Raw genomic sequence first — 57,671 nt, 5'->3', positions numbered from 1 at the left:
ATGCACATGTATTGGGATAAAGAAGAATTAACTGAGGAACAAGTACGGATAATGAACCTTTATAGGATGAAGATCGAAAATAATCGTTCTCTCGTTAATATTTAACAGAAATGTTGTTCAACTACATGGTAATGATAGTTGAACAACATCCTATAATTACTAGATTATTTTAAATGGTATTCTACATTTCATCTTTTATAAATTGATGTTTCTTCCCATGTTTTTTCTTAATTACAATTGCTTTATACAAAGATGCTGTACCTAGTATAGCAAATAAGATGATTATAGGAATACGAACAATATGTGGAACATAGCGCGGTAGAAAGAAAAGACGAACTTTTTCATCTACACTAAACATCTCAAAAATTAACGGGACTACACTTTGATGTATCAAAAAAAAGATACCCATAAATACTAAAAGAACAACAATAGCTAGTTTTTTCTTAGGTAATTCAACCGCTTTTCCGTTATCTTTCTTTTTGTTATCCCCACGCAATATTTTCATGCCATTCTTCATTTCAAATAGCAATTCAGATCCATTTTTTTCAAGTTTCAAGTAAGCAATTCGCCCAAACCACCAAGCAAAAAACATTCCTGTACAAATACCAGTCAATACACCTAGCCATTGTAAGAGCTGTACATGTAGTAATGTCCCAAGCCATACAACTAACAAAGCGGGTATAGTTGTTGCTAGTACCATCACCATCATTAACCACGTTGCTATAAACATTTTACTCGCATTCATATCATCACCTGAGATAACACTCCCTCTCCCGCGGCGATGAGGATCAGTTATTGGTACTAAGTTACATACAGAAAATAACATAATAAGACCTGCAGCTCCACCAAGTAATGCTGGTATTACTGCAAATACCCAAGGATAAATGAAAGTAAGTCCGCTAGAGATTGTGAAAATAATTGTTGTTATAATCGCAATTGGACCAACCGCTAGCAACCATGCAAATTGACGGCCACGCACATCAATTCGTTCTGCATCAGGTGTCGTCAAAGTTAACCATAATGCACTCCCATCGAAACCATACATATTACAGGAAAACATACTTGTAAATACAATCATAATTATCCCTGCCCAAGGCATTAAGTGCAATATATTAGCGCTTGTAACTAAAATACCATAAAATACCCCTATCCAAATACCCATCCGGAGGAAACGGCCTCGTTGTGGATCTCTTCCCCAACTTTTTAATTCTTTTATAATTGTTGCTCCAATTTTCGTTTCTGAAAAGAAACATAAAGCTTTTCTATGTTTATTAGTAATAATCCTTCCTTCGCTTTTCTTAATCACTGTACTTTTCATCAATAATGTTGTCCATATAAAAAAAAGCAATCCACATAATATTGTTAGCAGTATTAAAAAAACAAAAGCTAATAACCAATTGGATTGAATCGCATACTCTACAGCGAGTATCGCCCAACTAGACGGAAACATGTAAAGTAAAGTTGAATCACTAAGTGTCATCTTATTAATAGCAGGAAGTACATACCATCCCACATTTAGAAACGCTATAATGAAACCAAAGAGCATTGCTCCCACTTCCATGCCAATCCTTGATTTCAACGTCTCACCAATAATACTAACTACTATTTTTGATAACAATACTACAAATATTAACTGTAAAATAATTGCTGGAACTGCAACTATAGTTGCAGTTAAGCTAACCCTAGCTGCGTAAATGAATAGTCCTATGAAAGCTATTAAACTAACGATTGGTCCTAATCCTATAAAAGCCACAACAAGTAACGCCCTAGCAGGTTTATAAGAAGTAAATGGAAGCAACGCGAAATATTCAGGACGTAATATTCCATCTCCTCCAGCGATAATTGGACCCAAAACCCACCCTACTGTCCACAGAGCAAATGCAATGTAAAGAATACTATGTGAAACGTTATGTTCCGTAGGATAAAAAGAAAAAAGTAGAATGGTTCCAATTGCAATCAATAAACCAACTATTCCTGTAATAATGAAAAGAACCGCTTTACCACTATTCATTGAATTTTTAAAGATTGATAACTTCATTCGAATCAAAACACTAACCAAGACAGTTCCTCTCCTTTAACAGCAGGAATCCCTACTAACTGAACGAAAATGTCTTCGAGGGTTTCTTCACCGCAAACATCTTCCATTGTTCCTGAAGAAACCACTCTTCCTTTTGAAATAATTGCAACGTGATCACAAAGTTGTTCAACTAACGCCATGACGTGACTTGAAAATACTACAGAACCACCCGAACTAACAAATTTTTGTAAAATCTTTTTGATAGTAGCTGCAGAAATAGGATCTACCGCCTCAAATGGTTCGTCGAGAACGAGTAATTTTGGCGCATGAAGAAGTGCAAGTGCAAGACCGATTTTCTTACGCATACCAGTAGAGTAATTAATCACTAGAGTCCCTTCGGTATTATTTAACTCTAATATTGTAAGCAATTCTTCTGTCCGCTGAGCAACTTCCTTGGCATTCATTCCTCTTAGCAATCCCATATATGTTAATAATTCACGACCAGTAAGTCTTTCCGGTAAAGCTAACCCATCTGGTAATACCCCAATCAGCGTTTTAGCTTGTTTTGGATTACTCCAAACATCAATTCCAAAAACTTTTGCGCTCCCACTATCTGGTCGTAACAAACCAACGGCCATCGATAATGATGTAGTTTTCCCTGCTCCATTAGGCCCAACAACTCCGTAAAATGATCCTCTTGGCACAATTAAATCAATATGATTAACTGCTATAAATTCTCCGAAACGCTTATGTAGTTTCGAAAGCTGTAGTGCCGGAGCAACTTGCTCAAATTCAGTATGCATTGAAATTGGTTCACCAGTTTTCATAAAATGGACTCCTTCTTTACAAATGTAATACCCGATTACAAATCTCAATAACCTTACTCATCCATTTGCATTGTTAGAACGGTTATAATAAAAAATGAATTTAGGAAGAGCTTTTCTTTAATTACAATACTGAGCTACCAAATCATTTAAATATTCATTGTTAGTAGCAGTTACATTTTCAGATATTCTAGCCGCAATAATGATAGGTGCCCATTGAAAAATTTCATCTCTCAATAATCCAGTATTTCTGCAATAAATATGCAAATACATTTCAGCTAATTCTACCGAAGATTGTGAGTACAACAAGTATGTTCGAAACACATCTGCGCGAATGTCACCTGAACTAGCATCAACCCAATCTATACTATTCACACTCTTATTACTCAAAATTAGATTAAATGGATGAAAATCCCCATGACATAATCTAGGCTCAAACATGATTGAATGTAACTTATTCAATATATTTTCCTTTTGTTTTTCATCCAATTTATAAACAGATTTAATTTGTCGCTCTAACCTTTCTCTCATTGATTCTATTTCATCTGTGTTCACACGAATAGAATGAATCTTCTTTTGTTCATTCACACAAATATTTATGTAATGATCTGCCTCATTTGGATTATTTAGCAGGAGATCACCAATACTATTTCCTTTTATGTATTCCATAATAATTGCCTGTCTATTTTGTATCTTTGTCACTTCAAATACGTTTGGAACTGGTAGCCCGCATGAATAAGCATATTTTTGTTTTTTGGCTTCATTTATAGACTCTGTATCTGGAAGATATTCTTTAAATAATTTTACAACCTTACTATCATAGAGATAGATTTCCGCTGTATTCCCTTTAGCTATCGGATTTCCTAAATTCAATTCATTTCTCTCCTTATTGTAAATTAAGCTGACACTTTATACTCCTATATAAATTCAGTGTAATTATGCGGAAACCCTTCTCTAAGAAAATATAAAAAACTTACCACTTTCTATCCTTAAATAGAAAGTGGTAAGTTTAATTTACTAGGAACATTGGAAGGAAAATGTGGTGTATGCACAATTGAAAATGCAAATCCTTGCTCAATAAATGATACTTCATTATGTTTACATTGAAATGGGACACTATTTCTCTTAAAGTTAATTTGGATTTGCTGTAAAAATGCAAGATCTGGTGTTCCGAAAGAAACATGCACTTTCGGTGGTAAAGCTTTCATCGCAATCGGAATCCAAGGTCGTTGCCACCATGTTGCAACAATATATGCTGTGCCCCCTATAACAAAGTTGAAAATATCCCCATCTTCCATCGTTTTCATATTTAGATTTGATTTTAGCCATTCTGTAAATACAGGTACACTTTTAACGGGAAGTCCGATTTCCCTTACGTATAAAACATTTAAAGGTGACTGCGGGACTAATATACCCTCTTTAATATAACTATGTGCGATAATTTCGAGTAGATTTCCATCCCCATCTTTAAAGTATACATTGAATAGACCATTCTCTTCACCAATTACATTTCCATTTTGCCATTTCACAATGAGTAATCCAGAATCCTTTAGCCATCTTACTGTTTCATGAAATTTTGAATATGGAATCTCAAAAGCGAAATGTGCAGGTGCGATTGGTTCGTATACTTCTTGAAAACTAATGGTTGTATAAGGTGTTACTTCAAATTGAATAAATGATGCCGTTTCTTTTTTTATTGGAAAAGATAATATGTCCTTATATACTTGCTTTACCCCTTCTATGGAAACCGTTTGTAGTTTTATGTCTGATATATGTGTAATCATTATAATTAACCTCCAAATTCATTATATCTATTAGTATTGTATTTCAAAAACTAACAGGAAAAATCCACCTGGAGATTGAAACTTTAATTAACAAACTAATACTTTTGTATTAGAACAGTTAAGTTAACATTTTCAGCTAATGCAATATATCTTAAGCAAAAAGGAGTGTTGTATTGTGTCTCAAAGAATTTCCTACTATGAAGCTGCACCGGATGCTATGAAAATTATGATGGACATGGAAAAGTACACAAAGCAATCAACGATTAATCGAATGACTAGAGAGCTTATTAAAATTCGAGTTTCTCAGATCAATGGCTGTGCTTACTGCTTAGATTTACATACATCTGATGCGCGAAAAATGGGAGAAACTGAACAAAGGATTTATTGCTTAAGTACTTGGGATGAATGTACTTTTTATACAGGAGAAGAAAAAGTCGCTATTGAACTAGCTGAACATATTACACTAATTCCTACTAAAAGAGTTCCTGATTCCCTATACAAACGAGTATGTGAACATTATGATGAAAAACAATATATTGACCTTGTCTTGATTATTAATCAAATTAATAGTTGGAATAGAATTTCTATCGCGATGGGAAATACACCTGCTAAAAAATAAAACTGTAAGTAAAAATCTTACTTACTCTATACGTTATTTCTATATTACATACCAACATACTTTATAATTTATTTCTATACCCAGGTCCTTAACTCCCACCTCTAGTATTGAAGACCATCTTGTATAACCTTCTTTTCCACACAAAAAGCTGCTTTTTTTAAAGGAAAGCAGCTTTTACTCTATAACACATTATAATTTAACAGCAATAATCATAAATCTTTTTGAATTCGTACGAATCCCCTTTTCAGAACTATTTGCATCGATGAAGTTTTGTAAAATAGTAAAATCCTCTTCCTTTTCTCCAAATCTAGGAATAATAGGTGTATGTTTTAACAAGAAAATAAGATCTTCCGGCGTACTGTAATAATCAGTAACATCATATTCACGTACTTGCACGAGTTCAAATCCTGCATTTATAAGTTCAGCCATATACTTTTCTTTTAAAGATCCATCTCTTTCGCCTAAGCATTGTCCTCTTCCAAATGCCTCTTTCAGGTTCAATTTATCATGTTCGCTGACTTGTTGCGTTAAAAACAAAGCACTTTTTTCATTACTTTTGCTAATTCGGATGCTATAAATGGCGCGTGACAACTAGAAGCAATATCAAAATGCGCATGTGGAAACGTTAAAGCTTCAGAATCCATTTGAAGAAACTCAACATTTTGTACATCTGATTTTTTTAAGTTAGAATGTGCTGTTTCAATCATGCCATTAGAATTATCTATTCCGATTAACAATTTAGCTGAAGAAGATATATTAAGTACATTTTCTCCTCCACCTGTACCAACATCAAGTAAAATATATGATGGTTTGCATCTTTCTTTTACCTCTCTATAAAAGTCCCATGAATCTCCTACAGTTTCACATTTTATTTTACTAAAATCCCATCCATTTAATCTTCCTACTTTATCATAAAAGTTTTTGTACTCTAATTCGTTCATTTTATGCTTTCCCCTTTGTTGATACTTATATATTCCATAGCTTCTTAATTAAAATGAGCCATCAATTATTTATTCTATATACGCAAGCCAAGCTTCATAAAACGCTTGAACAGTACTGTACCTGTTACTTTTTTCTTTATGCAGCGCCTTTTTACATATATTATATAATTCTTGTGTACTTTCCCATTTTTCATAGCTTTTATCATTTTTCCCGCCGATAAAGGAAAAAGCAATTCCGGCTAACACATACACATTCGTTTCGCTTGTAATTTGTGCATGCAGTTCATATTCCTCCGGTGCTTTAAATCGAGCTGTTCCCCAAAAATTCTCCCCAATTTCATTGAATACAGGTGTTTTTTGAAAGAAATCAATATCACAAATCGTTAGTTTTGATTGTTCAAAATTATATAAAATACTACCGTCATAAAAATCAACCATGACATAGCCTAGCGACTCCACATATGCTGCAAACTCAAAAATTTGTGTCAATATGTTAAGTCTATTCGACACACATAATTTTCTTAACTTCACAAAAGGCGAATTTGGTGCATGGTGCTTTTCAAACGGTGTAAAGTCCCAATGATTGTGCATGCATTCCCCATCAATCCAATGAAACCTTAAACAAAATCCATTTTTCATTTGAATCGAATTAATATATGGAACTAGTAAAGGATGTTGAATTTGTTCATATACTTTCTTTGCTTTCATTAATCGTTGAATTGCGTCCTCTACATTACCTTTGTACTCTAAATTACGAGAACCGGCATACTTCAAAAAGTAGCGATTTCCATTTTCAATAATACCAAAGCTAATATTTCCTGAATCTTGCTGATCAAAAACAGTAAATACTTCAACACCCTTTAACCAATCAAAATTATGTTCCTCAGCTAATGTTTTTGGGTATTGATTTTTTCCTATTGTAATATTTATCATGCGCTGCTCCTAGCTTTGAGCGAACGTAGTTTATAGAGGCATGATACGCATACTCAAATTATTTTTACCTCATACTTTGTTTTCTTTTGTTTGTTCATAAAACATCACTCCTTTCAAATAAAAGCCCTTAATTTCATTCAATAACTACCAAAATATTCTTACTTTCTATTATATATTATAAAATACAAATTATAAGGAAAATTCATTCCATGTGCGCATTTAATTTACATAATAATTTTATAGTTTATTTCTATTTATATAATCTAAATGTCTTCTTCCCCAACCACACATGCTATCTAACACTGTACTTACTGTTTTTCCATGCTCTGATAAACTATATTCCACTTTAGGTGGTATTTCTTGGTAAATATTGCGTTCTATTAGTTGATCTTGCTCTAATTCCCGCAATTGCTTTGCTAACGTCCCTTGAGATATATCTGGTATTAATCGCTTTATTTCACCAAACCGTTTTGTTCCATCTGTTAATAATATAAACAAAATGAGTGGTTTCCATTTTCCGCCGATTATTTGTAGTGTTGCTATTACTCCTTTTAACTTCGGTTCTTGTAAATCCATTTTTCACACCTCTCCTCTGACATCACAAATCTTTTTTCACATTGCATATCCGCATGAATAGTGATTAGTACGAAATATGCGACTATGTACATAAAAAGTGCGTACTTTTCACTTGCTATCTTTTAGCGAATAATAAAGGCATAACAGCTTTATTTTAAAGTTTTTATTAAAGGAGTGGCTTAAATATGTCTATTACTACATTAAAAGGTAGCCGAATCATTATCATTGGTGGAAGTTCTGGTATTGGGTTTGCAACAGCACAACAAGCAATTGAACAAGGCGCACATGTTATTATTGCAGGAAAATCCAAAGAAAAATTAATGATTGCTCAAGAAGTAATTAATAACAATCATCTTCAGACTTATGTATTGGATAACCAAGATAAAAACCAATTACAAGCGTTTTTCAAGAACATTGGGGATTTTAATCATTTGTTCACACCAGGAGCTTCTTACACACTTGGACCAATAACCACTACAGATGATATTGCCGAAAGTAGCTTTATCGGAAAGTTTTGGCCACAATATTATGCCGTAAAATATGCAATTCCTTTTCTTGTAAACTCTGGATCTATCGTATTAATGTCCGGTGCATTTAGTCAAAGACCACTTAAAGGAGCGCCTGCTTACGGAGCATGTAATGGCGCTATTGAAAGTTTAGGGAAAGCTTTAGCTGTTGAACTAGCTCCAATTAGAGTTAATGTTGTTTCTCCCGGAACAATACAAAGAGAGAATGAACAAAATGAAAATAGACTAGCTGCTTATGAAACTTATAAATCTCTTTCTCTTGTAAAACGACCTGGGCATAATGATGAAATTGCGCATACTGTACTATATTTAATGCAAAATAGTTTTTCTACAGGTAATGTATTGTTTCCTGATGGAGGATACACTTACCTTTAAATTATGTAAAACAAAAGCCACTTATAAAGGTGGCTTTTGTTACTAATTTAGAATCTGCTGAAGCAATACAGGGTCCTCTTTTAAAAGTTCTGCTAAAAACATAAGTTGCGGAAAAGGTTGTAAGATTAAATCTTTATTCATTTTTTCTTTCAGTATAGCCATTCCACCTTGTTTAATATAATCGTTTAGTGTTATTTCCTTACTACAAACTAGCCTAATATCACTTACTGAAAGCAATAATAACCCGCTCGTTTCAGAGTATGGAGTTGGTTCATTTTCTGAATGTGCCATATACATAATAGATAAAGTTTCATCTGGGCTATCAATAATTAATATTGGATTGATTTCATTTTCTACTCTTATTTTCTTTGATTGTGCATTCCAATTCTCTTTATAATATGTACTTGGTGAACTCAAAATGGTAATATCGATAGCAGCTTCTTCTTTCACTTCTCTTTTAGCAGTTTCTACTGCCGTTTCATTGGCTTCTTTATGTCCCCCCAGCCTTATTACACCTAATGTATCCCCTTTACTCGTTGGACCAACTTGAAAAACAAATAAATTTTTATACACTACATACGCACCAGCTGTTCGCACATTCTTATCTATTTGTATCAACATTTTCCCTCCTAACGACCTTTGAACAAAATAGTTTACTATAATTTTATTATGTATTTAAATTATCTTCAATCCAACACGCAGCATCAAGTAGGTTTTGCGCTATATAATCAGGTACTGTTTCTTTCCACGAATTTCTATGCTTTGTTAATGAGCTTTCTCCCCATCCTGTTCCTACTAAAAGCTTTTTCATATTAGCCCTTTCAGCTGCAATCATATCTGCACTCCCTGTATCTCCAATAAGAAAACATTCTCTTAAGCATAGACCATGTTCTTCCGCTGCTTTCAAAAGTAAACCTATATTCGGTTTTTGGCAGTCGCAACTATTATTCATTTTATGTGGACAATAGTACATTCCATATATATATATATCTACATATTTTAAAATTTGTTGCATCTTTTAAAATCCTTTAAGCAGTTCTTTTTCGGTAAAATATCCCCTTCCAATTCTAGTTTGATTTGTATATAAAAACACTTTTAATCCTAAGTTATTTAACTTTTGAATTGCTTTAGGTGCAAAATCAAATAATATAAATTCATTCGGGTGAATCCCCCTACCTGTCCCTCCAATTGTCCCATCTCTATCTAAAAATACTGCCTTCATTTTCATTTCCTCCTTTAGATTTTAAAATACCTCTAAAAAGTAGGATTCATCTAAAAATTACAGAATTCTATACATAACAAATATTGGACGGATGATTTTCAAATTCCTCTATAATAAAGGTGGTTCAAACAGTTGTGAAATTTATACTAGAACGCAAGGTTACCGTAAAGACAACTTTTTCGAAAGAATACAAGATATTTATTTTTGGTTTACTCATTTCACGAATCGGGGATTCACTGTATACTTTTGCGCTTCCTTGGATTGCCTATCAATTAACCGGTTCAGCTGTAATTATGAGTTCTTTATTTGCTATTAATGTATTGCCAATTGTTTTATTTGGCCCTTTAGTTGGTATAATAATTGATCGATACGATCGAAAAAAGTTACTTTGGATAGTGGATATTACCAATATTATTTTAGTAAGTCTTGTTCCCATTCTACATACATTACATCTATTAGAAATCTGGCATTTATACATAATTACTTTTATCTTAGCAGTTATGTCTATGCTTTTTGATGTAACAACTGTTACAGTCATTCCACACATCGCAGGAGCATCATTAACGAAGGCTAATTCTTTCTATCAAATGATTAATCAATTGGCTAGTTTGTTTGGGCCAATGATAGCTGGGATTTTCATATCTTTTATTGGAGACTTTCAAGTGCTTTGGATTAATGTTCTTTCATTTATTGCAACATTAGTTGCTGTGATGTTATTACCATCAATTAAAACTGTAAACAGCCAAAATAATGATAAAAATACACTTCAAAATATTCTATCGGATTTGTTTAATGGGTTTAAATGGCTCAAAAATGATTGCTTAAATATAGCTTTATCTTTTCAAGCTATGATTGGAAACTTTGGAGCAAGTGCGGTTTTAGGTGTATTCATGTATTATTTACTATCCACATTGCAACTTACCCCGGAACAAAGTGGCTTTAATTATTCATTAATTGGCATAGGTGGGATTTTAGGAAGCTTGATTGCAGTTCCTTTAGAAAAGAGATTGCGCGCGGCCTTCTAATTCTTTTACTCCTATTCGCTAGAGCAATTGGCTTAACTTTCGCGCTTTGGAGTACATATTGGTTTGCTCCTGGCATTGCTTTCGGTATTGCAATGACTTGCAATATTGCATGGAATATAATTGTAGCCACAGTTCGCCAGGAAACCGTTCCATCAAATATGCAAGGAAGGGTTTTAGGATTTTCACGTGTACTTACACGATTAGCTATGCCACTCGGGGCATTAGTAGGAGGTATTATTTCAGCCTATAATCCAGTACTTGTATTTGCTTTAGCTGCTTTCACGAAGCTACTTGAGGTTTTTATTGCACTATATAGTCCGATACGAAAACTATGATGGAAGGAACGATAATTATGTATGATTGGTTAATTGAAATCGAAGAGCAAAAATATCCAGAACCTACAATAAATGATGATTTTTATATAGAAAAGGCACCTCCTGTATCTTCAAATAATTCTCTCAGTCAATCTGCCAACTTTTCAGTGGCATGGAGGTCATCCTTGAAGAGGACGTTTATACGTCCTTTCCCATTTCAAATGACATTACTTTAAATATAGTTAAAAATGAATTAATCCCTCATTATAAAGATGTGAAACAAGTTTTTATTAATAATGAATTACATGAAATTTTCATGATAGGTTTAAAGGAAGAACCAAAACAAACTTTAAAAGCACTTCTAACTAACGATATATATCCCGTAGTGCCTGATTTATACCGCAGCCGTTCTTTTAATAGAATTGTCGGTAGAAGAACATTAAAATATTATTCTGTACTATTCGATTGCATTGCTCCGATGTTCTTAAAAGAAACTCAAGAAATAGCATATTTCCTCAAACATTCATTCTTTCAAAAAGAGAATTGCATTTCTTTAGTACCAACAGGTTGGTTTTTAAAAGAGTCATTAAAGGATTCCATTACACTCCGCTCATTTTGTACATTTGCAAATAAAATTGTACTAGTAGTTGACGAATCGAATCAAGAAGTAATTTCTCTTGATATTTACGGATAAATTGATAAAGGGGGCGCGTCACATTCCCATCAACCTAAGCTTTTGAGATACCCCCCATAACGAAATTTTCACCTTTTTACAGTTATTTATAAGAATTCAGCTCATTTTTTCGTTTTGGGGAACATTCAATTTCTTAAGTTGGTGAGTATATGATAATGCTTCCATTTGAACAAATTTTCCTTTTCCATACCGATCACACACCTTTTGTAGAGTAATAGTATCAGCATATCCCATTTTAAGAGGTTACTTACAAAATATTCAAAATTTTTTTTGCGAGAATCATCCGAAATGTAATACGGACTGTGAACTACCCACCACTTAGTATCTCTTACGAGCTGATCCCGAGTGGGGGCTTCTCGGTTCATCGCTACTTTTGATAGCTAACGAATTTGTCTTAAGACAGCCGAGCTAACTCCCTTGTTCCAAAGGTTATTTCTTACGGTTTATATCAATGCGAATAACCGCATGACTTCTTTTTTGATATTGATAGCTGCGTTATAGTCACGACTGATTGTTAGTCCACACGAACACGCATACGTACGTTCAGATAGTGACATTTCTTTTTTGTTCCCACAACGACTACACATCTTTGTAGAAGGAAACCATTTATCTATTTTCACAAGCTGTTTTCCTTGTTCTTGTAGCTTATATGCTAAAAATGTCGTGAACATCCTCCAACCGTTGTCCGCTACACTCTTACCAAATCTAAGTGCTCGTGACATTCCTTTCATATGTAAGTCTTCGATTGCTACAACGTCAAAACTCGTAGCTAATTCTTTAGACTTATGATGAAGAAAATTTTTACGTTGATTGGCGACCTTTTCATGCAATTTCGCTACACGAATGCGTTGCTTATTCCAGCGTTCTGAACCTTTAACACGTCTTGCTAATACTCGTTGTGCCTTCGCTAATTTTTCTAACATCTGACGATAAAAGCGAGGATAATTGTCTTTCTCATCTTCGCTACTCACATACAATTCAGCCATTGCGAAGTCTAATCCAACTACAGTTTGTACTTCTTTTTGTACAATCTCTTTTTCATATTCAGTCAAGATGGACACATAGTATTTACCAGTAGGTGTCATCGAAATCGTACACGATTTGATGATATGTTTTGGCGGGATTTCCCTATGTTGCTTCAGTTTCACCATTTTCAACTTTGGTAATTTGATATAACCATGAAATAACATAATATTTCCGTTTACTCCATTCGTTGTATAGGATTTTCTACTCTTTTTACTTTTGAATGTAGGAAAATCACTTTGACCACTAAAAAAATTCTTATACGCAGTTTGCAAGTTTAATTGCGCGTTGGCCAATGCCAATGAATCAACTTCTTTCAACCATTCATACTCTGTCTTATATTTTGCAGGAGTAGGGAATTTTTCTTTCTTTAGTTCTTCCTTGCCCTCTTTATATTTTTCATATACTTCTATTCGTTCAGCCAGCATTTTTTTATACACAAAACGTACACACCCGAATGTTTTTCGTATGAGATGTGCTTGTTTTTCTGTTGGATACAGACGAAATTTATACGCCTTATTCTGCTTTGACATATCTATTCACCTCATTTTCCATAAGCTATGACGGTGATCACACAACCTGAACACTACAAGATTTTTATCTACTTTCATTGTTATACCAAAATTCCCCTCTTATAAGACTGATTATATCAGAGGCGAAATAAATAGGAAAATCAAATATTTGACTACACCAAACCGAAATTCATCTCCCACCTGCCGCTAGACTATCGTCTTTCACACGCCTGAGGAAGGAGACTTCTTTCGGATAATATGTTAAATATTTTCATTTATAATTCTCTATTTTTCTATACTTTTCATACCGCTGTTGTATAAGCTCTTCCGAGGATAATAGTATCAATTTTTTTAGAGATGATTCGATTACAGATTCAATCACTTTTGCCTGTGATTTTATATCATTTTGTGCTCCACCTTTAATTTCAGGAATGATTTCATCAATAATCCCTAAATGTTTTAAATCTTTTGCTGAAATTTTCATATGTTCAGCAGCTTCTGGAGCATACTTAGCGTCCTTCCATAGGATAGATGCTGCTCCTTCTGGCGAAATTACCGAGTACCATGAATACTCTAACATATGGATATGGTTACCGACACTAATGCCAAGAGCTCCACCACTTGATGCCTCTCCAATTACAATACAAACAATTGGCACTTTAAGTGTAATCATTTCAAATAGATTTCGAGCTATCGCTTCAGAAATTCCACGTTCTTCAGACCCTATCCCTGGATAGGCGCCTATTGTATCAATAAATGTAATAATAGGGCGATTAAATTTATCAGCTTGTTTCATAAGTCTTAGCGCTTTTCTATAACCTTCTGGATGTGCCATTCCAAAATTTCTTTCTATACTTTCCTTTGTATTTCTACCTCTTTGATGACCAATAACCGTAACGGGCATTCCTTTAAATTTTGCAATACCACCTATCATTGCTTTATCATCACCATATAATCGATCACCATGAAGTTCGAGAAAGTTTGTAAACAATAAAGGTATATAGCCCAATGTCGTGGGGCGGTTACGTAGCCTTGCAATTTGAACTCGTTGAAAAGGTGTAATATTAGAATAAATTTTATCTTGCATTTTATTTAAACGTTTTTCTAATTCATGAATTTTTGACGATAAATCTACATTATTTTCTTTCATAATTTTCTTTAATTCATCAAATTTCTCTTTTAATTCAATAATAGGACGTTCAAAATGCAAACTCATTTTATCCTCCAAATGTTATGACTTACCTCACTCTAATCAAAAGGCTTAGAAATAGAATCAATAAATAATTCAAAACCATCCACAACTATTTTTTGTTCTGATTCTGATAAATTATTGAGAATACTTTGATAAAATGCAATAGATTGCTCTCTTAAGCAATTAACAGTTATGTGACCTTTTTCCGTGAGGTGCAGAAAAAGTTCTCTTCTATTTTTTTCATTTACTTCACGATAAATAAGCCCCTTTTTTACTAACTTATCTACCAATCTACTTACAGTTGAAGTCTCTAATCTAAGTTTATTGGATAGTTGCCAAACAGTTAATTTTTCCACCTCTAGTTCCTCTAACGCCATCATTTGAGAAGTTGGTAAAGGTTTTTCAAATGGTCCTTTGGGCAAATTTTGAGATTCAAAAACCCCAGTTATTATAATCATTTTCTTAATATCTGTTCTTAGTTTTAAGGCATCTTCTCTTTTCAAATAGGTCACCCTCCTACAACTAATGTATCATACATCAATTGTATTATACATGAATATGTTTTTTTCACAAGCTTAACGTAAGCCAATATTACAACATGGACGAGATATTTCTCCTTGTTAAAATGGGATAAGTGGATTGTTTTCTACAAATGGCAGAACATCAATTATGTATCAGGAGCCTTTATGGGGTACCGCTCATCGCAATCAAGCTAAGAAAATAAAACTACCCAAAAAACGAAAATTTTGTGATAACTTGTAACAAAAAACTCATAATTTTTTTGGGGAGTTCTAAATTCTTAAGTTGATGGGCATGTGACGATACCCCAAAAAGAAAAAAGGCATTAATTATATGCCTTTTTTCTTTATCATCATTTAACTGGATAACAAACTTCTGTAACCCACTTATTAGGATCCGATTGCATCGCTGGGCTCACATGATAAATATTAAACATCGGGCCTACTAATTCGTAACCTTCTGTCTCAATCCATTTTGCTGCAGCCTCATTTACAGCTGTCATCTGTTCATAACTTCCATTAACCGTTATGGAAGCTACATTAGTGGATTCGATTTTTTTAAATGTAACGTCTTTTGTATTTTCATGCTTACCTAAAATACTTAGCTGTATTTCTACATCTACATCATTTTCTTTGTATTCACGATCATGGAAAACCGCAATACTATAACTCGGATGGGCAATACTAATATTTTTCATTTGAATTTCTTGCATTAATATACCCCATAAATCCCCTTCACAATTATATGATGGAATAATCTTTCTAACACTAGCTACATTTCTATCTGGAATCTCTTTTATTGAAACATGATAGTTCATCTCAACAACATCCTCTCTCATCGTTTTCATTGAGGCTTCGAGAAGACGTAATTGTTTTTGGAGGTCATCCATATCATCCTTTATTTGAGCACTACGATTTTCAAATTGTGATTTTATTACTTCCATATTATCGCTTGCTACTATTTCTTTAATAGTAGCAATATTAAATCCCATATCTTTTAATGTTTGAATTTGATTTACTTTCTTTAATTGAGCTGCTGAATAATATCGATATCCACTTTGTTCATCAACTTTTACTGGTTGTAATAATTCCACTTTATCGTAGTGTCTCAACATACGAATACTAATGGAAGATAGTTTTGAAAAGTCCCCTATTTTAAACATATTTTCCTCCCATAAATTACATCTACTTCGAAGCTCAACTTCATCTTAAACAATGACATCGTGTGAGAGTCAACTGTTTATAACACTTGAATTATATTTCTTTAATTATTTCCCCTTATACTCTCTTCCGTCTTAAGGCTATAAAGATTGATATTAATCCGTTCACAACTAATAAAGTTACTATAATATTTGTAAGAAAGGCTACATCTGCCGCAAATATTTTAATTGTTTTCCATGGTGAGCTCGTACTATAAGTAAGAAGCGGGATGAAAATAATAGATAATAGTAGAAATAGATTTCCTACAAATAACCAAGTTAGTTTTTTAACATTTTTCTTATGCCTATACTTTTTAACAAACATAATTGGCGAAATGAAAAGCACGAGTATAACTATCGACATAACAATTTGTGTAAATGGTATGTTTCTAGGTGGATCAATTGGTTCTTTTCCATTCAAAATACTAATAATCCCATTTTTCAACACTGATAACGCTGGCTCTTCTAATACATGATTTTTATTTGTTAAAATAACACCACCCCAGCCACTTTTATTTAAAATAAATATTTCTGCACGAGCATCGGGCGTGGATCCTGAATGCCAAATCATCGTTTCGCTTTCATTTATATTTGTTGTTCTTAATCCAAAACCATAACTTTTTTCTGAATTTATTTTATAAAGTGGTGAAAGATAAAGATCCATGTTTTCTTGCTTTAAAAATTGAACATCCTCAGGCCGATTCAAAAACATAATATATTGAATCATATCTTCTAAATTTGCAGTAATATAGCCATACGATGCGCCAGAATTATCATAGGACACTACACTTTTTCTTGGTAAGCCAAACCAAGACTGATAACCTGTTAAATAATCCTTTTCATATGCAGTTTCTTTACTTGCTGCTGCACCATTCATATTTAACGGCTGAAAAACATGCTTTTCCATATATGATGAATACGTTTCATTTGTGACCTCTTCAATAAGAGCACCTAAAACAATATAATTCGCATTACTATATTGATATTTTTCTCCTGGTGAGGCATTTAATTTTACATTTAAAAGTTTCTTTACATTTTCTTTTAAAGCTGAAGAACTTTTGGATTGTATATCTGATAATGCCAAACCTTCGTATGTGTTTATTCCGCTTGTATGAGTTAGTAGGTTTCGGATTGTTATAGTGGCGGTTAATTGATTGTCTTTTAATTTAAACCAAGGAAGGTGTTGTTGAACTGAATCCTCTAATTTTATTTTTTTATCTTCAATTAATTTCAATATAGCTAAAGCTGTTAAAGATTTACTTATTGAGCCAATTGCGAATGGTGTTTTACTAGTTACCTTTTTTTCAGATTCTCCAGTAATTCCTATCGTTTGTGTGAAAAATACATCTTTTTTATGTACAATTGCAACAGAAGCTCCTGGAATATTCTGCTCTTTTATAAATTTTTCAATATACTTATCCAATGCAATTTTAATATTTTGCTGAGCGTAAACTTTTGGATCTGTAATACATAACATTAATACATTACAAAGAATATAAATTAGAGATATTTTATAGATTGCATTCTTCATTATGCTTTAGAGAGCTTTCTTTTTTTATAACTTACTAAACTAATGAATACTACTATAGAGAGCATAAAACTAATCATTATTAATAATGAATTCCACCATTGATTTTCTGAAATACGATATAGAAGATTATACTGAAATGTATTTTTACTATTAGTTGGATTTAATGATCTAGTTAAAAATATTGTAAATGTAGTTTGCGAGATGAGGTAAGTAATAACCGCGATGAATATGCCGCGTAAGAAAGTTTTGTTTAATTTACCCTTTTCATTTTTAGGTTGTTTCATTTTAACTTGTAAATCAATTTCATTTATTTCTAAATAATCTTGAACAAATAATTGAGGTGTACCTAAATCATCTATACTATCTTCACCATGTTCACGACATTCTTGAATATGTTCTAATATTTGTCGCTTAACATTTTCCATTTCTTCTAAACTAATATCGTATTGCTGTAATTCCTTAAGTACGTCTGTTAAAAATTGCTTTTCTTTACCTATTAATCTATTCCTCATTTCAGAAGGTCTCCTTTCGAGCCGTTTTTTAATAATGTTTGAATATCCGATTGCAATTCTAACCACTCATTAATTTTTTTCTCAAGACGTATTTTCCCGTTTTCATTAATTTCATAATAAATCCTAACTTTACCACTGTCTGTTACTTCTTGATAAGTATTAACCCACTCTTGATTTTTCAACTTAGTTAGAATAGGGTAAATACTTCCTACTCCTTTCAATTTTAAATTGTTTACTTCAAGTTCTTTCATAATCTCATAACCATAACTTTTCTTTTTCGACAAAATAGATAATACACACATTTCTAAATGACCTTTAATTAAACTTGTTCTATCCATAGGATAAATTTAACAGAAATATATACTTCATTCAAGTATATATTTCTGTTAAATCCAAAAAATCAGACAACAGAACGAAGATATTATAAGCAAAAGATATTACTTGCGAACTGTTTTTACCCCTAACAATCACTTTTATAATATAATAATTACATAATATATCAACTGTTTGTCCCTTTTATTTTTCTATCTCTCCTCCATATACTTAGTTGGAAATGTAGTATACGGGACATAAAAATACTAAAAAATCCAATTCCTTAATTTTCACATTAAGAAATTGGATCTTCTTTCATTACCTTGTAATACTCATACTGCGTTATTATTAACATTATAAAGAATATACGTTTTATATAAGTTATGTTAATAACACCTTAACTAATAAAATTTTATTGATTACTCTCAAGACATTCATAAACCGCCATCATTTCTCGTTTATCCAATTCGCGAATGCGATTAAAAATTGGTATTTGCTCAACAGCTTCTGTTAATAAGCTCTCATCCACAACATCACTAACTTTTCCAGTTAACCATATTTGTACATCCACGCCTTCAACAACTTCTTTTAACCCTTCGTCATTAATACCAGTTGCATTACAAGTTACACATGGGATTGTTAATTTAAAGACACCATCATGTAAATTATCTTCAGTTATAACTTTCTTGCCTTTACAAAATGGACATGGATTACTTTTTCTAATTTTATTGATTTGGGTAACTAACTTTTTGTATCCAAACGCTTCGTATACATACGTAAGTTTTTTATATTTACCATTTGTGAAATACTTATCTATAATGTTTTCTCTCGTTTCATAAACATTAGGGAAATCACATACAGTTACTTGATTATTAACACTAATGGATTCGATATTTCCTTTTATTTCATCCCAGAATGGTAAAACATTTTGTAACACCATTTCATAGTTTGAAAAGCTTGCCTGTTCTAATTCAAACATTTTCAGTGCAACTTGTGCTTTTCTTGGCAATAAAGAAACATCTTCTGTCAATCTCATATCGCCACCAACTATAGACTTTAATTTATGAAGTGCAGGTAAATCACCGACTATTTTCAACACTTCATCAACTGGTTGATTGATCATTTCACGAATATCAAAGTTACCAAATTTAAGGGGTTTATGATGCTTTAAAACCGTCCCCTCACAAATTGGACATGTCATCATTTCTTTAGAAGACTTAATTTCTTCTTTAATAGCTGCTTTTGAAATAACAATATATCCACCAATAATCGTATTAAATCCTACCCATGTTCTGCGTGTCTTTCCTTTTTTATCATAAAATGATTTTTCAAAATATCCGTACCAAAACGTATGCTTTTCTTCTTCTGACATATCACTATAGCTCTTTGATAAATCGTGACCAAGCTCATTTTTTATTTCTTCAAATAGAAATTCTATTTTTTCATATTGATAAAATTTTAATACTTTCATGATTTCGGGATCAAATAAACCGTCCCAAAATAGAACATTTTTATCTTGAATTGTAATCTCTTTATCGAAAACTTCAATTTGAAGACGTCCAGAACAAGATGGACAATGATTGTCCTGTGAATAGAAATCAAAACTTCCCGTATCTTTATTAGTTGGATGAGCAGCTACAATATGATTAATTAATCCACCAATTTCATATAAGAAACTATATTGACTATATAAATGTCTTTCAAGATCTATAGCAACAACAGGCGCAATTGTATCAGATTCATATTCACCATAAATTAAACGGGCCATTGATGATAAACTTTTTAAAATACCACCCTTATAAATGTTTTCTGCATTTTTAAAATAGTTAATATGATTTTCTTCTAAATAGTGAACGCCTTCTTTATGCTTAAGTGCTGAAGAAATATGTATTTGCTCAGCATTATTCACACTGCTTTTTTGACGATAATAATCTTCATGACTTACTACATCAAGATGCTTTATAGATTCAGGCTGTCTTTTCCCGAAATCTACAATATAATCAGAGCTTTCTAACATGTAACTATTATGTTCAATCATAATGATAGAGACTAATTCATCTTGCAATATCCCTCTAACACTATCTATAAATTGATTTAAAATATTTTGGGATAAACCTTTTGAAGGCTCATCAAAGATAAATAATGTATGTGGATTTCTTGTGTTCGCAAATAACTCCGAAACTAAATGAACACATTGAAATTCACCCGTTGATAATGTTTGTGTTTTTCGTTCTAACGTTAAATAACCAAGTCCTAATTTAATGAGTAGACTCAAGCGTTTATACGCAATATCTTCATTTGGAAGTTCATCTATAATATCCTCAATCGAACGTTCAAAAATATCATCAATTTCTTCGCTATACTTTGTTAGTTTCTTTTTAATATCTAGGAAAGTGGCTACAGTTGATCGACTTGTAATGGATTGATTTCGATCTTGTCCGACCATAACTAGTTTATCTTTTGGATATCGCTTCAAGAAATCTGTAGCTAAACATTCGTTAACAAGTGTAGATTTCCCACATCCAGATTCTCCTGTAACCGTCACAAGCCTATTTTTAGGAATTTGAAACTCCGTCATTTGGATATTACGGCAATATAATTCTCGGAATGAATAATATTCTGCTGGTACTTCTTTATTTAGATCCGACAGTATTGGTTTTGGCCTTGGTGATTCTTTCACAATTTGTCCACCATATTTTCCACTACCAGGTCCAAAGTACAATTGCTCATCTGTTGTATCCAGCACTGTATCTGAATGATCAATGAGCCAAATTTGATTTTTACACCCTAACTGCTTGATCTCTTCTAATATTTGTAATAATGTTTCATGATCAAGTCCAACTGAAATCTCATCAATAATAATTACAGCATTTTCACTTACTGCCATGAATTCAGCCAAATAAAGTCGTGTTAACTCTCCACCTGACAACGTACCCATAATTCGATTTAATGTTAAATAACCAATGTTCATATTAATTATATTTTGCAGTATATGTTGTTTTGCTTCACTAATATTTAACACTTCCGCTAACGAAAGAATAGATTCAACACTTAAATCATTAATATTTGAAATTGTATGTGGTTTAGCAAATAAATCTATAGTATGTTGTTCGATTTCTTCACTATAACGTTTTCCCTTACATTTTTTACACTCAATATTTTTAGTAGTGCCTCGGCCTTTACAACCAGTACACCAACCTAACTGATTATTAAACGAAAAAACCTCAGGGGAAAGATGAAATACTTCAGCAAGTTTTTCGCGAACTTCAGTAAATACACCAGTATGAGTACCTATCGTTGAACGTGGGTTGGAAGAAATCGATGACTTTCCTAGAAAAAGTACTAAAGGCATATTCTCCATCTTAGTAGCACTAAAATTTGTTTCCATGATATTAGGAAATAAATACTGATATTCAGCCTTTGGCAATAAAGAAACTAATCGTTTTTTTGATTCTTCGCCAATCGTTTGACAAAAAGTTGTTTTACCCGATCCTGATAAACCTGCGATTCCAAACGACTTATTAAATGGAATAGCTGTATCTAATTTATTTATGTTATTAGCAATTAATTGATTTACTTTCATATTAACCTCTATTCTTATTTTTCATCAAAACCATTTTTACAATATAATAATTACATAATGAATATAACCTCTTATGTAATTATCCTCTCACTTCAAGAACCTTGTCCTTATATATTGCAAACCATTGTTGCCATTCATCTTTAGAAAATTCTTTTTCTTCTCCTTCAAGAACGAAAGAAAAAAGATCTAAACAAATATGCCAACCAGCTATGTCTTTCGGTGTATGATCCGTTAAATCATGAATGTATTCTTTAAAAAGTAAAAGAGTACCATTTTCCTCTTTATGTATTTCAAATCGGATACGATCTTTATCCCAAGTAAATTCAAGCACTGCGTTTACTTGACACTCTAAAATATCAATATTTATAAATGAACCGTCCATCATGTCAAACTTGATTATGCCACCTGTTTTAAGGCTTTCAATCTGTAAATTAGACATCCATTTTTTAAGCTTACTGTTTTCTGTTAATACAGACCAAACGTCCTCTATTGTATATGGAAATTCGCGTTCAAATTTTACAATATACCCATCAGTTACTTTTTCAATTTCAGCTATCATATATATTGCCTCCTACCTTCAAATAGAATATATGTTCTCCTTTTATTTTACCCGATTTTATATATAAAATAAATCTTTAAATTATCATAAATAGCCTCTTCCATATTACATACCAATAAAAAAAGCCGCAATTGCGACTCATAAAATTATAGTATTAACTCTTGCTTTTATTGAATGACTTACCGCTTAATCGCATCGACAATTAGCGATGGAAAACCAAGTTTATCGCCTTTATTTCTAGAATCATACTTTTTAGAACGGAAAATAACACCATCGTTTGCATCCCATTCGTTGTAATAAAACTGACCATTTTCATCACAATATTCAAGTAAAACTACCTCAACCCCCGCAGTTTCAAACATTTTCGTTAAGGTTTTATAATTATGAACGATTTTATGACTTGCTGCTGGATGATCTTTCGGACCTGGTCCGCCTATTTGAACTATATTTTGGTACGCTTCATCTTGGAAAAACGCATCAGGAACACCACACCGAATGTGCCCTGCCGGCTTTAAAAATCCATAACAAATTTCTGCTGCCCTTACACCTTCTTCAAATGTAAGGTGTTCCCATACATGCTCAGCTAAAATAGCTGAAATAGAATTGTATTCAAATCTTTCTTCCCAAGTAGCTTTATCTAGTAAATTAAGTTCATCTTCTTGCGTTTGAATCCAACCTGGATTATTATTAAACATTCCAGCTCCGACTACTACTTTAATTTCGTCTTGTTTTATTACCATCAGTTTCACCTCATAGACATTTTAATTTATTAGTATATTCTATGTTTACTATTATCCTTCCTTCTTCGACAAATTTAATAGCATAAGTCCAGTACAATACCAAACTCATGCTGGAAATTTTTCTTACATAAACATAACACACCAAACATTAGCACAAAACCAGTCACGTAAAAACTTGTTGTTCCGCTGCCACCAGTATTAGGAATTACCCAATTATTTTTCACATTTTTCACTGTTAGTTTTTGTGTCCTTACCGCATCTGTAATTTCTATTTCTATTGGATCTCTAAGTAACATATATCCATTTGGCGCTTTTATTTCTTTAATCGTATACTTTCCAAATACTAACTGATTGGAAATCCCCTTTCCTTTTTCATCCGTTGTTAATCTAGTAACTTCTTTACCTTCTTTATCTAAGACTTGAAATACAGCACCTTTTAGTTTTAGATTAATATCCTTATCATCAACTTTCTCAATTTCAATTTGCCCAGTCGGATCTGGTAATTTCTTATTTCCTATTTTAATTTCTACTACTGTATCTTTTTCTATTTTTACAGCTATTGTATCTTTTAATAATTCATAACCTTTAGGTGCTTCTACTTCCACTAGAGTATAGTTACCTATTGGCAATTCTTTTGATATCGCTTCTCCTTGTCCATCTGTTACTAACTCACCAACTACTTTTTTATTTGAATCTTCAATATGAAACTTTGCTCCTGCTAGCTTTTTATTTTTATCGCTCGTATCTACTTTTACTAACTTCATTTTCCCCATTGGATCTGGTAATTTCTTATTCCCTATTTTAATTTCTATTACTACATCTTTTTCTATTTTTACAGCTATTTTATCTTTTAATAATTCATAACCTTTAGGCGCTTCTATTTCCACTAGAGTATAGTTACCAATTGGTAACTCCTTTGATATCGCTTCTCCTTGTCCATCTGTTACTAACTCATCAACTACTTTTTTATTTGAATCTTCAATATGAAACTTTGCTCCTGCTAGCTTTTTATTTTTATCGCTCGTATCTATTTTTACTAACTTCATTTTCCCCATTGGATCTGGTAATTTCTTATTCTCTATTTTAATTTCTACTACTGCATCTTTTTCTACTTTTACAGCTATTTTATCTTTTAATAATTCGTAACCTTTAGGCGCTTCTGTTTCCACAAGAGTATAGTTACCTATCGGTAATTCTTTTGATATCGCTTCTCCTTTTTCATCTGTTATTAACTCGCCAACTATTTTTTTATTTGAATCTTCAATATGAAACTTTGCCCCCATTAATTCTTTATTATCATTATTACTATCTACTTTTTTTATCTTTACTTTTCCTGTACTAGGCTTGTTCCAATGTTGCCAGTTAAATTTGAAATTGTGAAATTCAAATCCACCAGTTTGTTGTACCGCACCGACAAATGCTTGTCCATTAATTGAACCACCTTTTGTTTCTAATACAGCATTTGGAGCAAACACACTCCCAACAACACCATACCCCTCTGTTGTAATTTTTTTTGCATTAGGAAAAACCCATATCACTTTCCCGTATAACTCAGTAAACGGTGAATTAGGAGAATAGGGTTGTGATGTAGGAATTATATCTGTAGCCCTACCAATATTGTTCGTGTCATATAAGATAGCACCATTTTTAAATGTAACCTCTATTGCATCTGAATACATAACGATAAAATCTTTTCCTTTCGCATTAGGTAAAAAGACATCTCTTATATCTAAATTGATTTTCCCTACCAATTCTGATGAAACATAAATATTAGGATTGTTTATATCTTTTCCGATTCCATAACTCATATTTGGAATTGGGGTATTCGTTTTATATTGACCTGCATTTTTACTGACTTGGTTCACTATGTTGTGAAATTCATTAAATTTCGCGTCAATTTCTAGTTTTTCTTTATAAACGATACGATCATAAGAAGATTGTATGATACGATCTGGATCACTCTCTTTTGTCATTACGACTATTCCGTTTTGAATGATAAAGGATTCCTCTCTTGATTTTTTTAATTTTCCAGACAATAACAAGGATGGATATCCTTCATCACCCCATTTTTCCCCAACTATATTAGATGTTCCCGCTGCTGCACCTACAATCGTATAACCAGATGCATCCATATCACCTTGAACTGCAATTGCTCCTTCAATGTCGCCACCTACTGCTTTATGGTTACCAAAGACAACAGCATTATAACGCGATATATCCCCTAGACCTTCTAAGTTAGTCGTGGATCCATATGCTTCTTTTGGTGCATATATGACAAAACTTACACATAACATTAACAAGACCATAAAATGAATACTTACCAACTTTAATCGTAACCTCAATTTCTTTGTTCCCACCTTTACCGTATTTTTTCTACAGTCGAATAAAGTCAAACTTTTTCCAGTGAGGATTTACTTCATCCCCTATATACCTTCTTTGCTTATCTCTGGATTTTCGATTCCATTGCCCATTAATAAAAGATAAATAAATACATTCTATCGAGTTAATTTTTTCTTATAAATTACGACTAGAAACACACATAACAATAGAATTAGGACTACTACGGTCCACTTATTAAACATAAATATCTCTTTATGCATTTTTTGTTTTTCTTTCTCGTTAAACTCCACACGCTCACCTCGAACCAATAATCTATTTGTGTTTACTCCATAAGGCGTACATGTAATTAATGTTATATAATCTTTATTTTCCACAATTTTTAAATCGTCCGTTTCGTGTGGTAACACTATTTTAATTTGATCTACTTTATAAGCAAGAATTTTGTCTAAAGAATGAATATAAAAAATATCTCCTTCACTCAACTTATCTAAATCTGTAAATAATTTTGCTGATGGTAAACCACGATGTCCTGTTAAAATAGTGTGCGTATTTTCTCCACCTACCGGAAGTGAAGAATAATCTAAATGACCTACCCCGCGACTCAATACTTCCTCAGAGGTCCCTTGATAGATTGGTAGTTTTATATTAATTTTCGATATTTCAATATACCCCATTACATCACCTAAATTTAACGCATCGGCATACGCTTGATGATTATTTTTTTCTTCAGAAAATGGATCTGCAAATGTTTTCATGGAAGTTTGAACTTGTTTATTATATTCGGTTGCTTCTTTTTCCCTACGTTCAACTTCTTTCTTTTGTAGTGCTTTAATCTTCTTATCGTAGGAGCTAATCTCAGAATAATGTGCACGAGTCGCCAACCAATTACTAATAGTAGGATATAAAAAAATACCTAATCCAAATAAAAAAATACCTCCTAAAACAAGATTTCGTTTCATATTTTCACCTCTGCATATACTAAAATATCGAAAAGAGGGAAGCATTTTGCTTCTCCCCTTTTTACATCACTTGGTTACATTGTCCTAAAGCCTTAATTATTAGCAAACTTTTTTCTAAAGAAAACAAATACCGCTGTAGCCATTAACGCAAGGCCTAGTACAGTAAATAGAGTCGTTCCGATACCACCCGTTACAGGAAGAATCCATCCACTTTTATTATTTTCAATCGATAATTTAACCGTTTGATTATTTTCGCTAATCTTTACATCAATAGGATCCTTTAATAATTGATATGAAGCTGTTGTACCATCTTCTTTTGTATAAGTTGGTGCTTTCGTTTCAAAAATTTGATAGTCTCCATACGGAATGTTAGTCCATTTAATAACACCATTTTCATCTGATACACCTGTGACTTCTTTACCTGCCACAACAACTATTTTTCCATTTTTATCTTTAAGTACAAACTCCGCACCTTTTAATTTCTTCTTATCAGCACCATCAACTTTTGTTAACTCGATAATTCCAGTTGTCGGAACAACAACTACAGGTTTAGATTCCTTTTCTCCAATTACATCATTTTTATTTATAAAATCAATTTTTGCTGTATTTAAAATTTCTGAACCAGATAGTACTCCTTCTTTTACTTGTGATTTAATTTGTAAATGAAATTCTTTTTTACCATCTAATTTTGTGAAATCTTTTACTGTAGCTGTTACTTTTTGGCCTTCTACAGCTACCTCTACAATGCTTGCATTTACTTCTGCTCCATCAATTTTCACGATTGGTTTTCCTTGAATCATTAAACGATTGTCTAATGTATCTGTTACTACATATTTTTTGTATTCTTTAATGTCTTCTGGAATTAATGTTTTGATATCATAATTGTAATTAGTTAACGGATTAATTGGTAACGCTTCCAAATTACCGTTAATCTTTTTATCAATATTTGGTTCTTCATAGTTTTGCACTTCTACTTTAACTACTGTACCAGAAGTAATTGTTCCATCTTCGTTAATAGTTCCGGAGGTCTTTATAAAAAACTCGTGTTTAGTCGGATCTAGTACATACCCTTTCGGCGCTTTTGTCTCTTGGAAATAGTATTCCCCATACTCTAATCCTTGCACGCGAATATGCCCATTACCATCTGTTGCTAACTCTTTTTTCACTTCTGTACCATCTTTTTTAAATAAAGAGAATACTGCACCTGCTAATGCTTTTTCATTTGCACCACTCTTTACTAAATCAACTGCACCACGTTTAATCTCATTTTTCGGATACATATGAACATCATAGTTTAGCACCTTACCCTCTTTATTCGTTAATGGAATATCCACTGTATACGTATTTGGATTCAGGTTAACATGCGGAGGTCCTGCCACTTCTTTCACTTCATAACGTCCTAGCGGAAGATCTTTTAATACAGCTTGTCCGTTATTATCTGTTACTACTTGAGTTGGAGTTGCTCCCATTACAGGCTTCACATCTTCTTTCACGATTTTCCCATCGTTTGAAATTTTTTCAAACGACGCAACCCTTTTCACTTCAAACGTTACACCTTTTAACGGCTTCGCATTTGTTGGTACCTCTTGATTTGCAGAGCCATCTCCTTCTATTCCCTGTGCGCCATCTTTTTCTTGTTCATATTTATGGATCGTTAAAGTACCTTTGGATGGTGAAGCTGCCTTTACTAATACACTAGACCATGTAGAAAATGTTAAGAAAAATACTAAAAGCACACTAAATATTTTTTTCATTTCTCTTATCCCCTTTACTACTTCTATCATTTTAAAAATCTCTTTATTACTATTACCCTCTTAAAAGTAATAGTGTGCCAAGTACCAGATTTAAACGAGTAACCTAAAACATAGTCGTCCAACAATCCATTGTTTACAATCACTTATTCACTCTTCTTATTTTCTATTATTACGTTGTCTCTCCGTACGATATATGTAGTTTTCCCCCTGAATTACACTTATATCTCTACTTCAAAAATCATTACATATTAACTTCTATCGCAAATTTCCATTAATTACTTAACTTCAATTCATTAATCGCTCCCTTCCTATCCCTATTTAAAATCCAATCTTAATCATTTTTGATACATATAAGCAATGAACAACGAATAAGTGTGACAATTCATATTTTACGTTACTCCCTAAAACTATTACCTGTATATTCAAATAATATGTGCTATTCATGTTAAATTATGGTATTATTCTTAGAAGTTTATAATTTTTATAGATAAAATTTTTCCGTTTCTACTTATGAAAAAAGGGAATATGTAAACATTCAACTATTACACACAACTGTAAGGAGGAATAATATGACTAAAAAGCTCAGTCTAGTTGAGATAGAGTACATTTGTAATATGTTTTTCCAATCTTTCGAAATTCCAGTTTGTTTTTTAGATTGTAACAAAAATATTCTTTTAGAATTTACATCAAAAGATGATTCACATTCGTTCTATAAATCAAAAATAGAACAGTTACATGTGCTTTTTCAAAAAAATGATTCAAATAATTCACCTATCTTCAGAACTCACCAATATTTAGGGCACTTCATTTTAATTCACATAAAGAGCCATTATATGGTGAACGGTACTGTTATTATTGGGCCCTTGACACATGTAAATTTTTCTACAAGTAAAGCGGATAGTAACCTTAATTTTATTTCGAATTATAAAAGAACAAGAGATCATTATTTTTCATTGTCAGTCAAAGATCAAAATTTCTTTGTAAATATAGCAATATTGTTCTATAACATTCTCTATAAAAAAAATTCAGATGTAAGTACCTTTTCAAATAACAGTGACTCATTTCATGTAAGTCATAGCAGTATCTTAAACGAGGATGTATATATTTCAATGCAAAAAAACGAATCTATCTGTCATAATTTGTATATAGAGAACCAACTACTTGGAGCTATAGAAAACGGGGATAAAGAAAGTGTACTCAAATATTATTACGAATTCCAACAAGAGACTTTTTCATCCTTATCTTCGTTCCATCAATTAAGACGTCATAAAAACATTTGTATTTCATCCATCACACTTGCTACTAGATATGCTATAAAAGGAGGGCTTCCTTCCGGGATTGCTTACAAGATTTACGATCTACACATCCAAAAGACAGAGGGTTTAAAAGACAAAGAATCTGTTTGGGATTTATTAAGAAATGTTTTCTGTACTTTTGCAGACCGTGTAAAAGCACAAAAAGTACAGAAATACTCAAAGACTATCGTTATTTGCAAAAACTATATTTTTGAAAATATTTACAATCAAATATCTGTTAAACAACTTGCTAAATTTGCAAATGTAAATTCAGATTATTTATCTATATTATTCAAAAAAGAAGTCGGTATTTCATTAATTGAGTACATTCAACGTGAACGAATCGAAGAAGCAAAAAAATTATTAACTTTCACAACCTATCCCTTATCAGACATATGTGCTTCGCTCAACTTTAGTGATCAAAGCTATTTTACTAAAATTTTTAAAAAATTCACTAACGAAACACCTGGTAAATACCGAAAATCTCATGTTGTCATATAGAGTTAAACTTTCATTAAAACAAAGTGTTTTTAGTAACTTTTCAATGGCAGATTAAAATTACTTCCACATTCATGACCTTTTGAATTTAGGCTATTTTTAAATCAAAAAACACGTTACTATTCTTTTATTTGAATGAGAATAGTAACGTGCTTTATATGTAATGTAGGTCTGTAGGCAACATAGCGTCCAAACGCAAAGTTTTATAGAAGCAAAATACACCACTTAAATACTAAAATCTTATTAAGTAAAAAATTCATCTAATAATTATTGTGTGAGAAATAAATCCTACTATTATTTTTGTATCTTTCTAAATTTACGAAGGAAAGTGAGTACTGTACCTGCAATAACCATCCATATGCCCATTGTTGCACTGTTAGTTGTACTAGCACCCGTGTTTGGAAGTTCTTTATATGTAGATTCTTTTTTATCGGAATTACTGTTGTTCGGGATATTACTGTTATTAGTAAGGCCATTAACTTTGCTAATGTCTTTATCTTTCACCAATACTTTTTGCATTGTATGAACCTCATTACCTACGGAATCTTTGACACTAAATATGATTTCAAAAGTACCAGCTTTAGAGGTATCTACAGTTCCTTCATACGTTACGTTAGAAGTAACGTCACCGTCCTCTTTATCAGTAGCTAATACTCCTACCATTGGATCAAATTGATCTCCCTCAGTAATTGTAATTGTAGCAGGTACTTTAAGGATTGGTATTTCATTTTTAACTTCATCTCTAACTTTGACCGTTACAGTTTGTTTCGCAGCTACTTCATGACCTTTAGAATCTGTCACTGTGTATGTTATTACGTAAGTACCGGATTTAAAGGTATTTACTTCACCATTAACTTTTACTTTAGAAGTAAGATCGCCGTCTTCTTTATCAATAGCTAATACTTTTGCCATAGGATCGAATGAATCTCCTACATGAATTGTCGTTGCAGTAGGCACTGTTAATGTGGGGTTTAAATCTGATGTTTCTCCATTTCTCTCTACAATTACCGTCTGTGTAGCCGTTGTATTCCCACCTTGAGAGTCAACGACCGAGTAGTCCACAATGTATGTACCTGGTCTAGAAGTATCTACATCACCTTTATGTTTTACTTTATTTGTTAAATCACCATCTTCTTTATCAACAGCTTTTACATTACTCATCGGGTCAAACGTATCACCAACACGCAGTGTAATTGTAAGAGGTACAGTTAATTCAGGGACTTGATTTTCTGCAGTTTTTTCGTTTTCTTTCACTGTTCCTTTAATTTTTGCTGCATCAAAAGCTTTTTGCACCGCTTCAACCTCAATTGAGTTCGCACCATATTTGTTTGTTGCAACTTTCAGACACGCTATTCTTAATTCAGAGAAATTAGAAGTCATGTTCAATTCATCTGTATTTGCATAATAGAAAATATCAAACATTTTATCTTCACCAATACCATTTACAGTTACACCGTTTTGAGTTCCACCTTGTGCAATTAAATACGCGACTTTATTAATAATACTTGAGTTGAAATGAACGCCCTCATTATCTTCTCCGTTTAAATCACTGTATTTGCTATAATCATCTGGATACGGTAATCCATTAATAAATTTGACTGCAGATGGATTCTTCATATTACGAAGAACTGATCCAGTTTGCTCTCCTATTGTCCAATTAAATTCCCCATTATTTATGTATTTCTCAATAGCCGTTCCCATAATATCAGATAACGCCTCGTTAATTGCCCCAGATTCTCCGAAAAATTCAAGATTAGATTCGCTAGGTGTAACCGCATGTGTAAATTCATGGCCCGCTATGTCAAACGCTTTCACCATTGGATCACCATATATTAGCATACTAACATTGCTAATATTAGCACTAAATGCATTCCCCCAATTTTTAGGATCATCTGTTTCTCCAGAATCCCATGCATGTACAACTGATACTACTTTTTTCCCCTTATTATCAAAACTATTACGTTTATATTTATCTTTATAAAAATCATATACCTTTGTTGCTAAGAAATGAGCACTTACCGCCTTTGGATCATTAAATATTGTTGAAGTGCTAGTTGCTAATATACCAGGATAATATCTGTTTTCAAAAGTAATATCTCTATAATTTACATCATATGTCTCAATTCCTTGCCCTCTTGTGTAATCAGCAAGTGCATATTTCCCATTACTTTGTTCAGAAATACCAAATGTGCGAATTATACCTAAATCATCTTTACCTGTTCCGGTTAATGATTTGACATTGCTTTTTTTACTCTCCTCAATAGATTTAACATGCTCTTCACTTATTTTTAAATCTGACTCTTGCACCATATTTTTCAACATATCTCCATTATTAGCATTCACTAAATAAGTTCCAGATACATAGTTTGGTGTTGTAGCTGTAAATGTAACTTGATATGCATTTCTAGCCTGTCCATTATTTTCATTTACAAAAATAACTTCCTTGACTTCTGGCTCAGAAATAAATGTAATATCGTTCCCGTATTTCGTATAAATAAATTGTTTTGCCTCTTATTTTGACAAGTTAATGGGATTATTTAAATCTTCTTGTGTTAAATTTTGCGCACTTTCTCCTGAAACACTTTTAATAATACCCTTTTTATCTACATGAGCAGTCAATTGGTGTCCATATACTTCTTTTCCTTCATATATTTGTTGCATACGAACAAGTGTAGTCCCATCATAAGCCCCACGTTTTTGAAGAACCTTGTAATCTACCCCTTCGTCTCCACTAACTTGTTTTGGAGACAAAGCATGCTCCGTCTTTTCCTTAAGTGCATCTTTTACTACATTCTCAGGTGTCTTTTGTGATGGTTGTGTAAGTTCACCTATACGGAACGAATCTTCTTGAATTTCAACTTGCATTTGACCCTTTTCCTCTGCATAACTTACTCCATACGGTATTACAGTTGTTAAGGCTAATCCTGTTGTTAATGCAACTATAGCTATTTCTTTTTTATTTTTCATGTTATTTTCCTCGTATAATTTCCTAAAATATGAAACTGCATAAATGTATTCCTATTAAAAATAGAAAAATAAAAATTACAACACATTACACAAAACCATATTATAAAAAGATGACTTCTGTAGCAAACAAAAGTCATCCCTTCGATATGTAATATCCCTAATATATTTTTAAGGCATAATTTTTATTTGAAAAGAAAAAAACATTCATTAACGAGCATTTTGCATTACTTTTATTAGGTCATTTATATTTTCAACTTTCTGCTGAAACTGATCAAATCTGCTATGTAGCAATGACGGATTCTTATCTTCAGTTGAAATAACTTTTTTTAATTCCTCTTCTAATTTATCATATGTATCAAAGAAATTATCAAATTCTACACTTACAAGTTCTTCATTTTCACGATAAAATCTTTTTGATTCTATATAAGTCATATATGATTTATTTAAAAATCCTAATGAAATTAAATATTTAGAAGTGTTTTCTTGATAAATAGCAATATCACATGCTGTTTTAATATCAGAATAAGTTTTTTGAACGAAACAATGTAATTCAAAAATCTTAAACTTTAATCCATTATTCATTTCATCCCCTCCCATCCTATCTATTCTACATAAAAAAAGAATATTATACAAAGTAAAATATCAATATAGTACAAAAATAAAAAGCGTAAGAATAATTCCTTCCGCTTTTTATATCAAAACATACATTTCATATTGTGCTAAAGAATTCTTTTCAAATCCAGTTTTCTTTAAAAATCCTTCTACTAAATTGTTGTTTGGAAACCCAATTGATAAACTTGTTACATTCAACTCATCTCTTGCTATTTGTAATAATTTTGATCCAATATTACGATTTCTATAGTCTTTGTCTACGAAAAGAAAACTGATTTTACCTTGTTCATTCACACATATAGCACCCTTTAAATCATTATCGACATATGCACCGTAAAATGTATTATTTGTTTTTTCGATATAATCCATATCATTTTGCCAATTTATATGGAAGTGTAACCATTTCTGAACTTCAAGTTTAAAAGATCGAAAATCTAAGTGTTTTACTTCAATTCCCTTGCAATCTTTATTTATTATTTTAGTCATATCTTTTAAATTATAATAAGATAGATCGTACACTTTTTCATAGCCTAATTTCGTATAAAAATGAATCGCTCGGTCATTGCCTACAATAACTTCAAGAAAAAGTTGCTTACACTCATTTTGAAGCGCCTCTTCTTTATGCAGTTCAAATAACTTTTGACTCACACCAATACCGCGGTAATTAGGATGAACCGCTAATGTTCCACAGCGCATTGTTTTTATGTTTTCATAATCCTTTATCCCGCCAAGTATTACACCAACAGATTTATTATCGTCTAAATCTAAAGCAAGAAAGGAATGTTTTAGTGAATTCCCTTCTGGTCCAAAAAATCTTTTTATAAAATCTTCTTTTGAAACTTCCATTTTAATAATGTAATCTGAAAATCCATCTTTAAAAGCTTCATACACTAAATCGATACTTACTTCACTGCATCTTTTGTATTGAATCATATAAGTATAATCCTCCGCATTGGCTTATTATATGTTGCATACAAACACATAGAATGTATTTATCTATTGTTTACTACATTAATCTCATACACTCGTAAAAAAGCAATTAAATGCTCGCACGCTCGTTCACATGCTAACATTTTAAAGATTTTTTGTTCCTCTTTCGTTTTATCATTCGCTTGATCTGAAGCAGCTTTTAAACATAGAAAAGGCTTGTTATTGATTTGGCATACATAAGCGAATGCTGCTACTTCTTGATCAACCGCTAATGCTCCATATACAGTATGGAGTAAATATCTCATTTCTGAACTACGGATACGTTGATCTCCAGATAAAAATGTACCGAAATGAATCGGTTCATATGATCGAATCTTTTTTATTCTTCTTACAATCGACTTTGTTGTTTCAATAGGTGCTGTTCTACCATTATATAAATTAAAAACATCTTCTCCCGAACCAGCAGCGGTAACATCGTGTTGTATTGCATTAAGGGCTACTACAATATGACCATTTTTCACCTTATTTGATAAACTTCCGCATATCCCTGTCATAAACAACTCTTCTGGCTGAAATTCACTAATTAATAATTGTACACAACTTGCACAACTTACTTTGCCAACTCCAGTTATAACGGAGATAACTTCCAAATTATTCATATAATGAAAATGAAATTCCCAAGCTGCTCTTTTTTCAATGCGTTCACTTGGATAATATTGATGCAAATACGTAAGTTCTGGTTCCCATGCTGATACAATTGCAATACGTTTCATTACACGCTTCACTTCCCCCATTGTTGTCATTTAAATAAGTTATCTATGCTTTCTCGTTCATAATCTGGAATCCACTTTTTATATTTCTCATATAAATTTCGTATTGTTTCTTTATTCTTCGCAATCACTTCACATCCTCTATCATCGTAAATATACATGATAATATCTTTTGTTGTATTTATGAGAAATACATCTGGATAAGAAATTTCTTTTTTGCATCCAAAACGAGGATAAAGACCTGGAAAATCTTCATGATTTGCAGCTTGAATAAGCTGTTTATACTTTATATCGCTAGCAAAACATTTTAACGAAAATTGATATGTACAATATAAATCAGCTTCTTCATCTTCAAATGAAAAAGGTAATGTTTCTTGTCTTAACTTGAAATTTAAATCCTTCTTTTTAATAAAACGATTGTATACATTTATTTTCTCCGGATTTTTCACATTTTCCTTTTTAAATCGATAAACATTTGTTACTAAAAACACTTCATCTTCTTTTGAAAATATATCTTCAAACAAGTATTTATTATATGTATAAAGTTGAGTGAAGTATTCCATATTTACATCGTCAGTTCTTTCGACATTTGGACATTTCCCTTTCCCAAAATGAAAATGTAAATGATTTTTCCACTGAAAGTATATATGTGGTACTAATGTAACTCCAGGAAATGTTTGATTCATATATTCTTTTAATTGCATTCCGATACCCTTTCTACTCTACAATTTCTTTTAACTGCCAATATGCTTCTTCTAGCCACGGGTGTACAACTTTCAATGTTTCTTTTCTATCCCACAAATATGAAATATATACGAAAGCAGCATGTTCTAAAGATTTTTCTAATCCTTTTTTTACTTCTACTAAATAAGGTGGTGTCCCCTTATGATCCCATTCTATTTTATCAGCAACAAATAACACTAAATCCATCTTCGTTGCATATTTACGCAGTGTAGTATGACAACTAATTGCATTTAAAATTTCTTCATCTTCCACTTTAAATATCTCTTTTGCAATAATTCTCGACAGTTTTTGATGAATAATCATCGGGAAGTCTCGTTCTTCTTGTAATATCTCTATTCTAAATTGTTCAGCAACTGCAATCCGCTCTTCATTCGGAAAGATTGCACTAATATCATGTAAATATGCTGCAATCGCTACCTTTTCCTCGTTTTCATGATACTTAATCGCAATTTTTCGAGCTTCATTTGCCACCCGAATTGAATGTTTATATGTAAGTTCTTTGTTGTATTTTAATAAAAAAGCTTTTATATCATTTTCAATTTTTCCAGTTGGAGTAAATGAATAAATCTCTTTATATACTATAGTAAGTCCCCCTTATTCTTCACTTTCAGTATAATATATTATTTATATATCTTTCTTCTTTGTATTCGTTATAAATGTTTTAATCCCTTTTTATACGTTACATGAAATTTTATGTGGAATCATTGCTACAAAATACATAAATGTTTGATATTATAGTAATGTTAATGATTTGTTAAGAAAGGAACTACATAATGAATAAAAATATATTAATTATTGATGATGATAAAGAAATTGTTGAATTACTTGCTGTTTATTTGCGAAATGAAGGCTATAACATTTATAAAGCATATGATGGCGATGAGGCATTACAAATGATTTCTACATATGAAGTTGACCTTATGGTTCTGGATATAATGATGCCAAAACGAAACGGATTAGAAGTTTGCCAAGAAGTGCGTGAAAATAATACTGTACCTATTCTTATGCTTAGTGCAAAAGCAGAAGATATGGATAAAATATTAGGTCTTATGACAGGTGCAGATGATTATATGATTAAACCATTTAATCCATTAGAATTAGTAGCTAGAGTGAAAGCTTTATTACGAAGATCGTCTTTCCAAAATGCCACTTCCCCCAAGAATGAAGATGGTATTATTCGTATTCGTTCTGCTGAAATACACAAACATAATCATACTGTTAAAGTAAATGGAGAATATATTAAACTTACATCTATTGAATTTGATATTTTATATTTACTTGCGAGTAATACCGGAAGAGTATTTAGTTCCGAAGAAATTTTTGAACGCGTTTGGAATGAAGATGGTTATGGCTCAAATAAAACTGTAATGGTCCACATTAGTAATTTACGAGATAAACTTGAAACAGGAATGAATGGAGAGAAGTTTATCCATACTGTTTGGGGAGTAGGCTATAAAATTGAGAAATGAAGCATTTGATATATTAAAAGATATCCCAAAATGGAAGTTGATTTTTTGGTTTATGTTAGCCATTACACTTACTCCTATTACTGAATTAATTATATATCGCCTTGTTACAAGTGTAATTGAAAGTTCACTCACGTTAAGCGAGCTCGGAAAAGAATTCATTAGAATTTTTGGATATGAAAAATATAAAGGAATAAAGGAATCTCTATGGATGATGATTGTATCTTATTTGTTTTTATTTTCTATTTTCTCATCCTACCTATACATTTTTTATCGTCATGAAAGAAAGATTTACTATAAAACTTGTATTAAAAAAATGATAGAAGAAATTCGTTATATTGCAGATGGAAACTTCAATCATAAAGTGTCTATCGTAAATCATAATTATCTGGAAGAGTTAGCAACCGGAGTAAATCAGATTGTTGAACAATTAAAAGTCTCAATTGATGAAGAGAGACAGGCGGAACAAGCAAAAAGTGAACTTATTACAAATGTATCGCATGATTTACGTACTCCTCTTACCTCTATAGTTGGATACGTAAATTTAATCCATCATGATAACTATAGAGATGAAGTGGAATTACGCCATTATATACAAGTCATTTATGATAAAGTAACCCGTCTTAATGCATTAATGAATGACTTGTTTGAATATACACGTGTTCAAAATAAAGAGTTAAGTTTATATTCTGTTCCCATTGATATTGTAGAGCTACTTGGACAATTAACTGTTCAATTCCGCATACAAGTTCAAGAAGCTAATATAGAATGTCGACCTTCTTTCCCATCTCAAAAACTCATGGTATTAGCTGATGGAGACAAATTAGTGCGTGTGTTTGAAAATCTTATTATAAACGCTATCGCTTATGGAAACGAGGGTGGATATATCGACCTTGCTGCCTATGAAAGCAATAATATGATTACTATAGATATAACAAATTACGGCCAACCTATTCCTAGTACAGATTTACCTCATATATTTGAACGTTTTTATCGCGTTGAAAAATCTCGATCTACAAACACCGGTGGATCTGGGCTCGGATTAGCAATTGCAAAAAGTATTGTCGAATTGCATAAAGGATCAATTGAAGTATATAGTGATGATAAAAAAACAACTTTCACTGTAAAACTACAACCACATAAATGTTAATAAAGCTTAATTTTAGGTCCAATTTCTTACCATATAAGAAATTGGACCTTTTATTTCCCATTAAAATCCAAAATTTAATAATCCTTTATAATTCTTTAGAAATTCTTTACCTTTTCTTTCTTCCTAATTAAGCATTCCTTTTTACAATAGTATTATTGATGTCATAGTAGGAGGATCGCTTATGCAATTCCTGAAAAAGTTCACAATTTTATTATTATCTTTTGTTATTACAGCACTTATTGTTTTATATTTTTATCTTTATGTAAATGGTCCAATTATTCAAGCTAAATCAGCTATATTAATAGATGCACATTCAGGTGAAGTTATTTATAAAAAAAATGAGGAAATTCCTATACAATCAGCTACTTTATCTAAATTAATGACTGAATATATCGCAATGGAACAACTGAATGAAGGCAATATACAGTTAGATGAGTTAGTAAAAATAAGTAACGAAGTTTTCCGAGCAGAAACGAGCCCTATACAAGTAACTTCTAAAGATCAAACGACAGTTCGTGATTTACTGCATGCATTGTTTTTGACAGGGAATAATCGTTCCGCACTTGCCCTTGCAGAACACATTGCTGGAAATGAAGATAACTTTACACTTCTAATGAATGAAAAAGCAACACAACTAAAGTTATCACAACCATCCCCATTTCTAAATGCTACTGGAATGAATAACGATACGAATAAACAATCAACTACAACAGCAATAGACGTTGTTAAACTAGCAACACAATTAGTAAAAGATTTTCCCGATGTATTGAATATTACAAAGCTAACCTCTTACCAATTTACCTTCAAGGATTCCAAAGTTTTCAACACAAATAAAATGATTTATTCCCTTAATAAAAACATTAAACTCCAAGGTGTTGACGGCTTACAAACTAGTTTTCCAACCAATGGTAATTATAGTTTTGTCAGTACAGCAAAACGAGGAGATACTAGACTTATTTCAGTAATTTTAGAGGCCGATGATGAAAACAGTACTTTTATTGAAACAAAAAAGTTACTACAGTACGGCTTTGATCCTTCCTCATACTCTGCGTTCCAAGCTTTTAAAGACGCTGTTACATCTTGGACAGTTTTGCTTCAGTTTCAAAATTTAATCATACAGACATTATTGATTTTCTTCATTATTACATTTTTAATGTTTTTACATATACGTCAGAAAAAATCCGAGGATTTCAACTAGGAAATCTTCTTATAGATATATAAAGCGGCTTACACTTATAGTGCAAGCCGCTTTATACATCTATAGTCCTCTTCCAATTAAATTCGCTGAAACAGGCTGAAGATTTAACTCTCTCGCCCATATAGATAGCTGACCAATGTGATGAATTTCGTGTACAATTACATGTCTTAAAACTTCACCATATGTATATGTTTTATCTGTCCATGAAGCTTTTAATATCTTACATTCTAGGCTAGATGACCACAACTGCAAAAAAACTTCTAATTCTCGTTTATATAAATAAGATAATGCTTTCACTTTTTGGATGGATTGATAATCTTTAAATTTCGGTTCATTATCTTCTTTTCCTTGAAGTGCGCTAATCCAGCTGTACTCAACATCGACAATATGGAATAATGTTTCTAAAATACTCCCAACACCCCCTACACGCTTGCGGAGTAATTCTTCCTCTGAAAGTTGTTCACACCACTTAAACCAGTCGTCCCTTAATTGCCAATTGTATTGAAATAAAGTGTACAAATTTATCTCTCCCCCTACCCTATAATCCACTTAATAGCATCTATCACGTAATATGGCTCATCTTTTTGAATATAGTGACCACTTTGTTCTGCAATTACAAATTTATTATTGCTTGATAGTCGTAATACTCCTCTATACATTTAACCATTGACAATCACTTCTCTTAGACCAAGTTCCTCTATAGCCTGATTCATTATTTCACTTACAGATAAAGATCCATCCAATACAATATCCGAATTCGACTTAACAGCATGAATTGCCTCTAAATAAGCTTTTCTCGCAAATGTCATGTAATGATTCAAATCATTATGTATTTCATCTATTGTACCTTCTTTAAAATCTCGCAAGATTCTTCTAGCCATCGCAATATCTAAAGGTGTGTCGATAAATATTGTTACATCAATGAATTGTCGCATTTCACTATTTAAGTATGCAAAAGGATAATCTACAATAATATAATCTACATTCCCCTCTCGTATAAGATGCTGAATATCATGAATTAATGGTGTAAGTACCCATTCATCATAATTTGCTCCATCATCAATCCATTTACAAATATCACTAGGACAGTTTTTAAAGTGATAGCTATCAAAATAAAGTGCTTTTGAATTTGTTAGCTTTTGAGTTAATTTTTCTGTAACAGTAGTTTTACCTCCTCCTGAAACAGCTCCAATTGTAATGATTTTCGTTTTATTATTCATAATTCCCCACCATACCCCATTTAATTAACATAATATAATTACAGATTACTATTATTTTTTATCGCTCCATTCATATTCTAGCATACTCATTTCCCATAAATTCCAGTATGTTTCTCCTACTTTTTTTGACTCTCTTAATAAACCTTCTTTTACAAATCCTATTTTTTCATAACATGAGATAGCCGACGTATTAAAATCATAAACACCGAGAGTTACTCTATGTAGTTTTAATTCTTCAAATGCAATTTGTAGTGCTGCTTTCATCATATGTTTCCCTATAGAACGTCCTCTCATTTTCGTATCACCAACTAGCACTTTTCCAATCCTTGCAGATTTATTTATATTGTCTATTTGCCCCAGTGAAATATGACCAACTACTTTCTTAGAATCTTCATCTATTACTTTAAATGCAAGGGTATTTGAGCTTTCTATATAATTTTCTAATTGTTGTTCATTTAGGGGATATGCAAATGCATTTCCCGACCATTGTATTAAAAATTGTTCAGAGTTTATCCAATTCATTAATTGCTTAAAATCAGTTTTTTTAAAGGGCTCTAGTTTGACCACTACCATTCTCCTTACGTTTTCTATTTTTATAACCTCAAATTTATTTCTATAAAAGGGATATAATCTCCTTTTATACACAATTAAAATAAAACCATTCATAAGAATGGCTTTACAGAAAAATAATATACTTATGCTTTGTTTGCTACATCAACACCGTTAAAATCAAACCCAGCAGTTACAGTTGTAACAGGAGGAAAAATTGCTTCAATTTTGCAAATCGAGATAATTACCCCAACTGCTCCAGGAATAGCTGCAAGCTTAACGACGTCACAACTTACAGACGAAATTGTACCTACATAAGTACGTCCCTCTGTGTTAATTTGTACCGTTTGATTAACTAATTTCTTAAGCTCATCTCTAATTCCTTGTACACAAGAGTCATCACATTTCTCATTCTGTTCTTTTTTACACTCTTCGAAAACATCCCAACAATCATCCTGTTTACAATTACACTTCTTTTTACAATTATTAAATCGAGAACCCAATACCTCACCCCCTAATCATTTCTATTAATATAGTATGTCCACTAGCTTCGAAGTGTATGAGGCAAAAACATAGAAAGAAAAAAACAAACAATTGTACTAAACATTCGTCTTTATCCTGCCAAGTTTGTGAATCATAGAAACGTAAATTATTCCTTTTAGAAACACCACGTTTTCCTACAATAGATGAATCTACTGTACATTTTAATCGAACTTCACATAAAAGAATCATATTTAATCTATTGCTCTTCGCCAAGATTCAACCAGCCGCCTATAAATTACCTATATTTTTTATTTGGTGTAACTAAACCTAACGCTAAACCCATTGGTATTCCTAGCCTCATAACAATTTATCTTTTCAGTTACTTAATACATTAACTATGAGTAACCGTTGATTACCCAAAAGGCGATTTGATGATACTCGCCTTTTAATTTTATATTTTTAAAGGAATCATACTAATCTCTCTTTCTATCATATAACTATTTTATTTAATTTGTTAAAATACTACCGCTTGTCCATTTCACTTTGATCTGTCATTACATTTACTATAAGTAATACGATTTTTAGAGGTGATAAATAATGGACGAGTTTTTATCCTTTGCTGTACCTAATCCGGGTTCTATCGGACCTACACTTCCACCTGCTCAACCCTTTCAATTCCCAACTGGTCCCACCGGTTCTACTGGACCAACTGGATCAACCGGACCAACCGGACCAACCGGACCAACCGGACCAACCGGACCAACCGGACCAACTGGGCCAACCGGACCAACCGGACCAACCGGACCAACCGGATTTAATCTTCCTGCTGGACCTGCATCTATTACCTTGACTTCTAACGAAACCACAGCATGTGTATCCACTCAAGGAAACAATACTTTATTTTTTTCGGGTCAAGTATTAGTAAACGGTAGTCCTACTCCTGGAGTAGTGGTCAGTTTTTCATTTAGTAACCCTTCTCTTGCTTTCATGGTTCCTCTTGCTGTCATTACCAATGCTTCAGGTAACTTTACCGCTGTATTTCTAGCCGCTAATGGACCTGGAACAGTAACCGTTACTGCTTCACTTCTTGACTCTCCTGGAACAATGGCTAGCGTCACGATTACCATTGTGAATTGTCCGTAATGGTTTTATTTTTAAGGACTACGCAATTTCTAATAAGATGAGCACTGATTTACAGTGCTCTTTTTTATCATTGGGATGTCACTTTCAAATGAGATTTCGTAACAACCTACTAAAATAACGCTTTTATTAAAAACTAATGATCTTTATATTTCTTAAACTTGTCATCACAAGTAATTTTTATTATTAGTTAAATTCTAAATATAGTTTATGTATATAATTCCATTCAAAGATACATAATACCCACGTAACTATTTAAAAACACTTCGTTTTATATCTAAGTTCAAAAAGGAGCTACATAACATGGATAAAAAAGATCTATTAAGTCAACAACTTGATCATGTGTCATCGGATGCGTTGAATACTCCTAGTAAGGACCAAGAGCAAATGCAAGAAGCATCTCAGCAAGCACAGGTTTCAAACAAAAAGGACAGTACTGAATCTTTACATGTTGAGGATTTACCAATTTCAGATGTATTTAAAACAACGAACAATTAGTAAATTTTAAAGGGAAAAACTTAAGAATAAGTAACCGTAATTTTTCCCTTTTCCTATTTTAAATAACACTTTTATATTTAACCCGTACACATTATTAACATATTCACTATCCGAATCCCTGTTTCCCAAGGGATATCTCCAATTTTTTTACTTTTCGCTCCACTAAATTATTATTCTTAACAAAATTCAATTACTCCATTGAATAGACATACGTAATAATACTAGTATCATTTTTCTACTCCAAATATACTTCTTCCCTCTTTTCTTTTTATAAAAATAAAAATGAGCTCTATTTAAATAGAGCTCATTCCTAATTTTATAATTTACTAGACTGTAACCCCTGAATAAACGGAACTACTTCAGGATTTACAAGTGATGATAAATCACCTAATTCTTTTCCTAAGTAAGCAGCTTTAATAACGCGTCGCATTACTTTTGAATTACGTGTTTTCGGTAAATCTTCTACAACGTGAATATCTTTTGGACATAATGCTTTTCCAATATGAGAGTTTACTAAACTCATTAATTCTTTCTTTAACTCTCCTGTGAATGTTACATTGTCCCTTAGTACTACAAAACAATGACAAACTTCACCTTTTACTTCGTCAGGTACACCAATTGCGGCAGCTTCTATGACATCATTATGCTTCACAAGAATAGATTCATATTCAGCAGGTCCAATACGTTTTCCAGCAATGTTTAACGTATCATCTGAGCGTCCTGTAATAATATATTGCTCACCATCATAAATCACCCAGTCACCATGAACCCATTTATTTTCAAAACGTGACCAATATGTGTTCACATAACGCTCATCGTCTTCCCAGAAGCTTTTCGTCATACCAACCCAAGGCTTCTCTAAACATAATTCTCCAACTTCATCACGAATTGGATTACCTTGATCATCGAGCACAACCGCTGCCATTCCTGGTAAAGATGCATTAAAACTAATCGGTGCAATTGGTTTAATAAGGACGTTTCCGAAAATCCCACCAGAAATTTCAGTGCCTCCTGAATAGTTACAAATTGGTACATTACTTTTTCCAACTGTTTCAAATAGCCACATCCAAGGATCTGGATTCCAAGGTTCACCTGTTGATGCAAATACTTCTAAACTCTTGAGCGAATGTTTATTCACATATTCATCACCTTTTGCCATTAACGCACGAATTAATGTTGGTGATATACCAAGATGTGTAATTTCATATTTATCAACTGTCTCCCATAACCGATCTGCTTCCGGGAAATCTGGAACACCTTCGTACATAACCATCGTTGCCCCATTTATAAGAGAACCGAATAGTAAAAATGGTCCCATCATCCAGCCCATATCAGTTACCCATAATACACGGTCACCTTGTTTGATGTTCATTCCAAATCCTGCATCAAAAGCGGCTTTTAAAGGAAAACCAGCATGTGTATGTACTGTTCCTTTCGGTTTCCCAGTTGTTCCAGAAGTATATATAAGCATTAATGGATCATCACTATGCATTTCTTCAGCATGTACAAACGGTTTTTCTTTTTCTAACGTACTCCATGAAAAATCATAATTATGCGGCGTAAAATCATTTCCTGCATGACGCACGATAACGACTTTTTCAACCGTTGGACAGTGTTCACAAGCTTTATCTACTTCGTCTTTTAATGAAACAACTTTACCTCGGCGTGAAAAACCATCTGCAGTAATGATCATTTTTGACCCTGCAGCTTGCACACGTGTCATGACTGCATCAGACGCAAAGCCTGAGAATATTGGTGAAATAATTGCACCGATTTTCATAACAGCTAGCATAGCAACAACTGTTTCTGGAATCATCGGCATATAAATTGTTACACGGTCGCCTTTTTCAATACCTGCATGTTTCAAACCGTTTGCAACGCGGCTTACCCAGTTGTCAAGTTCTTCATATGTAAATGATTTTGAGGTTCCATTTTCTCCCTCGTACTGAAGTGCTGGTTGTTTTCTTGTTTCATCATCTGCAAGCCAGCGGGATAAAACTGATTCTACAACGTTACATGTTCCGCCATTATACCACTGTGCAAACGGCGTACCATTCTCTAGGTCTAGCACGTCTGTATAAGGTTTCATCCATTGATAGCCTACCGCTTTCTCAGCTTCTCCCCAAAACCAAGCTGTTTCTTCGATTGACTTATTATAAAACGTTTCGTAATCTTCATATCCCAATGATTTCATCCAACCATATAAACGCGTTTTTTCTTTATACTCTTCTGTTGGAAACCAAACTGCTTGTTTCAATGTTTTCCCCTCCTTGACTTTTTGAGCAAGAAAGCCCTAAATAGGGCTTTTAAACTGGATAAACAGGGTGTTTACGATCCGTAAATACTTGATATTTACTCATATACATTTCGAATCGTCCTTTTAACTCTTCTCTTAAATTGTTTGGATGAACAATACCATCGATGACCATCTCTGATGCTAAATGGTAAATATCAATATCCTTCTTATACTCTTCACGTTTTTCAGCAATGAAGCTAGCACGCTCTTCTTCTGGTAAAGCTGCAATCTTATTTGCATATACAGCATTGACCGCAGCTTCTGGGCCCATTACCGCAATAGAAGCTGTCGGTAATGCAAGACAACAATCTGGTTCAAAAGCTGGACCTGCCATTGCATATAAACCAGCACCATATGCTTTACGAACAACGATAGAAATTTTCGGTACAGTTGCTTCACTCATTGCAGAAATCATTTTTGCACCGTGGCGAATAATACCAGCACGCTCTACTTTTGTACCAATCATAAATCCAGGTACATCTGCAAGGAATAATAATGGAATATGATATGCATCGCATAAATTAATAAACTTCGCTGCTTTATCAGCTGAATCGTGGAATAATACGCCGCCTTTCATACGCGGTTGATTTGCAATAATACCAACTGGCTTACCATCAATACGTGCTAAGCCTGTAATTAGTTCTTGAGCAAATAATTTTTTTACTTCATAGAAAGAACCTTCATCAATAATTCTGTTAATGAGATCTTTCATATTGAAAGGAGCATTTTGATTTTCTGGAATGATTTGTTCTAACGTTTTTTCGAATTGTTTCGGTTCTTGAGGTGTAACCAATGGAGTCTTCTCTAAGTAGTTGTTTGGGAAATATGAAATGTATTGTCTTGCTTGTGTAATCGCATCTTCTTCGGTCTTACATAAAACATCTCCGCATCCTGATACTGAGCAATGCATACGAGCTCCGCCCATCTCTTCTAAAGTTACTTTCTCACCAATAACCATCTCAGCCATACGAGGAGATCCTAAATACATAGATGCATTTCCTTCTACCATCATTACAACGTCACAAAAGGCTGGAATATATGCGCCACCAGCTGCCGAAGGTCCAAATAATAAACACACTTGCGGAACTTTACCTGATAATTTCACTTGATTATAGAAGATTCTTCCTGCACCACGGCGCCCAGGGAACATTTCTACTTGATCAGTGATACGCGCTCCAGCAGAATCAACTAAATAGAATAACGGAACACGTAATTTTTCTGCTGTTTCTTGAATACGTAAAATCTTTTCAACTGTACGTGCGCCCCATGAACCAGCCTTTACTGTTGAATCATTTGCCATTACGCATGCAGTGCGACCATGTATTTTACCTGTTGCCGTAATAACACCATCAGCAGGTAATCCCGTTTGCTCACAATTTGCAAATAATGCATCTTCTACATATTCACCATTATCAAATAAAAGAGCTAAACGATCTCGAACGAATAGTTTTCCTTTTTCTTTATTTTGTTCATGATATTTTGGTGCGCCGCCTTGTTTAATCGTTTCAACTCGTCCTTCAAATGTATTCGATTCTTGTTTTTGATCTAACATATTTACTCCCCCTTATACATTGGTGTGCGTTTTTCCTTGAATGCCTGTAATCCTTCTATTCTATCTTTCGTATGGATTACACCCTCATACGCTTGTTTTTCCATTTGTAATCCGGTATGTAAATCAACTTGAATACCGTTTGAAATTGCTTCTTTTGCTAATCGAACAGCAATTGGACCATTACTAGCAATTCTTTCTGCCATTTCAATCGCTTTCTCTTCAAGTAAATGAGCTGGTACAACGAATTCTACTAGACCATATTCTTCCGCTTCTTGCGCCGAAATGCGTCTGCCTGTATAAATTAATTCTTTCGCTCTACCAACACCAATTAATCTTGGCAAACGCTGCGTACCACCTGCTCCAGGTATAATTGCAAGTGTAGTTTCAGTGAGACCAAGACTTGCAGTGTCTGAAGCAATTCTAAAATCACAAGCTAAACTTAATTCTGTACCACCACCAAGTGCGATCCCATTTATAGCAGCAATAACTGGCTGTGGTAATTGTTCAACCATTTCCATAGTAGAACGAATCATACTAACAGCATGACGAACTTGTTCCTCATTCATGCCGGCACGTTCTTTTAAATCAGCTCCAGCACAAAATGCTTTTTCACCAGCACCTGTTAGAATAACTACACGAGTATTTGACTCTTCATTTATTTGAGTTAATATGTTTTGTAACTCTTCTAATAACGCTAAAGATAATGAGTTTGCTTGTCTTTCACGATATAATGAAATCTTTACAACGTGTGGTGTTACATAATCAACTGAAATATTTTGTAATTGTAGCATCTTCTCACCTACTTATCGTTTTATGTTGAAGCGCTCTATACACATGACTCGGTAATTGGATATTTAATTTACTTTGAATAAATTGACTTGCTCTCAATAACTTCTCTTCATCAATATTCGTTTGGACACCTAACTTATGGAGCATATGTACTAAGTCATCGGTTGCAACATTGCCTGATGCTCCTGGTGCATATGGACATCCCCCAAGACCGCCACAAGAACTATCAAATGTTGTAATACCATATTCTAATGACTTAACTACATTTGCCAAAGCCATTCCATACGTATTATGGAAGTGCATTGCAAACTGAGAAGCATCATATTTCTTTAATAAATGTTCTAATACGCGCTCTACTTGTAACGGATTCGCTACACCGATCGTGTCACCAAGAGAGACTTCATAAATGCCATATGAGAATAGTTGATTACATAATTCGTCAACCGCTTCGACACTTATGTCCCCTTCATAAGGACAACCAAATACAGTAGAAACATAGCCTCTTACCTTTTTACCTTCGAACGTTGCCTGCTTTGTTATATCTTCAATGACAACTAATGCTTCTTTAATTGATTTATTAATATTACTTTTATTATGAGATTCACTTGCCGATAAAAAAACATTCACCTCATCTACATTTTGCAAAAAAGCTCGTTCCAAACCATTTTGATTTGGAACAAGCGCTGCATATGTAACATTCGGATCCCTTTTCAGCTCAGAAAACACATCATTTGCATCTGCTAATGCAGGAACCCATTTAGGGTGAACGAATGAGGAAACTTCAACGTACGATAATCCCGCCTCTGTAAGTAGTTGAATCCATTTTACTTTATCTTTTGTGCCAACAATCTTTTTTTCATTTTGTAAGCCATCACGTGGCCCTACTTCTTTAATGACAGCAAAATTAGGTAGTTTCAATTCGCTTCCCCCTATATCTCCCTATTCAATTTCTAGTAATACATCTCCTTCATTTACAAAGTCGCCTTCTTGCACATTAATTTTCATAACTGTGCCAGCTTCTTCTGAAATGATTGGAATTTCCATTTTCATAGATTCCAAAATGACGACATCCTGCTCTTCCTCTACTGTATCTCCTACTCCTACAACAATCTTCCATACATTTCCTGCCATCGATGCATATACTTTCGTCATCATTTTTTCCCCCTTAATATTGTTAAACCTTATTTTTTAACAAGCTGTTTCGTTACAAAACCAGTTGTATAAATACCACTTTTGAACACATCATCTTCCAGTACTTGAATTAGCATTGGCGTGTTCGTTTTAATACCTTCTACTTTTAATTCTCCTAAAGCATCATGTAATTTTGAAATTGCTTCTTCACGAGTTTCACCATGAGCAATGACTTTCGCAATCATTGGATCATAGAAAGGTGTAATCGTTACTTGATTCTCTAAAAAGTGATCAATACGAACATTTGTTGGAAGCGTTAAATTTGTAATTTTCCCAGGTGATGGGAAGAAAGTTTTCGGATCTTCTGCATAAATACGCGCCTCGATGGCATGACCACTACGTTTTACATCATCTTGTGTAAACGATAACTTCTCACCACATGCAATTAGAAGTTGTTGTTCTACAAGATCTAAACCAGTAATTTCTTCTGTAACTGGATGCTCTACTTGTAATCTCGTATTCATCTCTAAGAAATAGAAATTTTTCTGATCATCAACTAGAAACTCAACTGTACCAGCATTTGTATATCCAAGAGCTTTGGCAGCTTGTACAGCGACTTCCCCCATCGCTTTTCGTGTACCTTCATCTAAAAATGGTGAAGGTGCTTCTTCAATCACTTTCTGATTTCGGCGTTGTACTGAACATTCACGCTCCCATAAATACACTGTGTTACCATGTGTATCTGCTAAAAGCTGAATTTCAATATGGTGTGCATCTGCAATATAGCGCTCTAAATACATTTCTCCGTTACCGAAGAAGTTTTGCGCTCTTGTTTTGTTACTTTCAAATGCTTTGGTGAGCGTTTGCTCAGTTTCCATCAACTGCATTCCAATGCCTCCGCCGCCTGCGGATGCCTTCAGCATTAATGGATAACCAATTTGTTTTGCAATTTCAATTGCTTCTTCAGCAGTTTCAATATTTGTAGTAATACCTGGAACTACTGGGACATCTGCAGCTTGCATTGCAATACGAGATTCGATTTTACTTCCCATCTTCGTAATGATTTCTTCTGATGGACCAATAAATACAATCCCTTCTTCTCTACAGCGAACCGGAAAAGACGGATTCTCTGATAATAATCCATATCCCGGATGGATTGCTTCAGCATTTGTCTTCTTAGCTATTTCAATAATTTTTTCAAGGTTTAAATAGCTTTCTTGGACACGCGGTCCACCTACTAAGTAAGCTTCATTTGCCATTTTCACATGAAGGGCATTTTCATCTGCCTCAGAATAAATAGCAACAGTGCGAATGCCAAGTTTTTGACAAGTTTTCATAATACGAACTGCGATTTCCCCGCGATTAGCAATTAATATTTTTTGAAACATAGTGATTCCTCCCTTTTATCTACATCCTAAATGTCTAGCAATTACGAGACGTTGAATTTCAGAAGTTCCTTCACCAATTTCTAATAGTTTTGCATCACGAATATGTCGTTCCACTTCATATTCACGCATATAGCCATATCCACCGTGAATTTGCACTGCATGATTTGCAATACGGCTTGCTGCTTCAGATGCGAAAAGTTTTGCCATAGCCGCTTCTTTACCGAAAGGTTTATCGTTATCTTTTAACCAAGCTGCTTTATGTACTAAATTACGCGCTAGCTCTACTTCAGTCGCCATATCAGCTAATTTAAATTGAATCGCTTGGAAATTAGAGATTGACTTTCCGAATTGTTGACGTTCTTTCGCATATTGCAGTGCACGTTCAAATGCAGATTGTGCAATACCTACTGCTAATGCTGCGATTGAAATACGTCCTCCATCAAGTGTATATAAGAATTGTTTAAATCCTTTATTTACATCACCAAGAATATTTTCTTTCGGTACACGTACACCATCAAGTACGATTTCACATGTATTAGAAGCACGAACACCCATTTTATCGTAAGGACTTGTGATCGTTAATCCTTCACTTGTAGTCGGTACAATAAATGCCGAAATACGTTTTCTACCATTGTCTTCAACGCCGTTGACAGCGGTTACAATAATTGTATTTGCATACTCTGCATTTGTAATCCAACACTTTTCACCACTAATTACATATTCATCACCATCTAATACAGCTTTCGTTTGTGTACCACCTGCATCAGATCCAGCGTTCGGCTCAGTTAATCCGAAAGCACCTAACGTTTTACCTGACGCCATTGGAACTAAATATTTCTGTTTTTGTTCTTCTGTACCGAAATAATAAATTGGAGAAGCACCTAATGAAATTGTTGCAGCATAACTTAATCCCGTCCCACCACAAGCACGACCAATTTCTTCAACTGCTAACGCGTACGATACAGTATCGCCACCTGAACCTCCATACTCTTCAGGGAATGGGATACCTAATAATCCTAGTTCGCCCATTTTTTGAAATGTTTCATATGGAAATTCCGCAGTTTTGTCATAATACACAGCTTTCGGTGCGATTTCCTTTTCAGCAAAGTCACGTACCATTTCTTTAATCATTTGTTTTTCGCGAGTTAGAGTAAATTCCATTCCGCTACACACCCCTTATCGAATATTGAGTTTCGACAGCGTGCGAGTTTCTACTACAATCGTTACTACTTAAAGACAAGAATATTAGTTAGATAATTGCTATAATTCTGTCATAACTTAATTTTAAAACAGATTCTGTACTAATGCACAAAAAAATTCCTACATTGTTCTACAACAACATAGGAGTTTTCTTGTCGAATTATGTAATTTATTGTTTAATAATCTCTACCTTTTCCCGAATCTGAAATCTCTACTAAAGCATCAGGGTATGGTTCGAAATATGTCTGTCTTAATAAATACTTTTCATCAAATCGGAGGGCCCATGATTTTAAAATTGCAAGTAGGTTACTAAGCGGGATTTTCTTTTCTATATACTTTTGTATCAAATCGAAAAAATGATCTTTTTCTTGTTTTTTTAACTTTGTTTTAAAATATCCAAAAATATGCTCACATACATTTATATTCGATGTATAGCGGGGTGTACGCTTCAATAATTCATATAAAGTCTTCTCATAGTTTTCAAATACAACTTCAATCGTTTCATTTTTTTGATTTGCAATAATGCGCCCTAATTCCTTTTGTTTTACCTGATTATATGCCATAAATAAATATTTATTGTCCGACTGAAACGATACAAGGTCTTTCATATTTTTATTATATTTAATCATTTTGTAATATGCGATTGTAAATAACCTTGTAAAGAAATGTTCTCTAATAATAAAATTCGACAATCTACCTTCTTCTTCAATTGGAAGATGTGGAAATTTTTTTATTACTGCTCCGCCAAATAAGCCAGATCCCTTTCCTTTTGCTGGCGCTTTTTCAAAACCAGAATAAATTTTCACATCACGCGTGCCACAACTTGGCGAACGATTCTTTAATATAAAGCCATCTACATCAGATATCGTTTGTAAAAAGACATTTGAAAATTGCTCCATTTCTCCAGTTACATCTTCCCGCGTCGACGGTTGTACAAGTCTATTCACACCATTTTCTTCTATCATTCGTATCGTTTCTCGAGGAATTCCTAAACCAATTTCTACTTCTGGACAAACTGGGATAAATGTAACAAATGGCTGCAAATTTCGTATTGTTACATCTGGAATCATCTCTGCATTATAACGACATGCATCAAATTCTAAACATTTACTAACAACAATATTCGGTTTTACAAATTGGCGCATCACATTACCTCCGTGGCGTTAATCCGTACAATATAAATTGAATCGTATTTTCAATTTCCAATTCATCATCCCATTTTTCTTCAGGCAATAATAAAAAACGTGTTAATAGTAATCCTAATACAGCTGATAAAGTAAGACGTAATACAGAAGATGGAGGCATTTCAATAATTTCCCCTTCTTCTTGAAACTTTACAATCAACTTTTTAAAATGTGAAAGTAACTCTGTTTCTACTAAATGTTGTATTTCATTTTTCAGTTCCGGTTGAAATGGCACTTCTTGAATTAATATTTTTATCATTGGAAAGTGCTTTTTTGCAAATTCAAAACGATTATGAATAACAACTCTTAGTAGCCCTTCATACGATTCATATTCCGATTTAAATATTTCCTTTGCGAAGGCTTGTACGAAAAATGGTGCAGCAAACTTTGTTAATGTCGGCATGACGACCGCTAACAATAAATCCTTTTTCGTTTTATAGTAGCGGAAGATTGTTCCTTCCGCTACACCAGCACGCTTTGCAATTTCACTTGTTGAAGTAGCAGCATATCCTTTTTCACCAAACATATCAACAGCCGCCTCTAATATACGCATTTGACGTTCATTTCGTTTATCCGTATTTGTTGCGGCTATTAATTCTTCTAGCCAATCCTTCTTCATTTATTATGCTCCTTTGTATCATCATTATATTTTTCGATGTTTCTTTAATGCAAATACATTTCCTATTGCAAATAACAAAGAAAAAAGTAGTAATACAGTAAGATTTAATGCAATTTCTGTAAATCCTTGATTTCGAATCATCACTTGTCTCATTGCGTCAGCGCCATATGTGAGCGGAAATAATTTTCCCAACATTTGGAGCCACTTATTCATAGATTCAATTGGAAACAAACCAGAAAAGAAAATTTGTGGCACAATAACAAGCGGTATAAACTGGATCATTTGAAATTCATTATTTGCGTATGCCGATAAAAACGTCCCTAAAGTTAATGCAGTTAAAGAAAGCATACATGTAATAAGTAGCGTTAGCCATATAGAGCCAGCTACATATAAGTCTAAAATATAAACTGAAAAACTTACGATTATAACGGATTGTATAAATGCAAAGATTCCAAAACCGATAATATATCCTACAACTATTTCCCATCTTCTCACTGGAGTGGACAATAACCTCTCTAATGTACCACTTAAACGTTCTCTTACAAAAGAAACTCCAGATAATATAAACACAAAGAAAAATGTAAAAAAACCAATCAACACGGGTCCTAACCCATCAAACATTGTAAGATCTTTAGTGCCATGTAAATAATTCACTTCAGGTTTCATAATCGATACATCATTCTTTTCTGTACTCTTTTGTAAAACTTGAAGTACAGCACGATTTTTTGATGAATCACTTCCTTCTAATAAAAGATGCATTTTCCCATTCTCTAAATAAATTACCGCATCTACCTTTTGTTTCTCCAACACAGAGATTGCCTTTTCTTTACTATATTCATAAATTGTCGCTTCCTGATTTCCCATTACTTTTACTACCTGAGCAGGTATATCAACAACAGCAATATGCGGTATATAGTCTTTTTGTGTAAACACTAGCGACAATAACCAAAGTAATAACATAGGTGCTCCAAACATCATGGCTAACGAACGCTTATCTCGAAAAAATTGGCGAATAATACGAATGATTACACCAGTAACTCTCATGAAAGGGCCACCTCTTCCAACAAAAAGACATCTTCAATCCGTCCTGATGATACCCGCTTTTTCAATTCTTCAGGCGTTCCAGTCGCAACTAGCTTTCCTTCTCTAATCAAGCCTAGACGCTCACAAAATTCAGCTTCATCCATAATATGCGTTGTTACAATAATGGTAGTGCCTTTCTTTTTAAGATCATAAAATTTTTCCCAAATCGTTTTTCTAAGAAGCGGATCTATCCCCACTGTTGGCTCATCTAAAATTAATATTTCAGGTTCATGAAGGAGTGCTATCGCTAATGATAAACGCTTCTTCATCCCACCTGAAAAATGCTGTACTTGCTTTCTCATATGTTGTGATAATTGAACAAGGTCAAAAACCTCTTCAATTCTTTCTTTTTTATGCTTTCCCTTTAATCCATACATCGTTGCAATAAAATCTGCATTTTCATATGCTGATAGTTCTTCATATAACGCATCAGCCTGAGCCATATAACCAATTTTTTTCATTTCATTTAAATTAGGCATGTTCGTGTTGTAAACAAACACTTCACCTTTAGTTGCCTCATTAATACCTGCAATCATTTTAATAAGAGTCGTTTTCCCTGAACCAGAAGGCCCAACTAAACCAAATATCTCTGCTTTTTCAACTTGCAATGAAAGATTGTGTAACACTTCTTTTTTCCCAAAACTTTTTGACACAGTCCGCAAAATAATGGAAGGTTGCTGCACGTTTTATTCCCCCTTTTTAAAAATGAGTGAGTACTCACTTTTATTTTACTCTTGCGTAATTATATGTCAAACTTCATTGATTAGTATGTATTTTCAATCTTAAACAATGAAACAGAGTCGACATTAGAATATCATTTCTTAAAGTCGACTCTGTTCCATTTAAATTATATATTTTACTTTACGTTTTTAAATTCATATACTTTCTAATTCTAGCAACATCTAAAGAATATTCGATAACTAACTGCTGTAACGGTAAAATAACTGTGTCAGGATATAAATGTGCATATTGTAATGTTTCTGCATATTTTTCTAACCTTTTTTCTAAATACTTTATAATTTGATCAGGATGACTAACTAATAAACATTTACAATAATAATGTATTTGTTCCTCAATCGCCGTATATTCTTCAATCTCATATTCTTTATGCATGTGTACACCCCTTTAAGTTTTTTACGTGAATTACTTATCACAATTTTCACTCGACAAATTTTAAGTTTTTTGATTATTTACACTATAACAAACTCTTCGGGTCAAATTTTGTTACTTTATGTAACGTAGAAAATTTTTAACAAAATTGTAATGTAAACTTGGATAAATTACATTTGGCTTATTTTTTCTGTACAAAAAATCGTACAGTTCAATTTAACTGTACGACCACAAGTTCCGGCCTATTAAAAATTCTTTGCGGAATGATACTATTGCCTAAACCTCTACTTACTACCATAGACGTATTTTGTATTTCATATAAACCGGCTGTATATGTAGGGAAAATCCCTTGATTCGGAGCAACTAATCCTCCGATAAATGGCAATCTAACTTGTCCTCCATGAGCATGCCCCGATAACACTAAATCTATTTGTTCATCAGCATACTCTGTCAAAAATTCAGGCCTATGGGATAGTAATACATTATATGTATCTGGCTTCATTTCAAATTTTGCTTTTGAAATTTCATCTTTGATAACATTTCCTTCATCACGGTTTCCAGTTACAAATTCCGGATCATCAATACCAAGTAAATTTATTTTTTGTTCCTCTATTTGAATGGTTATATGTTCATTTCTTAAAACAGTAACATGGTGTTTCTTCAACTCTTTCTCCAAATCATTATATTTTCCTGACCATTTTTCATGGTTTCCTGTTACAAAATATATTGGATACTCCTTTACAAGTTCTCGTATTAATTCCATACTTACTTCTGCATCATATGATTTACTGTCAATGAGATTACCTGTAATAACAATAATATCCGGTTTTTCACCTTTTACTTTTTGAATTAAAGTTTCTTGATTGTCGCCAAATTTTTTATTATGTAAATATGAAATTTGTAGAATTTTAAACCCCTTAAAGGTAGAAGGAATTTGAGTAGATTTTATATTAACTTTAGTTATACTTATTACATTGTTCTGTACATATAAAAAAATAATCATACCAATTAAAGTAACAATAAGTAATATGATTCTTTTAATCTTTTTGTTCATATTTCCTCCTAAGATCTTAATTAGTACTACAATTCTCACTAAACAATCCAATAGATTTTTCTTTTTTAAAGGGGTAACAATTTAGCTTTGGTAGTTACGGACAATTTTCTAATTAAGGAACTGAAAAACTTATATAATTCTGATGAAGTAAACATGCCAG

General features: G+C 33.0%; 54 protein-coding genes and 7 pseudogenes (1 of these 61 running past the window's edge). 11 read left to right on the top strand and 50 right to left on the bottom strand.

The window, feature by feature from the left end:
• A pseudogene (locus tag MR115_RS01120) lies at positions 1-105 on the top strand (phosphotransferase enzyme family protein); it begins 838 nt to the left of the window's first position.
• Between the two features lie 76 nt (positions 106-181).
• Here MR115_RS01120 and MR115_RS01115 read toward each other — a convergent pair.
• The 4 genes from MR115_RS01115 to MR115_RS01100 form a co-directional block, all read right to left on the bottom strand.
• Positions 182-2,059, bottom strand: coding sequence for a hypothetical protein (locus MR115_RS01115; RefSeq protein WP_242239367.1), 1,878 nt, complete (start codon positions 2,057-2,059; stop codon positions 182-184).
• On the bottom strand, positions 2,044-2,844 hold the full coding sequence (locus MR115_RS01110) for an ABC transporter ATP-binding protein (protein ID WP_242239365.1): 801 nt from the start codon (positions 2,842-2,844) through the stop codon (positions 2,044-2,046). The genes MR115_RS01115 and MR115_RS01110 overlap by 16 nt, the downstream gene beginning before the upstream one ends.
• Before the next feature lie 117 nt (positions 2,845-2,961).
• Positions 2,962-3,714: a phosphotransferase family protein gene (locus MR115_RS01105; RefSeq protein WP_097819181.1), complete on the bottom strand. Its 753-nt coding sequence runs from the start codon at positions 3,712-3,714 to the stop codon at positions 2,962-2,964.
• A gap of 116 nt (positions 3,715-3,830) precedes the next feature.
• A complete protein-coding gene (locus MR115_RS01100; protein WP_242239362.1) occupies positions 3,831-4,625 on the bottom strand; it encodes a VOC family protein in 795 nt (264 codons plus the stop codon).
• A gap of 175 nt (positions 4,626-4,800) precedes the next feature.
• Here MR115_RS01100 and MR115_RS01095 point away from each other — a divergent pair, with 175 nt between their 5' ends.
• Entirely contained in the window at positions 4,801-5,244 is a 444-nt protein-coding gene (locus MR115_RS01095) for a carboxymuconolactone decarboxylase family protein (RefSeq protein ID WP_242239360.1), read from the top strand.
• Positions 5,245-5,433: 189 nt separating this feature from the next.
• On the opposite strand, the pseudogene MR115_RS01085 reads toward MR115_RS01095, so the two are convergent.
• The 3 genes and pseudogenes from MR115_RS01085 to MR115_RS01075 form a co-directional block, all read right to left on the bottom strand.
• Positions 5,434-6,185, bottom strand: a pseudogene (locus MR115_RS01085) (class I SAM-dependent methyltransferase).
• Between the two features lie 69 nt (positions 6,186-6,254).
• Positions 6,255-7,118, bottom strand: coding sequence for a serine/threonine protein kinase (locus tag MR115_RS01080; RefSeq protein WP_242239357.1), 864 nt, complete (start codon positions 7,116-7,118; stop codon positions 6,255-6,257).
• Positions 7,119-7,355: 237 nt separating this feature from the next.
• Positions 7,356-7,694 carry a winged helix-turn-helix transcriptional regulator gene (locus tag MR115_RS01075; RefSeq protein WP_242239354.1) on the bottom strand — a complete coding sequence of 113 codons (339 nt, stop codon included), beginning with the start codon at positions 7,692-7,694 and terminating at the stop codon, positions 7,356-7,358.
• 185 nt (positions 7,695-7,879) lie between these two features.
• On the opposite strand from MR115_RS01075, the gene MR115_RS01070 reads away from it, so the two are divergent.
• Complete coding sequence (locus MR115_RS01070) at positions 7,880-8,596, top strand: SDR family oxidoreductase (RefSeq protein ID WP_097819185.1); 717 nt, start codon at positions 7,880-7,882, stop codon at positions 8,594-8,596.
• Between the two features lie 42 nt (positions 8,597-8,638).
• Here the strand turns inward: MR115_RS01070 and MR115_RS01065 are convergent, their stop codons facing one another.
• Genes MR115_RS01065 through MR115_RS01055 form a run of 3 tightly spaced genes read right to left on the bottom strand, consistent with a single transcriptional unit; the run spans position 8,639 to position 9,818 of the window.
• Complete coding sequence (locus MR115_RS01065) at positions 8,639-9,214, bottom strand: NUDIX hydrolase (protein WP_242239974.1); 576 nt, start codon at positions 9,212-9,214, stop codon at positions 8,639-8,641.
• 49 nt (positions 9,215-9,263) lie between these two features.
• The gene (locus MR115_RS01060) at positions 9,264-9,611 is read right to left on the bottom strand and encodes an HAD hydrolase-like protein (RefSeq protein ID WP_242239349.1); all 348 of its coding nucleotides are present in this window, start codon (positions 9,609-9,611) and stop codon (positions 9,264-9,266) included.
• Between the two features lie 3 nt (positions 9,612-9,614).
• Positions 9,615-9,818 (bottom strand): HAD family hydrolase, encoded by a 204-nt coding sequence (locus MR115_RS01055; RefSeq protein ID WP_242239348.1) that lies wholly within the window; start codon positions 9,816-9,818, stop codon positions 9,615-9,617.
• 134 nt (positions 9,819-9,952) lie between these two features.
• On the opposite strand from MR115_RS01055, the pseudogene MR115_RS01050 reads away from it, so the two are divergent.
• Both MR115_RS01050 and MR115_RS01045 read left to right on the top strand, forming a co-directional pair.
• Positions 9,953-11,178 (top strand): annotated as a pseudogene (locus tag MR115_RS01050) (MFS transporter).
• Between the two features lie 151 nt (positions 11,179-11,329).
• Positions 11,330-11,851 carry a hypothetical protein gene (locus tag MR115_RS01045; protein ID WP_242239346.1) on the top strand — a complete coding sequence of 174 codons (522 nt, stop codon included), beginning with the start codon at positions 11,330-11,332 and terminating at the stop codon, positions 11,849-11,851.
• A gap of 443 nt (positions 11,852-12,294) precedes the next feature.
• Here the strand turns inward: MR115_RS01045 and MR115_RS01040 are convergent, their stop codons facing one another.
• The 13 genes from MR115_RS01040 to MR115_RS00980 form a co-directional block, all read right to left on the bottom strand.
• Complete coding sequence (locus MR115_RS01040) at positions 12,295-13,407, bottom strand: RNA-guided endonuclease TnpB family protein (RefSeq protein ID WP_242239344.1); 1,113 nt, start codon at positions 13,405-13,407, stop codon at positions 12,295-12,297.
• Positions 13,408-13,657: 250 nt separating this feature from the next.
• Complete coding sequence (locus MR115_RS01035) at positions 13,658-14,602, bottom strand: acetyl-CoA carboxylase carboxyltransferase subunit alpha (protein ID WP_242239342.1); 945 nt, start codon at positions 14,600-14,602, stop codon at positions 13,658-13,660.
• A gap of 32 nt (positions 14,603-14,634) precedes the next feature.
• On the bottom strand, positions 14,635-15,081 hold the full coding sequence (locus MR115_RS01030) for a MarR family winged helix-turn-helix transcriptional regulator (RefSeq protein WP_098586706.1): 447 nt from the start codon (positions 15,079-15,081) through the stop codon (positions 14,635-14,637).
• Positions 15,082-15,449: 368 nt separating this feature from the next.
• On the bottom strand, positions 15,450-16,259 hold the full coding sequence (locus MR115_RS01025; protein ID WP_242239339.1) for a MerR family transcriptional regulator: 810 nt from the start codon (positions 16,257-16,259) through the stop codon (positions 15,450-15,452).
• 115 nt (positions 16,260-16,374) lie between these two features.
• Entirely contained in the window at positions 16,375-17,826 is a 1,452-nt protein-coding gene (locus MR115_RS01020; protein ID WP_242239337.1) for a serine hydrolase domain-containing protein, read from the bottom strand.
• Positions 17,826-18,338 (bottom strand): hypothetical protein, encoded by a 513-nt coding sequence (locus MR115_RS01015; RefSeq protein ID WP_242239335.1) that lies wholly within the window; start codon positions 18,336-18,338, stop codon positions 17,826-17,828. Before MR115_RS01015 ends, MR115_RS01020 begins: the two co-directional genes overlap by 1 nt.
• A complete protein-coding gene (locus MR115_RS01010; protein ID WP_061680380.1) occupies positions 18,335-18,676 on the bottom strand; it encodes a PadR family transcriptional regulator in 342 nt (113 codons plus the stop codon). Before MR115_RS01010 ends, MR115_RS01015 begins: the two co-directional genes overlap by 4 nt.
• Positions 18,677-19,062: 386 nt before the next feature.
• The gene (locus tag MR115_RS01005) at positions 19,063-22,233 is read right to left on the bottom strand and encodes an ATP-binding cassette domain-containing protein (RefSeq protein ID WP_242239333.1); all 3,171 of its coding nucleotides are present in this window, start codon (positions 22,231-22,233) and stop codon (positions 19,063-19,065) included.
• A gap of 79 nt (positions 22,234-22,312) precedes the next feature.
• Positions 22,313-22,792 carry an SRPBCC family protein gene (locus MR115_RS01000; RefSeq protein ID WP_242239332.1) on the bottom strand — a complete coding sequence of 160 codons (480 nt, stop codon included), beginning with the start codon at positions 22,790-22,792 and terminating at the stop codon, positions 22,313-22,315.
• Between the two features lie 179 nt (positions 22,793-22,971).
• Entirely contained in the window at positions 22,972-23,532 is a 561-nt protein-coding gene (locus MR115_RS00995; RefSeq protein WP_242239331.1) for a class I SAM-dependent methyltransferase, read from the bottom strand.
• A gap of 74 nt (positions 23,533-23,606) precedes the next feature.
• Complete coding sequence (locus MR115_RS00990; protein ID WP_242239330.1) at positions 23,607-25,874, bottom strand: MSCRAMM family protein; 2,268 nt, start codon at positions 25,872-25,874, stop codon at positions 23,607-23,609.
• Positions 25,875-26,027: 153 nt separating this feature from the next.
• Positions 26,028-26,831, bottom strand: a complete 804-nt coding sequence (locus MR115_RS00985; RefSeq protein ID WP_242239329.1) for a class C sortase — start codon at positions 26,829-26,831, stop codon at positions 26,028-26,030.
• A 92-nt stretch (positions 26,832-26,923) separates the two neighbouring features.
• Positions 26,924-28,585, bottom strand: coding sequence for a SpaA isopeptide-forming pilin-related protein (locus MR115_RS00980; RefSeq protein ID WP_242239328.1), 1,662 nt, complete (start codon positions 28,583-28,585; stop codon positions 26,924-26,926).
• Positions 28,586-29,154: 569 nt separating this feature from the next.
• On the opposite strand from MR115_RS00980, the gene MR115_RS00975 reads away from it, so the two are divergent.
• Positions 29,155-30,381 (top strand): AraC family transcriptional regulator, encoded by a 1,227-nt coding sequence (locus MR115_RS00975; RefSeq protein ID WP_242239327.1) that lies wholly within the window; start codon positions 29,155-29,157, stop codon positions 30,379-30,381.
• 291 nt (positions 30,382-30,672) lie between these two features.
• Here MR115_RS00975 and MR115_RS00970 read toward each other — a convergent pair.
• The 6 genes and pseudogenes from MR115_RS00970 to yqeK all read right to left on the bottom strand — a co-directional run bounded on the left by MR115_RS00970 (position 30,673) and on the right by yqeK (position 36,983).
• Positions 30,673-33,345 (bottom strand): annotated as a pseudogene (locus MR115_RS00970) (M4 family metallopeptidase).
• Between the two features lie 207 nt (positions 33,346-33,552).
• Positions 33,553-33,927 carry a hypothetical protein gene (locus MR115_RS00965; RefSeq protein WP_061680389.1) on the bottom strand — a complete coding sequence of 125 codons (375 nt, stop codon included), beginning with the start codon at positions 33,925-33,927 and terminating at the stop codon, positions 33,553-33,555.
• Positions 33,928-34,035: 108 nt separating this feature from the next.
• Entirely contained in the window at positions 34,036-34,890 is an 855-nt protein-coding gene (locus MR115_RS00960) for a GNAT family N-acetyltransferase (protein WP_242239326.1), read from the bottom strand.
• A gap of 59 nt (positions 34,891-34,949) precedes the next feature.
• The gene (locus MR115_RS00955) at positions 34,950-35,690 is read right to left on the bottom strand and encodes a phosphorylase family protein (RefSeq protein ID WP_242239324.1); all 741 of its coding nucleotides are present in this window, start codon (positions 35,688-35,690) and stop codon (positions 34,950-34,952) included.
• The gene (locus tag MR115_RS00950) at positions 35,687-36,361 is read right to left on the bottom strand and encodes a DUF3885 domain-containing protein (RefSeq protein WP_242239322.1); all 675 of its coding nucleotides are present in this window, start codon (positions 36,359-36,361) and stop codon (positions 35,687-35,689) included. The genes MR115_RS00955 and MR115_RS00950 overlap by 4 nt, the downstream gene beginning before the upstream one ends.
• A 13-nt stretch (positions 36,362-36,374) precedes the next feature.
• Positions 36,375-36,983: a bis(5'-nucleosyl)-tetraphosphatase (symmetrical) YqeK gene (yqeK, locus tag MR115_RS00945; protein WP_242239972.1), complete on the bottom strand. Its 609-nt coding sequence runs from the start codon at positions 36,981-36,983 to the stop codon at positions 36,375-36,377.
• A 191-nt stretch (positions 36,984-37,174) separates the two neighbouring features.
• Between yqeK and MR115_RS00940 the strand changes: the two genes are divergently transcribed.
• The 3 genes from MR115_RS00940 to MR115_RS00930 all read left to right on the top strand — a co-directional run bounded on the left by MR115_RS00940 (position 37,175) and on the right by MR115_RS00930 (position 40,215).
• Positions 37,175-37,870 carry a response regulator transcription factor gene (locus tag MR115_RS00940; protein WP_061680394.1) on the top strand — a complete coding sequence of 232 codons (696 nt, stop codon included), beginning with the start codon at positions 37,175-37,177 and terminating at the stop codon, positions 37,868-37,870.
• The gene (locus tag MR115_RS00935) at positions 37,860-39,017 is read left to right on the top strand and encodes a sensor histidine kinase (RefSeq protein WP_242239320.1); all 1,158 of its coding nucleotides are present in this window, start codon (positions 37,860-37,862) and stop codon (positions 39,015-39,017) included. Before MR115_RS00940 ends, MR115_RS00935 begins: the two co-directional genes overlap by 11 nt.
• 181 nt (positions 39,018-39,198) lie before the next feature.
• A complete protein-coding gene (locus MR115_RS00930; protein WP_242239318.1) occupies positions 39,199-40,215 on the top strand; it encodes a D-alanyl-D-alanine carboxypeptidase family protein in 1,017 nt (338 codons plus the stop codon).
• A 60-nt stretch (positions 40,216-40,275) separates the two neighbouring features.
• Here MR115_RS00930 and MR115_RS00925 read toward each other — a convergent pair whose 3' ends face one another.
• From MR115_RS00925 to MR115_RS00900, 6 genes and pseudogenes are all read right to left on the bottom strand, one after another.
• Entirely contained in the window at positions 40,276-40,734 is a 459-nt protein-coding gene (locus MR115_RS00925; RefSeq protein WP_242239314.1) for a DinB family protein, read from the bottom strand.
• Positions 40,735-40,748: 14 nt separating this feature from the next.
• Positions 40,749-40,862: pseudogene (locus MR115_RS00920) on the bottom strand (alpha/beta hydrolase); the annotation flags it as partial.
• A gap of 12 nt (positions 40,863-40,874) precedes the next feature.
• On the bottom strand, positions 40,875-41,435 hold the full coding sequence (locus tag MR115_RS00915; RefSeq protein ID WP_242239311.1) for a nucleoside/nucleotide kinase family protein: 561 nt from the start codon (positions 41,433-41,435) through the stop codon (positions 40,875-40,877).
• Between the two features lie 51 nt (positions 41,436-41,486).
• Positions 41,487-42,008 carry a GNAT family N-acetyltransferase gene (locus MR115_RS00910; protein ID WP_255863901.1) on the bottom strand — a complete coding sequence of 174 codons (522 nt, stop codon included), beginning with the start codon at positions 42,006-42,008 and terminating at the stop codon, positions 41,487-41,489.
• Between the two features lie 122 nt (positions 42,009-42,130).
• Complete coding sequence (locus MR115_RS00905) at positions 42,131-42,487, bottom strand: hypothetical protein (RefSeq protein WP_061680401.1); 357 nt, start codon at positions 42,485-42,487, stop codon at positions 42,131-42,133.
• A 106-nt stretch (positions 42,488-42,593) separates the two neighbouring features.
• Positions 42,594-42,753, bottom strand: a pseudogene (locus tag MR115_RS00900) (N-acetylmuramoyl-L-alanine amidase); the annotation flags it as partial.
• 311 nt (positions 42,754-43,064) lie between these two features.
• Here MR115_RS00900 and MR115_RS30190 point away from each other — a divergent pair.
• A pseudogene (locus MR115_RS30190) lies at positions 43,065-43,121 on the top strand (exosporium leader peptide-containing protein); the annotation flags it as partial.
• A gap of 17 nt (positions 43,122-43,138) precedes the next feature.
• On the opposite strand, the gene MR115_RS29985 reads toward MR115_RS30190, so the two are convergent.
• A complete protein-coding gene (locus tag MR115_RS29985) occupies positions 43,139-43,333 on the bottom strand; it encodes a hypothetical protein (RefSeq protein WP_304657873.1) in 195 nt (64 codons plus the stop codon).
• 45 nt (positions 43,334-43,378) lie between these two features.
• Complete coding sequence (locus tag MR115_RS00890) at positions 43,379-43,594, bottom strand: hypothetical protein (protein WP_002085442.1); 216 nt, start codon at positions 43,592-43,594, stop codon at positions 43,379-43,381.
• A 316-nt stretch (positions 43,595-43,910) separates the two neighbouring features.
• Here MR115_RS00890 and MR115_RS00885 point away from each other — a divergent pair, with 316 nt between their 5' ends.
• Complete coding sequence (locus tag MR115_RS00885; RefSeq protein ID WP_242239309.1) at positions 43,911-44,105, top strand: hypothetical protein; 195 nt, start codon at positions 43,911-43,913, stop codon at positions 44,103-44,105.
• A gap of 316 nt (positions 44,106-44,421) precedes the next feature.
• Here the strand turns inward: MR115_RS00885 and MR115_RS00880 are convergent, their stop codons facing one another.
• The 13 genes from MR115_RS00880 to MR115_RS00820 all read right to left on the bottom strand — a co-directional run bounded on the left by MR115_RS00880 (position 44,422) and on the right by MR115_RS00820 (position 57,511).
• Positions 44,422-46,362 carry an AMP-binding protein gene (locus tag MR115_RS00880; RefSeq protein ID WP_098324567.1) on the bottom strand — a complete coding sequence of 647 codons (1,941 nt, stop codon included), beginning with the start codon at positions 46,360-46,362 and terminating at the stop codon, positions 44,422-44,424.
• A gap of 49 nt (positions 46,363-46,411) precedes the next feature.
• Positions 46,412-47,953 carry an acyl-CoA carboxylase subunit beta gene (locus tag MR115_RS00875; RefSeq protein ID WP_097819214.1) on the bottom strand — a complete coding sequence of 514 codons (1,542 nt, stop codon included), beginning with the start codon at positions 47,951-47,953 and terminating at the stop codon, positions 46,412-46,414.
• Positions 47,954-47,955: 2 nt separating this feature from the next.
• Positions 47,956-48,744 (bottom strand): enoyl-CoA hydratase, encoded by a 789-nt coding sequence (locus MR115_RS00870; RefSeq protein WP_061680407.1) that lies wholly within the window; start codon positions 48,742-48,744, stop codon positions 47,956-47,958.
• 4 nt (positions 48,745-48,748) lie between these two features.
• Complete coding sequence (mvaB, locus tag MR115_RS00865) at positions 48,749-49,660, bottom strand: hydroxymethylglutaryl-CoA lyase (RefSeq protein WP_061680408.1); 912 nt, start codon at positions 49,658-49,660, stop codon at positions 48,749-48,751.
• A 21-nt stretch (positions 49,661-49,681) separates the two neighbouring features.
• Positions 49,682-49,897, bottom strand: a complete 216-nt coding sequence (locus tag MR115_RS00860; RefSeq protein ID WP_001987345.1) for an acetyl-CoA carboxylase biotin carboxyl carrier protein subunit — start codon at positions 49,895-49,897, stop codon at positions 49,682-49,684.
• A gap of 26 nt (positions 49,898-49,923) precedes the next feature.
• Positions 49,924-51,261, bottom strand: a complete 1,338-nt coding sequence (locus MR115_RS00855; protein WP_097819217.1) for an acetyl-CoA carboxylase biotin carboxylase subunit — start codon at positions 51,259-51,261, stop codon at positions 49,924-49,926.
• A gap of 15 nt (positions 51,262-51,276) precedes the next feature.
• The gene (locus tag MR115_RS00850; RefSeq protein ID WP_097819218.1) at positions 51,277-52,422 is read right to left on the bottom strand and encodes an acyl-CoA dehydrogenase; all 1,146 of its coding nucleotides are present in this window, start codon (positions 52,420-52,422) and stop codon (positions 51,277-51,279) included.
• Positions 52,423-52,637: 215 nt separating this feature from the next.
• Positions 52,638-53,606: a YbgA family protein gene (locus tag MR115_RS00845; RefSeq protein WP_242239308.1), complete on the bottom strand. Its 969-nt coding sequence runs from the start codon at positions 53,604-53,606 to the stop codon at positions 52,638-52,640.
• A gap of 4 nt (positions 53,607-53,610) precedes the next feature.
• Positions 53,611-54,264 (bottom strand): TetR/AcrR family transcriptional regulator, encoded by a 654-nt coding sequence (locus MR115_RS00840; RefSeq protein ID WP_063261015.1) that lies wholly within the window; start codon positions 54,262-54,264, stop codon positions 53,611-53,613.
• Between the two features lie 24 nt (positions 54,265-54,288).
• A complete protein-coding gene (locus MR115_RS00835) occupies positions 54,289-55,308 on the bottom strand; it encodes an ABC transporter permease (RefSeq protein ID WP_242239306.1) in 1,020 nt (339 codons plus the stop codon).
• Positions 55,305-56,030, bottom strand: a complete 726-nt coding sequence (locus tag MR115_RS00830; protein ID WP_098596416.1) for an ABC transporter ATP-binding protein — start codon at positions 56,028-56,030, stop codon at positions 55,305-55,307. The genes MR115_RS00835 and MR115_RS00830 overlap by 4 nt, the downstream gene beginning before the upstream one ends.
• Before the next feature lie 178 nt (positions 56,031-56,208).
• A complete protein-coding gene (locus MR115_RS00825) occupies positions 56,209-56,460 on the bottom strand; it encodes a hypothetical protein (RefSeq protein WP_000548621.1) in 252 nt (83 codons plus the stop codon).
• A 208-nt stretch (positions 56,461-56,668) separates the two neighbouring features.
• A complete protein-coding gene (locus MR115_RS00820; RefSeq protein ID WP_242239302.1) occupies positions 56,669-57,511 on the bottom strand; it encodes a metallophosphoesterase in 843 nt (280 codons plus the stop codon).
• Positions 57,512-57,671 lie beyond the last annotated feature (160 nt).

The organism is Bacillus cereus group sp. BfR-BA-01309 (genome assembly GCF_022664315.1).
GTDB classification, from domain to species: Bacteria; Bacillota; Bacilli; order Bacillales; family Bacillaceae_G; genus Bacillus_A; species Bacillus_A mobilis.
This window is presented reverse-complemented; position numbering and strand designations above follow the sequence as displayed.

Coding starts and splice junctions, on each gene's coding strand:
- MR115_RS00995 (WP_242239331.1), bottom strand. CDS start 23,532: ATGGTAATAAAACAAGACGAAATTAAAGTAGTAGTCGGAGCTGGAATG.
- MR115_RS01080 (WP_242239357.1), bottom strand. CDS start 7,118: ATGATAAATATTACAATAGGAAAAAATCAATACCCAAAAACATTAGCT.
- MR115_RS01035 (WP_242239342.1), bottom strand. CDS start 14,602: ATGAGTTTGCATTTTGAACGTCCTATTATTGAATTAAAAGAGAAATTT.
- MR115_RS01000 (WP_242239332.1), bottom strand. CDS start 22,792: ATGATAGCTGAAATTGAAAAAGTAACTGATGGGTATATTGTAAAATTT.
- MR115_RS01005 (WP_242239333.1), bottom strand. CDS start 22,233: ATGAAAGTAAATCAATTAATTGCTAATAACATAAATAAATTAGATACA.
- MR115_RS01070 (WP_097819185.1), top strand. CDS start 7,880: ATGTCTATTACTACATTAAAAGGTAGCCGAATCATTATCATTGGTGGA.
- MR115_RS00910 (WP_255863901.1), bottom strand. CDS start 42,008: ATGGTAGTGGTCAAACTAGAGCCCTTTAAAAAAACTGATTTTAAGCAA.
- MR115_RS00835 (WP_242239306.1), bottom strand. CDS start 55,308: ATGAGAGTTACTGGTGTAATCATTCGTATTATTCGCCAATTTTTTCGA.
- MR115_RS01110 (WP_242239365.1), bottom strand. CDS start 2,844: ATGAAAACTGGTGAACCAATTTCAATGCATACTGAATTTGAGCAAGTT.
- MR115_RS00985 (WP_242239329.1), bottom strand. CDS start 26,831: ATGAAACGAAATCTTGTTTTAGGAGGTATTTTTTTATTTGGATTAGGT.
- MR115_RS00845 (WP_242239308.1), bottom strand. CDS start 53,606: ATGCGCCAATTTGTAAAACCGAATATTGTTGTTAGTAAATGTTTAGAA.
- MR115_RS00870 (WP_061680407.1), bottom strand. CDS start 48,744: ATGCTACAATTACAAAATATTTCAGTTGATTATGTAACACCACACGTT.
- MR115_RS01040 (WP_242239344.1), bottom strand. CDS start 13,407: ATGTCAAAGCAGAATAAGGCGTATAAATTTCGTCTGTATCCAACAGAA.
- MR115_RS01025 (WP_242239339.1), bottom strand. CDS start 16,259: ATGTTTAAAATAGGGGACTTTTCAAAACTATCTTCCATTAGTATTCGT.
- MR115_RS00960 (WP_242239326.1), bottom strand. CDS start 34,890: ATGATTCAATACAAAAGATGCAGTGAAGTAAGTATCGATTTAGTGTAT.
- MR115_RS00950 (WP_242239322.1), bottom strand. CDS start 36,361: ATGCAATTAAAAGAATATATGAATCAAACATTTCCTGGAGTTACATTA.
- MR115_RS00930 (WP_242239318.1), top strand. CDS start 39,199: ATGCAATTCCTGAAAAAGTTCACAATTTTATTATTATCTTTTGTTATT.
- MR115_RS00860 (WP_001987345.1), bottom strand. CDS start 49,897: ATGATGACGAAAGTATATGCATCGATGGCAGGAAATGTATGGAAGATT.
- MR115_RS00875 (WP_097819214.1), bottom strand. CDS start 47,953: ATGTTAGATCAAAAACAAGAATCGAATACATTTGAAGGACGAGTTGAA.
- MR115_RS01100 (WP_242239362.1), bottom strand. CDS start 4,625: ATGATTACACATATATCAGACATAAAACTACAAACGGTTTCCATAGAA.
- MR115_RS00980 (WP_242239328.1), bottom strand. CDS start 28,585: ATGAAAAAAATATTTAGTGTGCTTTTAGTATTTTTCTTAACATTTTCT.
- MR115_RS00840 (WP_063261015.1), bottom strand. CDS start 54,264: ATGAAGAAGGATTGGCTAGAAGAATTAATAGCCGCAACAAATACGGAT.
- MR115_RS00825 (WP_000548621.1), bottom strand. CDS start 56,460: ATGCATAAAGAATATGAGATTGAAGAATATACGGCGATTGAGGAACAA.
- MR115_RS00820 (WP_242239302.1), bottom strand. CDS start 57,511: ATGAACAAAAAGATTAAAAGAATCATATTACTTATTGTTACTTTAATT.
- MR115_RS00850 (WP_097819218.1), bottom strand. CDS start 52,422: ATGGAATTTACTCTAACTCGCGAAAAACAAATGATTAAAGAAATGGTA.
- MR115_RS01010 (WP_061680380.1), bottom strand. CDS start 18,676: ATGGATAGAACAAGTTTAATTAAAGGTCATTTAGAAATGTGTGTATTA.
- MR115_RS00975 (WP_242239327.1), top strand. CDS start 29,155: ATGACTAAAAAGCTCAGTCTAGTTGAGATAGAGTACATTTGTAATATG.
- MR115_RS01045 (WP_242239346.1), top strand. CDS start 11,330: ATGGAGGTCATCCTTGAAGAGGACGTTTATACGTCCTTTCCCATTTCA.
- MR115_RS00915 (WP_242239311.1), bottom strand. CDS start 41,435: ATGAATAATAAAACGAAAATCATTACAATTGGAGCTGTTTCAGGAGGA.
- MR115_RS00940 (WP_061680394.1), top strand. CDS start 37,175: ATGAATAAAAATATATTAATTATTGATGATGATAAAGAAATTGTTGAA.
- MR115_RS00955 (WP_242239324.1), bottom strand. CDS start 35,690: ATGACAACAATGGGGGAAGTGAAGCGTGTAATGAAACGTATTGCAATT.
- MR115_RS01055 (WP_242239348.1), bottom strand. CDS start 9,818: ATGAAGGCAGTATTTTTAGATAGAGATGGGACAATTGGAGGGACAGGT.
- MR115_RS00890 (WP_002085442.1), bottom strand. CDS start 43,594: ATGGTAATCGTGACGCTAGCCATTGTTCCAGGAGAGTCAAGAAGTGAA.
- MR115_RS01020 (WP_242239337.1), bottom strand. CDS start 17,826: ATGAAGAATGCAATCTATAAAATATCTCTAATTTATATTCTTTGTAAT.
- MR115_RS00965 (WP_061680389.1), bottom strand. CDS start 33,927: ATGAATAATGGATTAAAGTTTAAGATTTTTGAATTACATTGTTTCGTT.
- MR115_RS01075 (WP_242239354.1), bottom strand. CDS start 7,694: ATGGATTTACAAGAACCGAAGTTAAAAGGAGTAATAGCAACACTACAA.
- MR115_RS01060 (WP_242239349.1), bottom strand. CDS start 9,611: ATGCAACAAATTTTAAAATATGTAGATATATATATATATGGAATGTAC.
- MR115_RS01015 (WP_242239335.1), bottom strand. CDS start 18,338: ATGAGGAATAGATTAATAGGTAAAGAAAAGCAATTTTTAACAGACGTA.
- MR115_RS00885 (WP_242239309.1), top strand. CDS start 43,911: ATGGATAAAAAAGATCTATTAAGTCAACAACTTGATCATGTGTCATCG.
- MR115_RS00855 (WP_097819217.1), bottom strand. CDS start 51,261: ATGTTTCAAAAAATATTAATTGCTAATCGCGGGGAAATCGCAGTTCGT.